34 protein-coding genes, 2 pseudogenes and 1 CRISPR repeat array are annotated in these 45,738 nt (G+C 42.5%); of the genes and pseudogenes, 22 read left to right on the forward strand and 14 right to left on the reverse strand.

Going from position 1 to position 45,738, the window contains the following annotated elements:
- Positions 1-67 precede the first annotated feature (67 nt).
- Positions 68-251: direct repeats of the CRISPR family, unit length 37 nt; unit sequence CTTTCAACCCACCTCTAGTCGGGATGGTTGTTGAAAC.
- A gap of 497 nt (positions 252-748) precedes the next feature.
- Positions 749-2,107: pseudogene (gene cas12k, locus Q0541_RS07240) on the reverse strand (type V CRISPR-associated protein Cas12k); the annotation flags it as partial.
- A 105-nt stretch (positions 2,108-2,212) separates the two neighbouring features.
- Here cas12k and Q0541_RS07245 point away from each other — a divergent pair.
- Together Q0541_RS07245 and Q0541_RS34345 are read left to right on the forward strand one after the other, a co-directional pair.
- Positions 2,213-2,374, forward strand: coding sequence for a hypothetical protein (locus tag Q0541_RS07245; protein WP_298907570.1), 162 nt, complete (start codon positions 2,213-2,215; stop codon positions 2,372-2,374).
- Positions 2,375-2,932: 558 nt separating this feature from the next.
- Positions 2,933-6,997: pseudogene (locus tag Q0541_RS34345) on the forward strand (DISARM system SNF2-like helicase DrmD).
- A gap of 114 nt (positions 6,998-7,111) precedes the next feature.
- Here the strand turns inward: Q0541_RS34345 and Q0541_RS07260 are convergent.
- Together Q0541_RS07260 and Q0541_RS07265 are read right to left on the reverse strand one after the other, a co-directional pair.
- Positions 7,112-8,206, reverse strand: a complete 1,095-nt coding sequence (locus Q0541_RS07260) for a HigA family addiction module antitoxin (RefSeq protein WP_298907575.1) — start codon at positions 8,204-8,206, stop codon at positions 7,112-7,114.
- Between the two features lie 25 nt (positions 8,207-8,231).
- Positions 8,232-8,531: a type II toxin-antitoxin system RelE/ParE family toxin gene (locus tag Q0541_RS07265; protein ID WP_298907578.1), complete on the reverse strand. Its 300-nt coding sequence runs from the start codon at positions 8,529-8,531 to the stop codon at positions 8,232-8,234.
- A 330-nt stretch (positions 8,532-8,861) separates the two neighbouring features.
- Between Q0541_RS07265 and Q0541_RS07270 the strand changes: the two genes are divergently transcribed.
- Genes Q0541_RS07270 through drmC form a run of 4 tightly spaced genes read left to right on the forward strand, consistent with a single transcriptional unit; the run spans position 8,862 to position 14,304 of the window.
- Positions 8,862-10,544: a hypothetical protein gene (locus Q0541_RS07270; RefSeq protein WP_298907581.1), complete on the forward strand. Its 1,683-nt coding sequence runs from the start codon at positions 8,862-8,864 to the stop codon at positions 10,542-10,544.
- A complete protein-coding gene (locus Q0541_RS07275; protein WP_298907583.1) occupies positions 10,480-12,087 on the forward strand; it encodes a helicase-related protein in 1,608 nt (535 codons plus the stop codon). Before Q0541_RS07270 ends, Q0541_RS07275 begins: the two co-directional genes overlap by 65 nt.
- A 16-nt stretch (positions 12,088-12,103) precedes the next feature.
- The gene (locus Q0541_RS07280) at positions 12,104-13,501 is read left to right on the forward strand and encodes a DUF1998 domain-containing protein (RefSeq protein ID WP_298907665.1); all 1,398 of its coding nucleotides are present in this window, start codon (positions 12,104-12,106) and stop codon (positions 13,499-13,501) included.
- Positions 13,502-13,506: 5 nt separating this feature from the next.
- The gene (drmC, locus tag Q0541_RS07285) at positions 13,507-14,304 is read left to right on the forward strand and encodes a DISARM system phospholipase D-like protein DrmC (protein WP_298907585.1); all 798 of its coding nucleotides are present in this window, start codon (positions 13,507-13,509) and stop codon (positions 14,302-14,304) included.
- A 42-nt stretch (positions 14,305-14,346) separates the two neighbouring features.
- Here drmC and Q0541_RS07290 read toward each other — a convergent pair whose 3' ends face one another.
- A complete protein-coding gene (locus Q0541_RS07290; RefSeq protein WP_152590402.1) occupies positions 14,347-14,607 on the reverse strand; it encodes a helix-turn-helix transcriptional regulator in 261 nt (86 codons plus the stop codon).
- 220 nt (positions 14,608-14,827) lie between these two features.
- On the opposite strand from Q0541_RS07290, the gene Q0541_RS07295 reads away from it, so the two are divergent.
- On the forward strand, positions 14,828-15,130 hold the full coding sequence (locus tag Q0541_RS07295) for a hypothetical protein (protein ID WP_298907596.1): 303 nt from the start codon (positions 14,828-14,830) through the stop codon (positions 15,128-15,130).
- A 91-nt stretch (positions 15,131-15,221) separates the two neighbouring features.
- On the opposite strand, the gene Q0541_RS07300 is transcribed toward Q0541_RS07295, so the two are convergent.
- Positions 15,222-17,438 (reverse strand): hypothetical protein, encoded by a 2,217-nt coding sequence (locus tag Q0541_RS07300; protein WP_298907598.1) that lies wholly within the window; start codon positions 17,436-17,438, stop codon positions 15,222-15,224.
- 251 nt (positions 17,439-17,689) lie between these two features.
- Positions 17,690-19,078: a Mu transposase C-terminal domain-containing protein gene (locus Q0541_RS07305; RefSeq protein ID WP_298907601.1), complete on the reverse strand. Its 1,389-nt coding sequence runs from the start codon at positions 19,076-19,078 to the stop codon at positions 17,690-17,692.
- Between the two features lie 732 nt (positions 19,079-19,810).
- Here Q0541_RS07305 and Q0541_RS07310 point away from each other — a divergent pair.
- From Q0541_RS07310 to Q0541_RS07330, 5 genes are all read left to right on the forward strand, one after another.
- Positions 19,811-20,029 (forward strand): hypothetical protein, encoded by a 219-nt coding sequence (locus Q0541_RS07310; RefSeq protein WP_298907603.1) that lies wholly within the window; start codon positions 19,811-19,813, stop codon positions 20,027-20,029.
- Between the two features lie 857 nt (positions 20,030-20,886).
- Positions 20,887-26,499 carry a translocation/assembly module TamB domain-containing protein gene (locus Q0541_RS07315; RefSeq protein ID WP_298907606.1) on the forward strand — a complete coding sequence of 1,871 codons (5,613 nt, stop codon included), beginning with the start codon at positions 20,887-20,889 and terminating at the stop codon, positions 26,497-26,499.
- A gap of 139 nt (positions 26,500-26,638) precedes the next feature.
- Positions 26,639-27,229, forward strand: coding sequence for a 2OG-Fe(II) oxygenase (locus Q0541_RS07320; protein WP_298907609.1), 591 nt, complete (start codon positions 26,639-26,641; stop codon positions 27,227-27,229).
- A gap of 174 nt (positions 27,230-27,403) precedes the next feature.
- Entirely contained in the window at positions 27,404-27,637 is a 234-nt protein-coding gene (locus tag Q0541_RS07325) for a hypothetical protein (RefSeq protein WP_298907612.1), read from the forward strand.
- Between the two features lie 153 nt (positions 27,638-27,790).
- Positions 27,791-28,303: a DUF3122 domain-containing protein gene (locus Q0541_RS07330; protein ID WP_298907614.1), complete on the forward strand. Its 513-nt coding sequence runs from the start codon at positions 27,791-27,793 to the stop codon at positions 28,301-28,303.
- Positions 28,304-28,453: 150 nt separating this feature from the next.
- Here the strand turns inward: Q0541_RS07330 and Q0541_RS07335 are convergent, their stop codons facing one another.
- Together Q0541_RS07335 and Q0541_RS07340 are read right to left on the reverse strand one after the other, a co-directional pair.
- Complete coding sequence (locus tag Q0541_RS07335; RefSeq protein ID WP_298907616.1) at positions 28,454-28,747, reverse strand: hypothetical protein; 294 nt, start codon at positions 28,745-28,747, stop codon at positions 28,454-28,456.
- A 237-nt stretch (positions 28,748-28,984) separates the two neighbouring features.
- Positions 28,985-29,824, reverse strand: a complete 840-nt coding sequence (locus Q0541_RS07340; protein ID WP_298907667.1) for a prephenate/arogenate dehydrogenase — start codon at positions 29,822-29,824, stop codon at positions 28,985-28,987.
- A 67-nt stretch (positions 29,825-29,891) separates the two neighbouring features.
- Between Q0541_RS07340 and Q0541_RS07345 the strand changes: the two genes are divergently transcribed.
- The 3 genes from Q0541_RS07345 (at position 29,892) to Q0541_RS07355 (ending at position 33,248) form a co-directional block, all read left to right on the forward strand.
- Positions 29,892-31,469 (forward strand): pentapeptide repeat-containing protein, encoded by a 1,578-nt coding sequence (locus Q0541_RS07345; protein WP_298907669.1) that lies wholly within the window; start codon positions 29,892-29,894, stop codon positions 31,467-31,469.
- 230 nt (positions 31,470-31,699) lie between these two features.
- Positions 31,700-32,293, forward strand: coding sequence for a DUF1517 domain-containing protein (locus tag Q0541_RS07350; RefSeq protein ID WP_298907619.1), 594 nt, complete (start codon positions 31,700-31,702; stop codon positions 32,291-32,293).
- A gap of 70 nt (positions 32,294-32,363) precedes the next feature.
- Entirely contained in the window at positions 32,364-33,248 is an 885-nt protein-coding gene (locus Q0541_RS07355) for a hypothetical protein (protein ID WP_298907621.1), read from the forward strand.
- Positions 33,249-34,339: 1,091 nt separating this feature from the next.
- On the opposite strand, the gene Q0541_RS07365 is transcribed toward Q0541_RS07355, so the two are convergent.
- Complete coding sequence (locus Q0541_RS07365) at positions 34,340-35,113, reverse strand: hypothetical protein (RefSeq protein ID WP_298907622.1); 774 nt, start codon at positions 35,111-35,113, stop codon at positions 34,340-34,342.
- Between the two features lie 209 nt (positions 35,114-35,322).
- Here Q0541_RS07365 and Q0541_RS07370 point away from each other — a divergent pair, with 209 nt between their 5' ends.
- Complete coding sequence (locus tag Q0541_RS07370; RefSeq protein WP_298907624.1) at positions 35,323-35,826, forward strand: hypothetical protein; 504 nt, start codon at positions 35,323-35,325, stop codon at positions 35,824-35,826.
- 40 nt (positions 35,827-35,866) lie between these two features.
- Here Q0541_RS07370 and Q0541_RS07375 read toward each other — a convergent pair whose 3' ends face one another.
- The 3 genes from Q0541_RS07375 to Q0541_RS07385 form a co-directional block, all read right to left on the reverse strand.
- Positions 35,867-36,274, reverse strand: coding sequence for a hypothetical protein (locus tag Q0541_RS07375; RefSeq protein ID WP_298907675.1), 408 nt, complete (start codon positions 36,272-36,274; stop codon positions 35,867-35,869).
- Positions 36,275-36,409: 135 nt separating this feature from the next.
- Positions 36,410-37,060: a hypothetical protein gene (locus Q0541_RS07380; RefSeq protein ID WP_298907627.1), complete on the reverse strand. Its 651-nt coding sequence runs from the start codon at positions 37,058-37,060 to the stop codon at positions 36,410-36,412.
- A 201-nt stretch (positions 37,061-37,261) separates the two neighbouring features.
- Positions 37,262-38,362: a D-alanine--D-alanine ligase family protein gene (locus Q0541_RS07385; protein ID WP_298907630.1), complete on the reverse strand. Its 1,101-nt coding sequence runs from the start codon at positions 38,360-38,362 to the stop codon at positions 37,262-37,264.
- Positions 38,363-38,968: 606 nt separating this feature from the next.
- Between Q0541_RS07385 and Q0541_RS07390 the strand changes: the two genes are divergently transcribed.
- Positions 38,969-40,660, forward strand: a complete 1,692-nt coding sequence (locus Q0541_RS07390) for an NAD-binding protein (RefSeq protein WP_298907635.1) — start codon at positions 38,969-38,971, stop codon at positions 40,658-40,660.
- Positions 40,661-40,764: 104 nt separating this feature from the next.
- Here the strand turns inward: Q0541_RS07390 and Q0541_RS07395 are convergent, their stop codons facing one another.
- Positions 40,765-41,208, reverse strand: coding sequence for a hypothetical protein (locus tag Q0541_RS07395; protein ID WP_273769053.1), 444 nt, complete (start codon positions 41,206-41,208; stop codon positions 40,765-40,767).
- 382 nt (positions 41,209-41,590) lie between these two features.
- Here Q0541_RS07395 and Q0541_RS07400 point away from each other — a divergent pair, with 382 nt between their 5' ends.
- Entirely contained in the window at positions 41,591-41,761 is a 171-nt protein-coding gene (locus tag Q0541_RS07400; RefSeq protein WP_298907648.1) for a hypothetical protein, read from the forward strand.
- Here the strand turns inward: Q0541_RS07400 and Q0541_RS07405 are convergent.
- Positions 41,754-41,960 carry a hypothetical protein gene (locus Q0541_RS07405; RefSeq protein WP_298907650.1) on the reverse strand — a complete coding sequence of 69 codons (207 nt, stop codon included), beginning with the start codon at positions 41,958-41,960 and terminating at the stop codon, positions 41,754-41,756. The genes Q0541_RS07400 and Q0541_RS07405 overlap by 8 nt on opposite strands.
- A 343-nt stretch (positions 41,961-42,303) precedes the next feature.
- Here Q0541_RS07405 and Q0541_RS07410 point away from each other — a divergent pair, with 343 nt between their 5' ends.
- The 4 genes from Q0541_RS07410 to Q0541_RS07425 all read left to right on the forward strand — a co-directional run bounded on the left by Q0541_RS07410 (position 42,304) and on the right by Q0541_RS07425 (position 45,728).
- On the forward strand, positions 42,304-43,455 hold the full coding sequence (locus Q0541_RS07410; protein ID WP_298907653.1) for a glycosyltransferase: 1,152 nt from the start codon (positions 42,304-42,306) through the stop codon (positions 43,453-43,455).
- A 116-nt stretch (positions 43,456-43,571) separates the two neighbouring features.
- The gene (locus Q0541_RS07415; RefSeq protein WP_298907656.1) at positions 43,572-43,820 is read left to right on the forward strand and encodes a hypothetical protein; all 249 of its coding nucleotides are present in this window, start codon (positions 43,572-43,574) and stop codon (positions 43,818-43,820) included.
- Between the two features lie 75 nt (positions 43,821-43,895).
- Positions 43,896-44,351 carry a photosystem II protein PsbQ gene (psbQ, locus tag Q0541_RS07420; RefSeq protein ID WP_298907659.1) on the forward strand — a complete coding sequence of 152 codons (456 nt, stop codon included), beginning with the start codon at positions 43,896-43,898 and terminating at the stop codon, positions 44,349-44,351.
- A 165-nt stretch (positions 44,352-44,516) separates the two neighbouring features.
- Positions 44,517-45,728, forward strand: coding sequence for an FAD-dependent oxidoreductase (locus Q0541_RS07425; protein WP_298907662.1), 1,212 nt, complete (start codon positions 44,517-44,519; stop codon positions 45,726-45,728).
- Positions 45,729-45,738: the final 10 nt, after the last annotated feature.

Raw genomic sequence — 45,738 nt, forward strand, 5'->3', positions numbered from 1 at the left:
AAAGAACAATTACGATGGATTTTTGTTTTAAAATACTCATTTTCAAAATTATGTTTAAGTAATATTTTCTTTCAACCCACCTCTAGTCGGGATGGTTGTTGAAACCTTCAGAGTAAACTGAACAAAACCTTGGAGAGAAATCTTTCAACCCACCTCTAGTCGGGATGGTTGTTGAAACACCATGAACAAAGATGGTGACGCAGAGAGGGGCCAACTTTCAACCCACCTCTAGTCGGGATGGTTGTTGAAACTCGACCCGTCTAGAACCCTTGCTATAAAAGCTTTCCATACACATAATTTGGCAGGTCTGCTAAAAAGAGTCTTGAACTTAAAATTAAAAAACTAAATACATTGACATACTAGTTTCTTAAGTCAAGACTGGATAAGGGTTTTGAACTTTTGGCGGGACTCCAGGGATTTTGCCCCCGCTTTGACACGCCAAAAAAATATTTAGGAGGGTTCCCCCGACGAAGGGGGTGATTCAGTAGCCACCACTGTAGTAATCCACACCGTTATGAATAACGGCTACGGCTAAAAGCCTTACTCCTTATTGCTGGGAGCGCACCTATCCCATCTATAGAATTCTACAGATGGCAGCATCAGAAGCGGGCAGCTACCAGGGCCAGAAAGCATGACAGTCTTCCAACTGCCAAACTAACCCAGATTTTACACAGAACATTGGCTTAAAAGAGCATGAACTGCGGCGCTATTATAACAATATTATATTTTCAAGGTTCGGATTAGTGAGTTAAATAAAAGCAGCTTGACGTTCTTGATATGCAAAGACGGCTAAATCTCGCGCTTTTTCTTGTGAACTGGCTTTAATTGGCTGTGTACCAATTTCAGTGGAAATTCCGGCTTTTGCAGCTTGGGATTTAATACTCTCAATTAATCGGCCGTAACTCCAGCGATGAACGCTCATACGGTATTCTTTGGCGTATTTGTGTTGAGCTTCCTTGTAACCAGGACATTTCTTCTCTGCTCTGGATTGGATTTCACTACTGATTTGCTCACGCATATCGTGGAGTTTTGGGATAACTATGCTGTCTGCTTGATAGGTTTTGGCGATCGCAACAATCGCATCTGCCAGTAATCTATCAACATATTGCCCTAACTCTGATTCGCCAAATGAGTTTGGCGCGTTTTGTTTCTGAGCTTTGTGGCGTTCGTGAGAAAGACGTTGCTGTTGCTGTCGCTGGCGGTTGAGAAGATTGTAGTGATCACCCAGTAATTGTTTAACGCTGCGATAAGTAAGAACTTTATTGTTGGCAGCATCTACCACAGCAACTGTTGCGGGTTTATCTAGACCCAAGCTTACACCAACCAGAATATTAGATTTTCCTTGATACAGAGGTTTACTGGGACGACCAGGGAAGGGGATGTTAAGTTTACGCCTCGTGGTTAACTCTTTTGTTAGACGAGTTACATCATTCTTCTTTAAACTACCTTTTTGTTCCATTTTACTGATAGTTTTGTCAGCCTGGTTGATTTTTTCAAGGCGAACTAGTTCTGTTTCTTCTTGTGCCCACAAACGTGTTTCTATAGAGCATTGAAGAATCAAGTGGTGAATTTTCCACGGTTCCTTTGTACCCTTTTGTTCCTCCCAGAGCAAACGCCCAGAACGTAGAATAAATAACCCAGAAAAATATGTTTCATCATTATGCCAAATTTGCCAGTCTTGACAGAAGCGTTGAAAATAATGAAGCTGGCGAGAATCACAATAAACCTCAAATTTAGGTTCATTCATTAGTTTAATTATCCCATTAAATTTGACAAAGATACGACCTTTATCATTTGTCAACCAAGTTAGGTCTGTATTGGTTTCATAGTCAATGGGATATGGCATATAGCTATTTCCTCTCAGCAGGGTAGCTTGCCAAGATTTAGCTTTATCTTCATTTTGAGGGACTTTATTAACCACCTCTAACAAAGTTTTCAGCCACTTTTCTCCTGTTAAATCTCGCCCCTTGGGTTTCCGACTTTTGATTTGATTTTTTAAACGTTCAAGTTCTATTTCTTTTTTGCGCCTACTCTTAGCATATTGGTCGGGATCTTCATCAACCTCACTAACCTGACAGTTATTTTTGAGTAGATAGGCAAGGGCACATCGAGATAAACTAAAAGCGCAATAGCGTAAAAGCTTTGTAGCTCAAATGTATTTTTATTAAAATGCTGTGTCAAAATTAAGCCCGAACAAAGACTTGGTATTGGGATGACTGAAGAAACACGAGAGGTTCGGGGAAGAATCCCTAAAAGTTTAAAAATTGCATTCGAGATTGCCTGCGCCCGTCTGGAAATAACTCAGACAGCAGCATTGGAGGAGGCTATTAAGGAATGGTTGAAAAAATATGAGTCTACGTCTAGTGACAAATAGAGTCAGTTAGAAGCAACAGACGTTTTATTTGGATTAACTAATTCTTCGTAATGGCGGCTATATTCTGGAACCATTTTGGTTCCGGTAATTCCTATCAAAATCCTCAATAAACTGTGCAATGCGATCGCAATTTCTCATCAAATCTGACTACCACAATCACATATAAGTCTGACTAACTGGGTTGAAAATTATATTAATACTCAGTATTAATACTAGTGCATTTTCAAGGATGTGTTGCTATATTTTGAACAGACCAATTGGTATACTTGCTCACGCTTGTAACCATAAGTATGTATGGTTTTGATGGGCGAAATATATCGATATTTTCATTAAATAGATTCAAATAGTTTAAATAATGTAAATAAAAATACTATTAAAATATACATTAGTTTTTGGGTAATTAAATTTATAAGTATTTTTAGATACTAAATTTTTATACTCATTTAAAATCTGCGGATTTGCAACTGTGAGCGATCGCTTAACAGGTAATTTTTCATGCAAAAAATAGCTTCTCTGTGATTGGTGTAGGGGTTCCAACAGGGTAAAGGGGTGTAGGGGATGAGTGTTGTTACTGGTCAAATTGTGCGAGTGCGATCGCGGCAGTATCTTGTAGAAGATGTAGTGGCTAAACCTTTGGTGAAGGAAGACACTTTAGTTTGCCTTTCGTGTTTGGAAGATGATGCGTTAGGAGAACAGTTAGAAGTTCTTTGGGAAAGAGAAGTTGATGCCAAAGTCATAGGTAAAACTTCGTGGGAGTCCATAGCAAACCGAGGTTTTGACAATCCCCGTCTATTTTCGGCTTATCTCCATACTCTGCGCTGGAACTGCGTTACCTCAACTGACCCAAAACTGTTTCAAGCACCATACCGTGCAGGTATTGAAGTCAAGGCTTACCAACTTGAACCGCTACGCAAGGCTTTATTAATGCCTAGAGTTGCTTTGTTTATTGCTGACGATGTTGGTTTAGGGAAAACCATAGAAGCAGGTCTGATTTTAAGAGAGATGTTGATGCGGCAAAAAGTTCGCCGTGTTTTGATTTCCTGTCCGCCGTCGGTTGTACGGCAATGGCAAGAAGAAATGGAAAGCCGCTTCGGGCTAACTTTTGTAATTTTTGATCGTGAGTTTGTAGCTAGTCGTCGTCAAGAACGCGGTTATGGAATTAACCCTTGGACAACTCATAGCCGCTTCATTATTTCCCATGCTTTGTTACGCGATGAAACCTATGCTGCTCCTTTGCGTGATTGGTTGGGAGATTTTACAGGCGCATCAATGCTGATTCTTGATGAAGCACACAACGCAGCCCCAGCCAGTGGTACGAAGTATGCTGTAGATTCTCAACTCACACGCACCGTCCGCGATATAGCCCCAAGGTTTGAACATAAGCTGTTTCTTTCTGCTACGCCCCATAATGGACATTCCAATAGCTTTGCAGCTTTGCTGGAAATCCTCGACCCGCAACGATTTTGTCGAGGTGTACCCGTGCGCGATCGCAAGCTTTTAGATACGGTGATGGTGCGGCGGTTAAAGCAAGATTTACGGGAGATTGGCGAAGAGTTTCCCGAACGGCGAGTTATTCCTATGTACAAGCAGAAGAAGATACTCAGGTAACGGTGGCGACTGGACAGGCTGCAAGCTTTGGGTTAAGCAGTCGGGAATTGGAAATTTTAGAAGAGATGACCGATGTAGCCAACCAAGCTAGATATCAAGCAGACCCACGAGTTGAAAAGTTGGTGGCTTGGATTAAACAAAATCTCTGTCCTGATTTGGGTAAACCTAATGCTACTTGGTTAGATAAACGAGCCATTATATTTACTGAATACACAGATACAAAACGCTACTTGCAGCAAAAACTCCAAGAAGCGATGGCTGCGCCAAAGTCTTCGACTAACGCAGGCTTAGATAGAGAACGCGATAGCGAAGCGCTACGGCGAAACGCCGAACGCATTGATGCATTTCATGGCGGTATTGGCGAAGAACGCCGGGAAGCCATTAAAAATGCCTTTAACTCCGACCCATCACGTCACCCCCTCCGCATTCTCATAGCCACGGATGCAGCACGGGAAGGAGTAAATCTGTAAAACAATTGTGCTGACCTATTCCATTTTGATGTGCCTTGGAATCCATCACGGATGGAGCAGCGTAACGGACGTATTGACAGGAAATTACAGCGATCGCCTGTTGTTCACTGCTACTACTTTGTTTTAGCGCAACGGACAGAGGACAAAGTATTGAAAGTGCTGGTGAAGAAGACCGAAACAATTCAAAAAGAATTGGGAACGCTTTCGCCAGTTGTGCAGAAGAATTTATCGCGGTTATTAGAAGGTGGTATTCGCCACAATCAGGTAAATAGTATAACTGTATCCATCGAACAAGCTGATTTACCTAACTTATCAGTCATTAATGAGGAACTCGAAGAAAATCGACTGCGGAAGGAAGAATTAACCAAGGAATTATCCCAGTTACAGGAGATGCTGAAAACGTCGCGGGATTGGTTGGGACTGAGTGATGAACACTTCCGCAATGCTATTTCCGCTTCTTTGGAAATTCTCGGTACAACTCCTCTGGCCCCAGTCGATAGTCAAGAAGCTTGGCAAGATTCGGCTACTGCACGCTGGACGCTTCCACCCCTTGACCAACGGGCAGACCCGACGTGGGCGAATACTCTTGATACTTTAAGACCGCCACGCAAGAAAGGACACCTGACCTTTCCGGTACAGGCGATGTGCGAAGTATCGGGACGGTTAATTTTGGGTGCAATGCAGATGTTATTGGAAGAACAGCGAGTGTTCAATGCGCCAACTGACCGCCGTTTAGTAGCGTTGCTGCAAAATAGCCGTAAGTACCAAAACGAAGTTTCTACCAAGTTATCAGAACAGGTTGTTGATGCGCTGTGGGAATTACTGCGTGGTTTTCAAACTGCAAATGCAACTGCTAACGGACTCTTGCTTGATGACATTGCCCAAAATGACCCCCAACATATCTACGGTGGCTTAATTACAGTTTTGCTGCGGTTGGTGTTTCTGCTGTATGCGGAAGATGAGGGATTGATGCCGCAGGGTTCGATTTACACGCGCAACTATTCAGTAACTGGGCTGTATGAGAGATTGCGCGAGGATGCGGGTAACTATCCTGACACGATGGAACAGCGTTATGGTGCTTGGGCATGGTTACTCAGTCTTTTTCGCTTGGTTTACGATGGCGGCTGTCATGCTGATTTATATTTGCCAGCACGTCACGGACAGGTTTTTGACCCGGATGAGTACGCATTTTTAGAAGGTCGTTCTCGCAATACTACCTATAAAGAATGGGAGTTGATTGAACCGCCACGGATTTCGGATAGCGTAGTTCATGAGGTATTGCGAGGGTTACTTGTTCTTGATGGTGAACGCCTATCTTATCGGGCTTTAGATGTAGAGCAGATTGGCTCGGTTTACTCCGCGATAATGGGTTATGAAGTAAACAATGCTACCTCAAAATCGATTGGTGTATGGAGTAAACCCAAGGGTGCGAAAACCTCTGTAACTGTGGTTGTTAGCGTTGATGAAGTTTTAAACATCAAAGCCAATGACAGGGCGAAGTATTTAAAAGAAGTTGCAGGTTGTGAAATGTCCGGTAAATCACTGACTGAGTTAAAGCAAGTGAAAACCGCCGAGGATTTAATTGCAGCTTTAGGACGGAAGATATCGCCGCAAACTCCCGCTTTATTGACTGCTGGTTCATTGTATTTGCAACCAGGGGAAGAACGGCGACGTAGTGGTTCTCATTATACACCCCGTGCCTATTGTAGAGGAAAAAGTCAAGCCTGAACGTCAAAATTTAAAACGTGATGCTTATAAAACGCGGTGGTGGCAATACGCAGAAAAACAATCAGCTTTGTATAAAGCGATTACACCTCTCGAACGTGTATTAGTTATTGCTTGTGTTGGTCAACACGGATCATTTGCGTTTTTATCTTCCAATATAATCTTTTCTCATGCCTTAGCAGTTTTTGCACTCCCTACTGACTCTGCATTTTGCACCCTTCAATCTCGCATTCATGAAATTTGGATACGCTTTTTCGGTTCATCTATGAAAGATGACCTTCGCTACACTCCTACCGACTGTTTTCAAACCTTCCCCTTCCCCGAAAACTGGGAAACCAACCCCACCCTAGAAGCCATAGGTAAAGAATACTACGAATACCGCGCCGCCTTAATGGTTCGCAACAACCAAGGACTCACCGACACCTACAACCGCTTCCACGACCCCGACGAATACGACCCTGAAATCCTCAAACTCCGCGAACTCCACACCGCAATGGATAAAGCCGTCCTCGACGCTTACGGCTGGTCAGATATCTCCACCGACTGCGATTTTATTCTCGACTACGAGGAGGAAGAAGACACAGAAAACAGCAGTGGACGACAAAAGAAAAAACCCTGGCGTTATCGTTGGCGCGAAGAAATCCACGATGAAGTTTTAGCACGGTTGCTTGATTTAAACCAAAAACGCGCCGAAGCAGAAATCTTAGGCGGTAAGGCTGCGGTTAAGAGTAAGGGGAAAGGAGAAAAAGTGATAAAAGGACGCAAAAATAGTAAAAATAAAAATCATCCGGTAACTATTCCGGGGATGGATAATGTTTAGGGTTTGACACGAAAAACATACTTTTGAGTAATACAACTTTGTCTCTCAAAAAAAATAAACTTTTGTGTTGTATGTTTTTCTTATATTTATATAGCGGACAAGATGCCCGCACTACTAATTATCAATCGAATTTTGGAAAAAGGGGCTGACTTTTACTAGTAACACTCTTAAATTTTTATGAGGAACTAATTTGTCATGTTGTAAGCGACCAATAATTATGCCTGGATGCCTGCTTTGAGTATGAGCAAATTCTTCGATGCCTTTAGGAGAAAAGACTTTTTTGCTCCTGGTAATAAAATCCTTATATCGCTGAGGATGTATTAACCATTCAGCGGCTTTCTGATTCGCGTCTGTTTCTTCTTCGTTCTCTTCTAAAGCGTATAAATTGTCTAAGTAGCTGCCTTGATGTCCTAAAAATATATGTGCTAACTCATGCATGAGAGTAAACCAAAATGAGTCAATTCGGTCATATCTCAGTGTCAGTGCAATAACTGGGTTACTTTCTAAATAAAAAGCTGCACCATCTAAATAGGTTTTACTCAAGTGCGGCACAATTACAAAATGTACACCCAAATCTCCTAGTAATTTAGGAATTAGCACAATATTTTCTACTTTTTCGGCACAAGCAAGAATTTCTGGTATGGCATTTTCTAACTTTGTGCGGTCAAAGCTTCTAATTTTCCGTTCTTTAGCTAGATTCTCAACTCGTTTTACCCAAGTTATGCGAGAAATATCTTCTGGTCTTCTATGTTCCGAACAACGAAAATTAACGCTTAACTTGGGTATTTCATCCAAGGAGCGTATGGAGAAAAAATTGCATATTTGCTGTTCTAGACTATCAATTGAATCTGTTTTTTTTATCCACCCATTTTTGATGATTTCAGACATGGGAAGAATTGTATATAATTGACTTTTACGAGTTATACTTTTCTCCTTTTCCTCCTCCTTTTTTTCTTTTCCCGCTAGATGAAGCCGATATTTTGCTTCTAAGTTTGTCCAAAACTCAGCAGAAGTACCCAAAGCTTGCGACAATTCGATCGCGGTTTCTGGTGTAATTTGCTTGGTTCCCCGAATAATTTCGTTGATAGTTTGAACTGGACGACCAATAATTTCAGCTAAATCTTTTTGCGTCCAGCCACGCGCTTCTAATTCTCGACTTAAAATTTTTCCAGGTGTTGGTACTCTTGCTGGTGTTAAATTCTGGCTCATATTCTTGTCTCCCCTGCTGTATCGGTTAGTGGTAATCCTCAATATCGATAATGGTCAGGTAATTACCCTGTTCATCTTTATCCACTGTCAAAATCAAGCGCCACTGGTCATTTAAACGTAAGGAACGCTGTCCTACTTTCCCTCGTTTTCCTTGCAGTTTTTCAAATCGCAATCCCTTTTGAGCATATAAGTCTCGTTCGTCTACAGCAGCATCAATAATCGCCATCACCTCAAAAAAGTCATCAACCACACCTGGGTATTTATGAGCATCTTTTTCTTCTGTATAAAGTGCTTCGAGTTTCTTTTTCTTAAAGATAAAACGCAAAGCTTCCCCCAAGTAAATGCAGTGGATTCTGCATTATATTATGATTTGATTCAGTCTTGGGGTGAATCACTGATATTTAAATTGTAAATCTTAATCAGACAAGAATTTTAAGTTGTTTGTAAAAGTTTGTCAGAGGATGATGAAATTTAATAAAAAACTATTCTGCTAAGGGTTTTGACGTTTTTATTTAATGGAACACTTTGCTTGAGTCTAATTTTATATAGAACAATTGTACTATAAAGCACGATTAAGGGCAAGTTTTCGATTTGTTTATGAATATGTACAGTCAATGGTTATTTTTATCTGTTATACAAGAGTTAAAAAGTATACATGATGATCTCAGCTACTCCTAACGAAGTGCGATCGCACCTCATCGAAGCCTTACAACTCGACCTCATAGGCCCTACCCCTGATGATATCGACCATGCAGAAGAAATTCTCGACCAAGCACCATCAAAGTGGTATCTTACAGGCTTTCTTGTTCCGCATGGCGCACCCATCGAACAGCGTGGAGATGATACTGGCGATGATGATTTAGACGTAATGCAAGGCGGTAGCGCGGGTGAAGATGAAAATGTCCCAGACAAACCATTCGCCAAGAAAGCTTTTTTCCCTTCATCGATGGGTTTAAGTTTACTGGTTGCTGAAAATGCCAGTCAACTTAATCTCACAGTGCAATGGGGTGATTATTTCCCAATCAAAGATCATTCTGTAGCAGAATCTCAGAATGATTCTGGTGAGGAGAAAATTGTTTTACCCCTGGAAATAGAAACGACAACCCCCCAAGAGGAATCAAATAACAGTTTATTGGGATGCTGGAAGCGGATTCCACGCCAAGTCCAAATCACTGTTCCTCTAATGGGCGATCGCAATCCCGAACAACTAGAATTGGGTTTAGGTTTAAGTAGTCCTAAACAATTAAAATTACCGCTTCATCAAAACCAATCTACAAAAACTATTCCCATAGCTGATAGCAACGGTTTACAACTCGTCATCTCCATCCGGACTGTAACATCCAAAGAACTTGTACCTGCTGGAACTCGTTCCGTTTCTGTATTTCTAGTCAATAATCGCCTCCCCACCTCCGATAAACAGCGCGATATTAGCTATATTTTTCAAGCTAGTTTAATCATCCATACCCCAGAACCATTAGTAGCCCGTCCCAATTTACACGGACGAGATAATAATGATTGGGATGAAAACGTCGCTAATTTACAATACCGCAATGATTATGAATATGCGGTAGGTCATAACGTTTCTGCGATCGCACTAACCAATCCCGATGGTAGTTGTCAGGAAGTGCGTACCGCTTGGATACCAACTGCTGATGTGGAAAAGGTGATAGCCACCCAAGTAAAAAACGTTGAATTGGGAATGGAAGCCTTAGCCAACGCACCCACACCAGAAGCATTGCAGAATATGCTGAGTCCAATGGTGGATGCTTACGCTGATTGGATTAAGGAACAGCGCACAAAATGTCCCACCGAACCCAAGCGGTTAAATGTCGCCATAGGTTTACTAAGCCGTGCAGAAATTGCCAACAAGCGCATCGACGCTGGTATCAAAGCCTTAAATGATCCACAAATATTTGAAGCATTTCAAATAGGAAACCGGGCTATTGCTACGTATATCCGTCAACGTGCTACTCACGGCAAAAATATCACTCCTGAAAGTCTTGCGCCACCTGAATGGCGACCCTTCCAGCTAGCATTTATACTGATGAACTTGGTAGGGATAGCTTACCCCGAAAATGGCGATCGTGAATTAGTCGATTTGCTATTCTTCCCCACAGGTGGCGGTAAAACCGAAGCTTACTTAGGACTCGCAGCCTTTATCCCTCGTCCTACGGCGACTGCGTTATCCCGGTATCAAATCGGCTGGTTTAAGCGTCCTCATGCGCTACACCCTGCGTCTTTTGACTCTCGACCAACTCGGACGAGCGGCGACGATGATTTGCGCCTTAGAATTGGAACGCCAGAAAAACCCACAGAAGTTGGGAACTTGGCCGTTTGAAATTGGACTATGGGTGGGACAAACAGCAACACCCAACCGTATGGGTAAAAAAGGAGATAACGACGATAACAGTGCTAGAAAGCGGACTCTCGACTTCCAAAACAATAACCGCAGCAACCCATCACCCATCCCCTTAGAAAAGTGTCCTTGGTGCGATGCAGAATTTCAACGCAACTCATTCCAATTACTACCAAATACCGATCAACCAACAAACTTACGCGTATTTTGTGCCAATCGTCACTGTCATTTTCGCGGTGATAATCCTTTACCAATAGTCGCCGTAGACGAGCCAATATATCGTCGCTTACCTTGTTTCATTATCTCTACAGTAGATAAATTCGCCAGCCTGCCTTGGGTGGGAGAAACTGGTGCATTATTTGGACGAGTAGACCGCTACGATAATGATGGTTTTTACGGCCCCACTCAACTAGGTCGCGGGAAACCCCTTGGTGGTTATTTACCACCACCAGACTTAATTATCCAAGACGAATTACATTTAATTTCCGGCCCATTGGGAACAATGGTAGGACTATACGAAACAGCGATTGATGCTTTGTGCAGCCAAGAGATAGACGGTAAAAAAATTCGTCCGAAGATAGTTGCTTCAACTGCAACAGTCCGCCGCGCTAGCAAGCAAATTCAAGCTTTATTTGGTCGCAGCGAAGTCGATATATTTCCCCCACCAGGGCCAGATAGACGTGATTCATTCTTTGCCAAAACCGTCCCCGCTACAGAGAAAAACGCCCGCACCTATGTAGGAATTACTGCTCAAGGACGCAGTTTAAAAGTAGTGTTATTGCGTAGCTATTTGGCATTACTAGGCGCAGCCCAGAAGTATTGGCTAGAACAAGGAGGGAAGAAAAATTTTAATAACCCAGCCGACCCCTACATGACACTGTTAGGTTATTTTAATTCCCTACGTGAGCTAGGTGGTAGTCGGCGTATTGTGGAAGATGAAGTAAATTCTGGCCTTGTGCGCTACAGCCAGCGTAAGCGAGTAGGTGAAATATCAGGATTATTTGTTGGTCGTAAAATTGATGACGAACCAGAAGAATTAACCTCCCGTGTCAGCACTAGCGACGTTGCAGAGACTAAGCGGCGAATGGAATCAACCTTTGATAAAGATGAAAAGGTTGATGTTGTTTTAGCAACAAACATGATTTCCGTAGGTTTGGATATTACTCGCTTGGGTTTAATGGTAGTTCTTGGTCAACCCAAGACAGCCGCCGAATATATCCAAGCTACCAGCCGTGTGGGACGAGATGAGGAAAGACCAGGATTAGTAGTGACCTTGCTGAATATTCATCGTCCACGCGATCGCTCTCATTATGAACGCTTTTTTGCTTGGCATTCAACATTTTATCGGGCTGTGGAAGCTACCAGCGTAACTCCCTTTTCCCCTCGCGCTATTGATCGAGGTATTGCAGCCATTACCGTTGCTTTAGCACGTCTCGGACATCCTAAGATGACAGCGCCACTCCGTGCTTTCGATATAAAAATCAATACCTGTTGTACCTGTCCGCTTCGTCCAAGCCTGCGTTAAAGGTCATATCAGTGATATTAACTGGTATCGTTTTGTACATAATGACTCTGACAATAAGTGTCAAGGTCAGCTATGGTTAGACGAAGGTGGTTCAGGTAACGACTTCGCTGAGATTTATGTGCGTTGCGAAGCCTGTAAAAAACGTCGTCCCCTTGCTGATGCAACAGTCCGCAATGGTAAAGTTTTAGGCCCATGTCAGGGACATCGCCCTTGGCTTGGCTCATTTGCCCAAGAACCTTTCTGTATTCGTGAATCGACTGGTTTACCAGAATACAACCGCTTGTTAGTTAGGTCTGCCAGCAACGCTTATTTTTCACAAGTTCTTAGCGTTATTTCCCTGCCTGATTCAGACGCAGCTTTACAAAAAGCAGTGAATTCAGTCTACGAAGATTTTCTTAAAAACATAACAACACTCGAACAACTTGCTCTTGTTAAGAGTTTAATGTCTAAGGTATCCACAAATTTAGAAGGATTTAGCAATGAAGCTGTTTGGCAAGAAATTGAACGCCGACAAAACGGACAGGTTAACCAACATAAAAGCATTAAGCAAGTAGAAATTGAAACACTACTTTCTAGCGCCGTCCAAATTGGGGAAGATGTACCAGAAGGTGACTTTCACGCTAGGTCACGTACTTTAGATAATTTACAGCCTGCTTTTTCCTCCCGCATTGAACGAATTGTTTTAGTAGATCGCTTGCGTGAAGTAATTGCTCAGGTGGGTTTTACCCGCTTTGAAGCTGAAATGCCAGATATCGACGGCGAACTTGATATCAGCGTCAGGCGTGCTGCGTTGGATATTGAAACCACTTGGGTTCCAGCAATTGAGAATAGAGGTGAAGGTGTATTTATTGCTTTCCGTAAGCAAGCGATCGAAGATTGGTTAAAGCGAGAAGCCGTCAAAAAACGTGGACGAGAATTATCAAGAGGATTTGATATCTGGTGTGCGCGTAAAGGTATAGACCAGGAAAAAGAAAAAGTTAAGTTTCCTGGCTTGCAGTATACTATGCTGCATTCTCTATCGCATTTATTAATTGTGGCTGTATCGTTAGAATGCGGCTATGCTGCCAGTTCCATCCGCGAACGCATCTACGCTGGCGATACAGGATATGGAATTCTTTTATACACGGGTTCATCTGGGTCAGAAGGGACATTAGGCGGACTGGTAGAAGTTGGCAAACGTATTGAATACCATTTGGAAGTAGCAATAGAGCAAGGAAGATTATGCTCCAATGACCCAGTATGCGCTCAACATCGACCAGATAATGAGCAAGAGGAGCGTTTTCTACACGGTTCTGCTTGTCACGGATGCTTACTGATTGCAGAAACATCCTGCGAACGCCGCAATGAATTTCTTGACCGCGCCTTGGTTGTCTCCACAGTTGAGGGTTTCGGAGCAGAGTTTTTCCCAGAATAAACACAATGGCTTTTTTGCAACTGAGCCGCCTAACTTTGCTGAAACTAGCAATAGCATTAGAAAACGGTAGGCTATCCCCTCCTTTTCTCCTATCGACCATCGTTAAGTACGTACCCACCATTTTAAGCCAAACAGTAATTGATAAACTTAATCATCTAACTTCTGAAGGTGTAAAATGTAACCATATTGCTTATACCCTGCGCTTGCTAGCAGCAGAACGAAGCGCATCTCAACAAATACGTGATCGCATTGAGTTGGTATGGACTGGCCCAGAGGTAACTGGTTCTCAAAGCCGTGATACTAGCGTTGTTGTCCGCGAACTATTTAGCAACGCCAAAAAAAGCGTTCTCATCTCCAGTTTTGCCATTGATAGAGGTGAGAAAGCACGGAAATTATTCCAGGTACTTGCAGAACGCATGGATGCTAACCCGGAACTATATGTACAAATGTTTCTTAACATCCAACGCCCTCATAACAGCGAAGCAGCAGAGTCAATTTTATTGAGAGAATTTGCAGATACCTTCCGCTGGGATATTTGGATAGGAAAAAGACTACCAGAAGTGTTTTACGATTCGCGATCGCTAGCACTGAATGTTAAGCAAAAATCATCTCTCCACGCCAAGAGCATTATTGTAGATGAGGAATCTGTACTGATCACATCAGCTAACTTTACAGAAGCCGCCCACGAACGCAATATTGAAGCAGGTGTGTTACTCACTGACTCAACAATAGCCCAAGCATTGCGGTTACAGTTTGACACTTTGGTATCCCACAAAATCCTGCTTCCCATTCCTGGTATTTAATTATTTGGGCGATTGCCTACGTGGGGTGTAAATCCATCGCGCTCAAACTATATCAACCTGAGAAACAACATTCCCTTCACTTTCATCCGATAAATATTCCAACAGTTCCCCTGGTTGACAATTCAACGCTTTACAAATGCCATTCAATCGTTCCGGTGCTAATCTTGGCATTTCGTCAACCTTACGCAATCTATAAACCGAGTTTTCAGTTATACCTAGTATCTTAGCTAAATCCTTATTCTTAATCCGCTTTCGCGCCATCACTTCATTTAATTTCCAACGAATCACTTGATTCTCAGACATAGACTACATCACCAGTTTAGTCGCTGCTAGATGTAGATTTATCTACTCGTCAGTAGTTTAAACTACAAGTAGATATATAACATTCTAAGTTTTATTAATCTACACTTGACGCAGCTCTACGCGTCACGTAGATTAAATTGTAGACAAAAATAAAAGCGATCGCTCTCCGGGAAGAGTTCGCGATCGCCTTTTGTAAAACCCCATTGATGAGGTTACTTAGATGATTGTACAAGAAGAGTTTGATAACCAAGCCTTAGCTCAATTAGAGTTTGAGGGCTACGTTGACCAATTAACAGACCCAGCACCCCCAGAAATAGAAATTGATTCCATAAACGATGATTTTGGAGAACTTTATCGAGTTTGGAACGGTTCACAATTGTTAGGTACTTTTTATCAAAATCTGGAGGGTAAATGGATAGCGCAGCCTTGTAATAGAGATGAAAGACCCTGTTTTGATACTCCTTTGCAAGCACAGTTAATCATCATAGCTGTTAATGGCTTGCTGGTTGCAGATGTAGCATAACCCTTAAAAAATTTTCCCATCGCCTAGAGACGTGGTTCGTACCCGTCTCTTTTTTATTTATGAGTGGCAGTGCGATCGCATCTCTAAATATTCAAGATTCGCAAGAATCAAAATAGCAAAAGGTCAGTTTGTTATGACCCCAGGCTGCAAGAGCCGACCGAATTCGTCTTCGGTTATCGTTATTAACAGTGGTAGTTGCCCACGCTAAAAGCAATGGTGCTGAGTCCCAAGGATCATCTTCTGCCAATTCAAGTTCTTCCAAAACGGCAGAGGCGTATCCTTCCCATTTAGCACCATAATTACGAGGTACTAGATGCGGCTCAGACCAGAATAAATCTCTCTCTGCCACTCCCATAGGCAAAAGAGCATGATGTACAAATTTTGCACTATACACATAGCCAGGAATTCTTAGTCCAGGAACTATCAGAATTTCTAAAACTCTGCGGCAGGTTGGCATATTTCTGCTAAACAGGTTCAGCACCCATTCTTGATATGCTTCTCCTTGCTGAGAAGGCATCATTGAAAGTGCCATGAGTTGAACATCTTCTCGATTCTGACCTGTTAAGTTGTTTTTCCACAATTCTGAAGTAAAGAAATTATGACCATCCCTTCCCAGGAGATAGACTGCTAATGTGATAGATGCTGGCCTATCCACCAGATATATTGGCATATCAGGGCTATTGGGCGATTCTTTAACATTTTGATATGCTTCCCGGGCCAACAGAAAATCTGTCAAAGTTTCGTATGCTGGCTCCCAAGTGTGGACTTCTGGCTCAAAAGGATCATCAGCAGGCAGACTTCTGAGCAGCAGTAGCCCTTGATCGCGGCATTGGTGAAGAATTTGCAACAGTTGTGGACGAGTCAAAATACCTTTTGGTGACTGTGCTGATTCAACCACTTGCATTGCCTCCTCTTCTACCAATGCTGCTCCTGTTGCAAAGCTGGCTTTTGCGATCGCACGGAGAGAGGTACTAACTGGTTTTATATCTCTAGGCCAGTCTTCACCTTCACGCTCCCTGATAGAAAGTTCCGCGTTATTAATTTTCCGCTTAATTAATTCGACTAAGGAAAAATTTTGTTCTGAAATGTTGTCAATTATTTGTCCTCGATACAATTCAGCAAAAAGGCGAATTGCTAGTGGAGTTCGCAACACCCACCGCAGAAGAGGTGGACATTGAATGCCATTAATTTGACAATGTGCTTTAAAAACATACGCAAGTGGTGCGTCAGAACTTTTCAACCAAATCCAATCAATATTTCTCGGTAGAGAAATTCGCTGAACCAAACTTGGCCGAACTGAGAATGCAAATAAGATTCTTGGATATTGTTGAGCTACTACAGCTAGTTCCCCAAGTTTCTCTGCCCAACGTTCTGCTCTAGTTGTCTCATCTAAACCATCTACTGCAATCAACACTCGAACAGGCAAACGTTCTGAAATATCAACAGCGTTGGCAACGGAACGAACTTCAGATTGAATTGCTGCCGATTCAAGAGCATCAAAAACTTGCCGTAGATTCCACCCAGGCTGACCAATTGCGTTTGCCAGTAGTGACTCCCAACTTTGTGCTAAATCAACATCTCTAGCTCTAATTAACACAGCAGGTTTTTTTTGGGCTAGGTGTTGTCGTACTGCTTCTGCCAAAGCATGAGTTTTCCCGACACCAGGATCACCAATATATATGACTAGCTGCCCCCAATCGCGCAATTTTTGAGGGGTAATTTCTCGCTCGTACCAACGTTCAAGCAACTTCTCTAGTTGTTTACCAATGGGTTCAACTGCGTTTTCTCGTGAGACCTTTTTTTCTTCAGGCAAAAGTACGTTAATTAAATTCTGCAAACCCACAGAACCAATAGGATCAGATTCAGTCCCAAAATCGGTAACTGGGAATGAATTACCTGGACAAAGACAATTTTCTAACTTTACCTGCTCTGCGATCGCTTCCATCAACCAATATTGAGCAGCTTGAATCAGATTTTCTGCATCTGCTTGCTCCATAAATTCTGGGTAGCGTCTCAGGCGATTTGTTGCAATGTGTGCATCTTCTAGGTGATTACGCATTTGCCTAACGCCTTGTAGCCACCCAGGATAAATGCCAGGGCCATTCAATCGAATCTTCAAATCCTGCTCTATTTGGCCAGATTGATGTAAATCGGGGGTATATCGGTTACTCAACCAACCATTTTGAGCTTGGTTGAACTTCATACCAATGTACTCTAGGTCAGTGACTGAGCTTTCAAACCAATAGCGACGCAATCCTTCACTGCCCAGTTCAGCTAGTAGAGAAGCAATCCGAGTTTCATCCCACAAATCAACAGTGATCCCTGGATGATTTGTCTTAGCAAAATTTATGAAGTTATTCCAGCGATCGCGTTCTGTTATTGTCTGCCGCTTTTGAGTTTTTCCATCACTTAAATCTCTCGGAACGCAGACTACATAACGAATTAATCCGTTGCGATTTTTTGTAGCTGTTTCTAATGATTTTTTGATTTGGTCTATTTGACTTGACTCAAGAGCATCTTTAAACCACTTTGCCTGTAAGCCGATTAGTTGCCCATTATTTAATTGAGCATAGGCTTCAACACCCTGGGGTCGTATCGCAGCAACACACTTTCTCCTGCATAAGCTGGCAGGTAATCTCCCCGATACATAATATTTTCAAAGCTCACATATCCGCCTTTATAGATGCTGCGACGTGTCTTTTTCATCAGGCAGATATCTAATTCTCGGTCATTAATCAAACTTGGTAGCGCAGGTAATCCCGCTTCCCAGCGTTGAAACCGTGTTTGATCTCCACTGCGAGCATCTATTCGCTGATTGTAGTTATCAATGATGTAACGCACTATCAGCAGATTTAATTCCCGCAGAGTAATACACGCTTCCTCCTCCGCTTGTTCTGGGCGTTCTTGAATATTTGAACCTAGATAACCATAAAATCCTGACAAAAAATCTGTGTTGATAGTCCCAAATCCACGTTCTTCAATACCACCTTCCGGTGGGCGATCGCGTAAATGGCACTCAAAACCAAGTTGAAAACCAATTTGCTTCAAATGCTCCGAGCGAAAATCCTTCCCGCCATCAGTAAATAGGTTTTCTGGAATCCCGTAAGTTCCCCACTCGCAATGAAGTTTATATTCCGAACTATACTGCTTGCGTAACATCGCATGACGCATAGCTAAGGCGACTACCAGAGAACTAGGTGCATCAAAGCCTAAATGGATGCCCATAATACAGCGCGAATAGCTATCTGTAATTTTTGTCAACCAAGGACGTGCCAGGGTTTCGCCATACTGGTCAACTAGCATGACATCCAATTTTGTATGGTCGCACTGCCAAACATGGTTACTATGATGTACATCGAGCGTCTGTCCATCACGAGTTTGATGGGAAACTCTCGATCCACGCCAACCAATATTTCTTACCTTTTGCTTCTGCTCTTTACGTTCAATAATTGGGTTAAGAACGCGATAAACCGTCATGTGGCAGGGATATTTCTGTAAACCTAGCTGTCCGGCTCTAACCTGAACTCGAATTGCGACTTGAGCCGGTGTCATTTTTCTACCGTCCTTGTTACCTTCTTTATAAGTTTTGACGATAAAATCTTGCCAACCATCATCAATCCGATAGCCACCTTTGTCAGAACGTTCGACTTCAGTAACGCCTGATAACCCCTGTTGTTGATATTTTTTGACGAGTCGCTGTACCGTCCGAACCGTCTTGCCAAGTTTTTCTGCGGCTTGCTTTAATTTAATTCCATAGGTTTTGCGATCGCATGGCTCAACTAAATTTTGCAGCACCTGCATTCTTAGCTTGGCTTCCTCTGAGAGTTCAGTAACAATTACATTGTTTTCTTTTGCGTCCTCACTCTCGGAAATCTCATCAACCTCATCCGAGTCATCGTGCAAAAGCAAAGATTCATCAACCTCGTTGGAGTTTAGCGTTTCACCCATAAACAAATTTCATCGCTTGAAACTAGTTGGTTAGGCAATACGGTACAGCAAGTCTAAGAGCGAAATTAGCTTGCGTCTTAATTTAACCGCAGCAAGGGTAATGACTTCGCAGCTAGAGAGAAAAAAGAAGACTTCAATCCAACTATGTTTTTGTTGTTACATAGCTACTATTGCCTAATAAATATCATACTACTTTGTTCCAAAAAGCGACATTGAATTTTATATTTTTCCCTGATTTCCAAAAGACGACACTTATTTTGTTCATAACAAAATAAAAATTTGGAAAAGTCTTTTTTCAAAAAACGACATTTAATTAGTTAATTATCTAAAAAACGACATTTAATTAGTTAAATATTTGATGATAGCCAATGTAACTAAAAAAGGCTATAATCCTTATTTAGCAAAAATTCTAGCCTTTTCACTTGAACGACATTAATTTGTTATGACGACATTTAATTAGTTATTCGACAATAGTGGTGAAAAACTCACTGTCATTGAAGCCAAAAAATACGTAAATTAAATGCCGCGATTCGCAAAGTGATGTCGTTATTACCTAAGATGATAGCGATCGCAAAATCAGTGAATCATCTTTAGTCTACAAGGGGCAATGTCTAAGGGCGGGCTGTTCGGTGACGCCTTTATTACCTAGCGTTGTGGGAAATAAGTCTCAAGATAGTGTCTACCTCACCACAGAAGAACTTAAGCTTGGTGTATAAGTTTGGGGAAATAGTGATGAATAAGGAAACAGTTCCTAGTCAAGCAGAAAAGTCGAATCCAGAAGGCGATCCATCGCAACTAAGTCCAGAGGTACTCGACAAAATCAAACACCCTGCGAGAATAGACGATGTTATCCGGGAGCAATCACCACAAGAACGTAGGAGTAACCCAGCTTTAGTACCGGAAATGATTGATGAACCAAATGAGGAATTGAGCGGATTCACGGAAGAGTAATCGAAAGGCTCAGATTTCCCGACTTTTTTAAAAAGTTGGGAACTTTGTTATTCATGAATCATTAAGTAGAGCGATCTATATAGCTTGCTAATAATAAAATATAAGTATCTAGGAGAATTTTTATCTGCTCTAAAATGCATTTAGAATCTCCTCATACTTCGGGCATGTTGATGTCTAATAGCACAGCCGGAGTCTCAAATTTAACTTGATGAATTACTGGATAAAATTATCTGATAATTTGGCGTCAAACTAAAGTTTCTTCACGGATATTTTGTCAGTGCGATCGCATCTAATGCTATTTCCAATCTAAAATCACTGACTATCGTCATCTATATTAGGTTAAATTCTACGACAATTAAATTTTATAACTAGGGTTGTATATACAGGAGTTGTTACAAAGCGATTTAAAATTTAAACTATTACCTATTGCTGATTATCTCATAATTAATACTTAAGTACACTGAATCTATCTAAAGACATAAATTTGAAGAATTATAATTATTCAAAAGTTAACATAGAAAATAAGTAAATACCATGAATGCTCAACTTGAGGAAATCCTAAGTAATTCTCTTAATCCCAGCAAAATTTCCCAAGTTTAATAACCAAAATATTCATATTTAGTATAAAGTATGACTAAAAATAAATTCAGGAATTACGCAAAATTATAAAATAACATAGACACATTTACGGAGCGTCTTGTTGACGCAGCCTCTCCAAGAGTTGAGAAGTGCCTTGCCGCAAAGTTCTTGCGTAAGGCCTAATATTGTGAAACGATAGCTTGTAACTTGCTGATACAGCTGCGACTAGTCTGTCTCTAGGCTGACTCCAGAAAAAAGTACTGGTAACGATAACGATAATGAAGCACTCTCCAAATTCAGAAAATAACCACAAACCATCTAACCGTCGTTTATGGCTCCTCATCTTAGGACGTACCAGTTTGGCTGTAGGTGGAGTTTTACTGGTTGGAATTGGAGTCGGTGCTTGGTGGGCTAGAAGCTATGTATATAAAGATTTAGCACCATTAGTGCAGCAAAATCTTCAGCAATTGCTTGGGCGTCCAGTAAAAGTAGGGAATGTTGAACGTTTTTCGCTTTCTAGTCTAAGATTTAGCTCTCTTTTGATACCAGCAACTCCCAATGATCAAGATCAGGTCGTAGCAAAAGCTTTGGAGGTAGAGTTCTCGCCGTTGCAACTTCTCCTCACCCGAAAACTGGTATTAAATGTCACGCTAGTTCAGCCCAATGTCTACATTCAACAGGATAAAGATGGTCGTTGGGTTACAGCCAAAGTTAAGGCTGGGGAGGGACAAGGCTTCATCCAAACTGAGTTGCAGACACTTCAAATTAAAAATGGTGATGTAGAGTTGATGCCATTCGCCGCACCAACTAAACCGAAAGGCTCAGTAATATTAGATCAAGTTGGTGGTGTTGCCCGATTTTCAGATCGAAATCAAAGGATCGGTTATGACATCAATGCTCAACTCAGTAGGGGAGGCGCTGTTAAAATTGTTGGCGAAACACAAGTAAAAGCTCAACAAACTAACCTCAAGCTGCAAGCACAAAATTTACAAGTATCAGAGGTCAGTCGATTAATTCAATTGCCAATTGCCTTGCAAGCAGGACGTTTAGATGCTGACTTAGGGGTTCAGATTCCACCCAAACTGTCAGAAATAGCGATTACAGGAACAGCTACAGCTAATCAAATCACTGCTAAAATTCAAAATATTCCTCAGCAGGTTTCTAATCTTAATGGGAGATTTCTATTTCAAGGTCAGATAGTTGCTTTAGAGAATCTGAGTACGAACTTTGGCAAAGTTCCGATTCAGGCAAATGGAACAATTAATAGCCAAACAGGTTTTAATGTCTCTGCTCAGATAAAACCAGTTAGTGCAAAAGATATCTTAGACACATTGAAAGTGAATTCGTCAGTCCCAGCTACTGGCGAAATTCAAGCAAATATTCAGGTACTAGGCGCACTTGAGCAACCAGTCCTCAGCGGTACAGTAAGTAACACAAAACCTATTCAAGTTGACCGTGTTCAATTCAAAGCCGTCAATACTGACTTCCGCTTGAATGTATCTAAAACTGCATCTCAACTTGCCGTCTCCAATCTGAAAATAGTCCCCGCAGCCGGTGGTGAAATCACAGGCGGTGGTCAAGCTCAACTGGGAGCTAAAAATGAGGCAAGATTTAATGCTCAAGTTGATGGTGTCTCAGGGGATATGCTAGCACGCGGTTATGGCGTTACTCTACCGATCGCAGTTGGAAATGTTTCAGCAAAAGCACAAATTTCTGGTTCACTTGGCAAACAGCCGTTGAAACTTGATATTACTGGTGTTCAAGTGACGCCGCCAACAGGGGGGCAAATTACAGCCAGTGGTCAAATTCAACTGGCTCCCCAAGGTCAAGTAAATATAGGTATTCAAGCTCAAGGTTTACCAGGAAATGCGATCGCTCAAGGTTACGGCATCTCAACTCCGATTAATGTTGGTGGTATATCTGCGAACGCCAAAATTTCTGGTTCTCTGGGCACACCATTAAACGTCAATGTTGTTCGCGTTCAAGCAAATCCAGAGGTGGGAGGGCAAGTCACAGCCAATGGTCAACTTCAGCTTGCACCCAAAGGCAGAGTGGCGTTGAATGTACAAGCAAAAAATTTACCAGGGGATGCGATCGCTAAAGCGTACAACTCCTCATCCTCGATCACCATTGGGAATGTGTCGGCAAATAGCAGGATTTCTGGCTCACTTGGCAACCTGCAAGCAGTAACGCAAGTGCAAGCGCCCACAGCCACCTATCCCATTACAGGTGAAGCTGTTGTTAATCAACAAGGGCAAAATATCCTCTTGCCAAATGCAGTTTTGAACGTGGCAGGCGGTGTAATCAGGGCTAGGGGTCAAGTTGTACAACAACGTTGGCAGGCTTTTGTGAATACCCAACAACTGCAATTGAGCCGTTTTGGAGAGATACCACCCCAGTTCCAGGGAGTTCTAAGGAATGTCGCCTTGAATTTGTCAGGAAGCACTGCTTCTTTCCAACCCTCAACCATTCAAGCCACAGGACAGGCAAAGCTGAATGTAGCAGGAGGTACGGTTAATCTCAGGAATGTTAGCTTTAATCGTGGTCGCTGGCAAGTGCTTGCTAACACTTCCCAAATTCAACTCAACCGTTTCTCACCCCAATTGGGAGGACGGCTCAATAGTAATATCCAATTCGCAGGCACAGCAAAATCTTCCCAGCTTGCAGATATTCGAGCCGCCGGACAAATCCGCGTTTCCCAAGGGTTAGCGCTGCTAGCACAACCGCTGACAGCGCAAGTGCAGTGGAATGGACAGCAAATTATCGTTGAAAACGCAACTACCTCAGGACTAAGCGCTAATGGGGCGATCGCTGTTCAAACTCCACCAACTGGCGCACCTGAAATTACGGGATTTAATCTGAATGTACTGGCGCAGAATTTCAACCTCAAAAATACAGGCTTTAAAGTTCCTGGTGACGTAGCACTAGCAGGGCTACTTGATTTTAAGGGAAAAGTCATAGGTACTCCAGATGTTCCGCAAGCTAATGGCAATATCCGACTGCGGAATTTCCAGGTTAGTAATTTGGCGTTTGACCCACTTTTAACTGGAAATGTGAATTTTCAAGGGGGACAGGGGGCAAGTCTGCGATTAGCCGGGAAGCAAGATAAGATAGCGCTTAACCTGGGTGCAGATTATCGTCCAACTTCATTTTTAGTCCAACGGGATGGGGCAGTTACCACAGGTAGAACCGAGGGAGATAACTTGCTCATCAACGCCCAACAGTTTCCCATCGCTCTGATTGGGGGCTTTTTACCTAACAATCAACTGAAACCTCTGGCGGGGCAATTATCGGGAAATTTAGTTGTCAATTTAAATAATTATGCAGTTGCGGGAGACGTTGCGATCGCAAGACCTCGCGTTGCCAGAGTTGCAGCAGATGAATTTCGCGGCACTATCAATTATGCTGATGGTACTGCTAGTTTAGCCAATGGTCAATTGCGGATTGGAGACAGCAATATCGCCCTGAGTGGAAATGTGCAAACAGGGAATGACCCGCAATTTCAATTTCAAGCTAATTTAAACCAAACCAGAATTGAGAAACTCTTACAAGCGTTTAATATCTTTGACTTTAAAGACTTTGGTAGCGGGTTACAGCCTCCGAAGTTGGCTGGAGCAGAGGTACTTAATACTGAGCCTGTCAGTTTGCCCAACGCAGATTTGAAAACACAGTTAGCATATTTCTCTAATATTGCAACATCGGTAGCAAAACAACAGCAGGTAGAAAGAAAAAAAGCCACATCTTTGCCCACCCTTGCAGAATTAACGGGTGCTTTGAGTGGAGGAATTACAGCTAATGGCTCGTTGAAGTCTGGATTAAATGTCGGCTTTAATTTTCAAGGTGCTAATTGGCAATGGGGTGAATACTCGATTAATCAAGTCGTTGCTCAAGGTACTTTTGCTGATGGGATCGTCACACTTTCGCCGTTGAGTGTTGGAATCAATCAAGGACTGGTGGCTTTTTCGGGACAGCTAGGAACTGAGCAACTATCTGGAAAGTTGAATGTAGCAAGTCTACCTCTATCACTTTTAGAGCCTTTTATTGAAAAATACCCCATAGATATTACTGGTAATGTAAATGCTGATGCCACCTTGGGAGGTAATTTAAAAGACCCCAGAGTCCAAGGACAAGTGGCGCTGGCGAATGCAACTCTCAACAAGCAACCTGTGCAAACAGGACAAGTGAACTTTGACTACAATAAAGCTCGCTTGAATTTTGACAGTACTTTGTTAGTCACAGGAACGCAGCCACTTGCAATTACAGGTAGTGTACCTGCTCCATTACCTTCTGCCACAGTGCAGCCAGATAGTAATCAAATTAGCATCAACGCTAATCTGCAAAATGAAGGATTGGCACTGTTAAATGTGTTTACCAATAATCAAGTAGCTTGGGTAGACGGTCAAGGAAAAGTAGATTTAAACGTTCAGGGTACTTTAAAGGAACCAATTATCAATGGAAATGCCACACTTAATAATGCAACTTTTCGCACTCAAGCTTTATCTGATCCCCTAACAAATGTCACAGGAACAGCGCGATTTAACGGTAATACGGTGAGTGTTGAAAGTATCCAAGGCACGTACAATAAAGGGCAAGTAATAGCATCAGGCATCCTGCCAATTTTTGATCCGCAGCAAGCCGCAGCGAATCCTTTAACAGTATCAATAGCAGACAAACTCAATTTTAAGGTTGCAGGACTGTATGAAGGCGGTGTCGGCGGCGATGTCGTAATTCGCGGAACAGCCCTAAAACCTGTAATTGGTGGAGAGATTAAACTGAGTAATGGTCAGGTAATTATTGGAAACTCGGCTGCTGCGAAGAAAAAATCAGCAGCGACAGCAGAGGCTAACGCTAACGTCATAAATAGAGAAGAGGTTAATGCTAACGTCACACCTACACCAGAGAATAGCACTAACCCAGTAGCTACACCAGAGAATAGCACTAACCCAGTGATTACAGCAAAGAGTAGCACTAGCGCAGTCACTCCACCCAATTTACCTATAGAGTTTGCAGATTTAAAGTTGACTTTAGACAAAGGTGTTCGTGTTACCACTCAATCTTTACTGAGCTTTGTACCAGGAGGAGCAGCATTGAGTCAGCCCCTATTGAGCTTTGACGCCAAAGGCGACTTGACCATCAATGGTACATTAGCCAAGCCGCTTCCTGAAGGAGTCATTCGTTTGACAGGAGGACGACTGAGCGTATTTTCCACTCAGTTCACCTTGGCGCGGGGCTATGAACAAACTGCGAGCTTTACTCCAAGTCAAGGACTTGACCCTACTTTGGATGTGCGACTTACCGCAATTGTACCGGAAGCATCGGCAAGGAACAGTCAAATTTTGGAATCACCATTGTCTTCTGAAGTCAGCGATGTTTCTGCAAACAATTTTGGGACTTTAAATACCGTTACCGTTCAAGCCAGCGTAAACGGGCCAGCTAGTGAATTGAGCGAGAATTTAGAACTGACGAGTGAACCTAGCCGTAGTAAGGGAGAAATAGTTGCTCTGCTGGGTGGCTCGATTCTGAGTTCTTTCGGTCAAACAAATGCAGGACAAGGGCTGACTGGTTTCGCTAGTTCGACCATTTTAGGTGGTTTACAAGGAACTATCACTGCGATCGGACAGGCTATTGGTTTCAGTGAGTTTCGGGTATTTCCTACTCCATCTACTAATACTAATAAAGCAGCGAACGGTTCAGTTCTTAATTTATCAGCAGAAGGTGTGTTTGACATCAATAAAAACGCATCTGTTTCTTTATCACACGCTCTTTCTAACAATGATGAGTCTTTCCGTTACAATGTGCTCTATCGACTCAATGACGAAATTTTGATGCGAGGCTCAACTAATTTGGGGGATGAAAATCAATTCCAAGTTGAGTATGAAAGTAGATTTTAGATTACGAAAATAGGTAATGGAGGGTGGGCTAATTTTTACAAGCCGATGCAATGGCAATACAGTTTAGTTAAGCGCAGCCTCACAAATAAATAGTATTAGTTTACACTATCAGAAAGCTTAAATTTTAATCAACTCAACCATGACCAAGAAAAATTTGCTTGGCAACCAGATTTTCACGTTAGACAATATTCTTTCACCAGGAGAATGTGCTGAGTATATTAATTTAACCGAAAACATTGGTTATACAGATGCTCCTATTACTACCATCCGAGGTTTTGAAATACGTCCCGACATCCGCAATAATCAGCGTGTTATTTTAGATGACCAGGAACGAGCTTTTGATTTATGGCAGCGTGTGTCAAATTATATCCCCACTACCATTGGCAGATGGCAAGCGATTGGACTGAATGAGCGTTTTCGTTTCTATCGCTATGACCCAGGTCAGAGGTTTGCGATTCATCATGATGGTTCTTATCGGCGACCTAATGGTGAGGAAAGTCTATTGACTTTCATGATTTACCTTAATGAAGGTTTTGAAGGCGGTGATACCCGTTTTCATCTTCCTCACCGATACTATGAAGATTTACCTAATATCGCTGTGATTCCAGTAATAGGTATGGTTTTGTGTTTTGTCCATGAACTAGTACATGAAGGCGCTCCTATTATCCAAGGACGAAAGTACGTTTTACGCTCAGATATTATGTACCGTCAACAATTGAAAATTTATTAGTTTAAACCTCCCTTGGAGGAGAAAAGCCGATAGTCGGTATCATCGAAAGAAAACTTTTTGGTTGAAATATTTTTAGATTTTTCCAGATAAAGAAGTCCCAGTGCCACCACGGCGAACTTTAATTAACTTCTAATTCAAAAAAGGTCATACGGATGTTGGTATAGTCTACAGCCTGTGGCATTAGCGTTATGCAAAGCGATCACGATCGCAGCGCGAATCGGATTTGCAATAGCAGGCGCTCTACAATTGGTGGTGATTTACCTGACACCTTTAGCACAAAATAACTATACACCAAGGAGGATTATTGCTGGTTTCCATGTAGCAAAAACAACTAATGCAATCGCAATCCCTCCTCCTCCAGCAGTCAGATTTTTTGTCCATAGCGGCGTATATGCAAGGGAGACATAACCGAATTACCGAAAACACTTTATGGAAAAAGGTTTTCAAAAAAATGAGTCGGCAAAATTTCCTACGTTCGTACCCTACACATTACCAGAAACAACAATTGAATTAAGAATGCTCCAATCCAAAATTCAGAATTACAAATTGTTATAGTGTTGCATGAAGCGAAAATTTCAACAATATTTCTGGCGTTGTGCCCTAGTAGTGTTTTTAGCATTAACTGTATGTGGATGGAGTGTCCAGTCAGCACAAGCACTGCTGCGTCAACACCATGATTCTCCTGGTGTCTTACGCTACCACTCACAAATATCTATCAAAGATGAAAAAGGATACGCTTGGCAAGTGCTGCTGTTCAAACAGAATTACAACAGTCCACTCAAAGACTTACGGTTACGTTTGGTTGCTTTTCCGGGTGTCGTTGAAATTGCTCACCCCCAACCATTGTTGATTGAGACAGCAGCCGGAAAATTGCTGAGTGCATCGGATGCATACGCTCTAACTGCACCTGTCCCTAATGTGGGTGAATATAACTTAACTGATATCTTACGGAAATTGCCAACAACTGATGCGCTTAAACTCTATGTGCCAGTCTCTAGTGGAGAGCAATTGCTTCTCAACATATCCAAGACTGTAGTCACTGAGTGGCAATGGTTAGTTACAGACATTGATTGATTTTATGCACCAATAATAAAGTTTAACGTAAAAGCATTCAACATAAGAATAACCTAATGGTGATGTGGGGCACGATCGCTGCCTTCGGAGCCAGAAATCCTAATCTTCATATGCTTATAGCCTCCCACATCACACGCAGCACTTGTAATGTTAGTCTTGAGACTCCTCAGAGATAGATTCTGACTCAGTTTCAAGTTCTTCTGTTTTGACTTTGGAGGCTGGAGGTTTAACGGGTTTTGGGCCACGCGCTAGGGCAGGATTACCCTGCTGCCTATTTTCATCCCCATAGGATGCTTTTTTTCCTGTATCAGACGAGCGATTACGGCTCGGTTTTGAGCTTTTGGGGTTGGATTCAATAGGAGGTATAGAATCCGATTTTTCGGTATTGTTGTCAGTGCTTTCTTGAGACTGACGTTCCGATTTCTTGATTGGGCGTTCTACCATTGTTGATTTTTGTAAATTTATCTGTATAGTATATCAGTTTGGTTACTATCAAACTCTCAAGTAGCATTTTTTAAAGATTTTATTGTTAGAATTACTAAATAGCTATGTTTATTGATTTGACAAGCAAGCAGCCACCCGACTTGATCAACTACCTTAAAAAGTATTCAAAACCAATAAGCAATTAACTCACTAAATGTTGAAATAGGTGCGTTATCAATAACGTAACGCACCCGACAACTATTCAACAAAATTAGGTCGTGCCTTCCCCGTTGATTTCAACTTTTGCTCTAAAACTGCCCAATTTTCTTGCTCAATTAAGTTAGTCAACTCATCGAGATTGTGACGATATTGTTGCAGCGATCGCAGCAATGCTTGACGATTATACCGCGCCATCATTACACCCAACTCTGGATTCCCACCACCCACACGACTGGTATCCCGAAAACCTGAACTAGCAAATTTTTGGGCTAATTGCAAAACATCAGGGTCAGTTTCACTCAAACAAGCAGCAATCAACGAGGAACTGACCATTACAGGTAAATGGGAAATCCAACTAACAGCTCGGTCATGTTGCTCTGGTTGACAATAGTGGATATTCGCTCCAAGCGATCGCACAATTTCTTCCACCACCGTAATTGCAGTGGTTGGTGTTGTAGTTATCGGTGTTAATACATAAGGTTTATCAACAAATAAATGCCGCTGTGCAGCTTCTATTCCACTGTCTGTTTTTCCCGCCATTGGATGACCGCCGATAAAATTATTCCAAAGGGGAGAAATCGCCTTGACTATCTGTGCTTTCGCCGAACCCACATCAGTCACGACGGTAGCGCTAGACAAATGAGCGCTCAACTGTTCTAATTGGGGCACAATAAGCGCTAAGGGTGTACAAATAAATACAACCTCTGCGGCTGCTAACAGGCTCAGATCAACTGATGCTTGATCAACAGTGCCGAGGGCAACTGCCTTTTGACACGTGGCTTCACGGCGACTAACTCCTAAGATATGATGTCCTTGCGATCGCAAATCAAAACCCAAACATCCGCCTATCAATCCCAGTCCTAAAATCCCAATATTCATTTTTGATTTTGACATTCCGTTTTTTATGATACCAACTATTAAAGTTGGCATCCAAGGGGTAGCATCGATGACTATAGAGGAATTATTGGAACAATACGCAGCAGGAGTCTTAAACTTTTGTGGTGTTGACCTCGCAGAAGCTAACCTGAGTGGGGCCAAACTCAGTGGTGTGAATCTTAGCGATGCTAATTTGAGTATAGTCAACCTGAGTGGCGCGAATCTGAGTGAAGCTAACTTGAGCAATGCCAAGCTGAATGTAGCCAGACTAAGTGGTGCGAATCTATCTAACGCCATCTTGAACAACGCTAGTTTCAACGTCGCTAATTTGATTCGAGCGGATCTGGGTCGCGCTAAACTTAGAGGAGCCTCGTTGATCCGCGCCGAGTTAATTCGTGCTGATCTGAGTCGCGCTGACCTGCTGGAGGCTGATCTCACCAGTGCCGATCTGCGAGAGGCCACACTCCGCCAAGCAAATCTCCGTCACGCTAATTTGAGTGAGGCCGTCTTGAAAGGCGCTTCCTTAACCGGAGCCAACTTGGAAATGGCTAACTTAAACACCACTGACCTGAGTCGTTCTGACATTAGCGGTGCAAATTTGCGAGATGCCGAACTCAGACAAGCGAATCTCAGCCATGCTAACCTGAGCGGGGCAGATTTGAGCGGGGCGAATCTCCGGTGGGCAGATTTGAGCAATGCAAATCTCCGGTGGGCAGATTTGAGTGGCGCAAAATTGAGCGGGGCTACTTTAATTGGCGCAGATTTAAGCAATGCCAATTTAACGAATACGAGTTTAGTACACGCCAATTTAACTCAGGCAAAATTAATTAAGGCGGAATGGATCGGTGCTGACTTAACAGGAGCAACTTTAACTGGGGCAAAGCTTTATGCCACCTCCAGGTTTGGTTTAAAAACTGAAGGCATGATTTGTGAATGGGTTGATCTTAGCCCCAGAGGCGATCGCTCCATTATCCAAAACTTCCATTCCGAAGACTCAAGAGATTTTTTTAATGAAGCACCACCAACAATCCGGATTATTGTTGATGCAGCCCTAGAATACGAAGCCAATTTTGCTCTTGCTGGCGCTTACTACCAAATTGCTCAGGAATACCGGGGACTGAAACAACCCCCAAGCCTGGAAAATGGGCGTCGCCGAACTGTTTTCACATTTCATGTAGATAGCGACGCAGCATTATTTGCCACTGCTTACATTGTGATTCTTCCCTTTCTAGATGCGGCATCTACCCAAAAGAATATTTTGAGTATGGTGGAAATGATTAACAGTGAAGTTGTTGCGAACCAAGATTTAAAATCGCTAAAATCTCCCCATTTGGTGAAACAATTAAATCTTTTTGTAGAGCAAGCTATGATTCAGGCTACAACAATTAAACAGATGAAAAAAAATATCGAAGTAGCTGCAAAGTTAAATTTTTGTAAAGCCTCAACCCAAATAATTTTAACGAATTCTAGCGCCCACACTTTGATTGTCCATGACCATCCCAACTTTGGGAAAAGATTTATTAATCGCTCTGCTCTTAATGCTTCAGCTTATGATGATATATCTAATGAATCAATAAAATATGATATATTGCCTCCGTTAAATATGGTTATAGATTTTGTCCAAGGATTTCACTATATTAGTCATTAATCATGGGGCATTGGGGAGCCAATGCGTTGCGGAGGTTCCCAGCCTTGTACCCTTACAATACAAGCAAGCTACGCGCAGCGTCTCCCCTTCTCCTATTCGTGAGAGGCTAGCGCCTGCCGTAGGATGCCCGAACGCAAGAGCGTCTCTTTAGGAGAAGGGCTATAGGGAGAAGCAACTAGCGTCATTGGACAAATGAGAAATAAGAAAAAACAAAATTTTGGAGGACAAAAATGCGCGATACCTTTAATAAAATGATCGGTCGAACTCGCTATGTAGTCTTTCGCCTATTTCTGCACTTAGGGGGAGGTGAGGTAGCACCAATTTTGGGAGTATTAAATAGTGCTGGACGAGATGCGATCGATGTTGATGGTGACTTAGATGTTTTGGGAGAAGGATTGGTAGAAATTAGCCAAACCTTGCTGCAATACGATGAATATTGGCTTTCTGCTGCCAACGAAGGTGATGTATTTTGGAATGAAGGCGAGGCAGGAGATTACGTGAATGAATTATTTACTGACTCTGCCGAGAGATATCTCAGTGAACCAGATTATAGTCCTAACTCTGGATTGAATGAACCTTTATCTATACCTGTAACGCGCAACGTCATTGTGATGATTACAGTAGCTTATGAAGGAGAAGTACCAGAATTAGAAACTGATCTTTCTAACGTTCAGGCACTCAAGGAAGGATTGAAAGCATTGATAAATTTGCATTATAAACATAGATTGAAGGCAATCCAAGTGCATTTCTCACCAGCACAATTAGGTGATGAACTCTCTAGCGATCAACTGTTGCAATATTACCCAGAATTGATTCCTTTATAATCTGTTGGGTAGTCCGTACTTACTGCTCACATCAATAAATTGTTAAGCTCAGAGATAGGACAATAATCCAATGATCATGACCATAGTACGTAAATTTACTGCCGTTTTTTTAGCTCTGAGTTTGTGTATGACAACTGTCGCTTGTGGTGGGGGAAACCAAACTACTTCTCCGACTAGGAACGTTAGCCAAACTTCTACTAACACAAAGCTGGGTGACGGTGAGTATCAAATACAACAAGGTACTTATGACGATGCAAGTGGTGAGTACAACCTGTTTTTACTTAATAATAAGCCCCCAACCTTTGCAACCGAAAATTTGCAAATGGCACGGTTAACTGATGATGAAATCAAGCAGGGTAAGAAGACCTATCTGAAGGTAGAAAAAGGACAACCGATTTTATATCTGACGGAAGACTTTAAAATTGAGTACGTTCACAACGTTACCGAGAATAAAACCAATCCCCAAACAGGACAACAAGAGACGGTTGTAGTCCGTCGAGAAAATAGCTTCTGGGCACCGTTTGCCGGGTCTGTGGCTGGTAGTTTGGCCGGTCAGGCAATTGGTAGTATGTTGTTTAGACCCCAGTATTATGTACCCCCTGTCTATCAATCAGGACAAGGATTAAGTGGCTTCGGTGGATATGGCACAAGCTATGGCCAAGCAGTTCAACACTACCAAACTCGCTACAATGCGCCACCCGCAGCCGTGACTAATCGCACTGCGTTCCGGAATACAGGGACAATTAGAAGGTCATATCCTGGAAATTCAACTATACGCAATACACCGCGTAGCACTACAGGTAATAACCGTCCTTCTGGTTCTGGTTTTGGTGGTAGTACGTTGCGACCCTCTGGTAATTCCAGCACTATCAGACGCAATTCTGGTAGTGGTTTTGGTAGTGGGCGTAGTACAGCACCCCGTCGCTCAAGTGGTTTTGGCAGCAGACGCCGTTAAGAAAATTTTGTTGCTGGTCAATGAAGAATTCTTGAGCGGGGGAGGTTTCAAGGTGGGGAGAAACTAAAGCTAATTAACGGGCTGAATGCTTTTTGTTAGTAGGCTGTTGGGAGATGTCGTCATAGAAATATTTGACGATATCTCTCTAAAAAGAACTAGAAAAAGCTACCAGCATTCAATTACCAATTTTTTCAGTAAAATAGCCAACCCTCAGCAAATTCAACAAACTATAACCCCAGCATTACCCAGATATCCCCCCGCAGTTGTTTAATCCGTTTCAAATCCTTTTATACAATTTAAAAGATTTCAAAATCCGACACCTCATTACACACCAGCCCTACAATCGCTGTCACACGCGGATGTAGGGTTTTTTATCTGCTCGTGACGGATTGGATATTTTGCCTGGTATGATCCCACATATAGCAAAAGCCCATTAACCCAAGCGTATTGAATTAAGCCCCTCTTTTTAAAAGGGCTTGGGGGGATCTTCCGGGGCAAAGTATCATAAAAGAAAGCGGATTGCTTTATATCTATACAATTGGCAACGATTAATTATGAATTATTCGGTCAAATAATATGAAATACCAAATACAAATATTGCTAAGAGAATAGGAATCATTTTACTAAAGTCTATTCGCTTTTTTTGAACTATTTCTAAGCAAGATATCGGAATCATCAGAGGCCAGAAGATAGTTGTGACCAAAAACATCACAATTGATAAAAATTTATCTTCTAGAGTAGAAGCAGGATGACGTAGGGAAAATATTAACCAATTGCTTAAAAAATAGCATGTCATAAACAAGTAACCAATAGTTAAAGCCAGTTGTATCTGATTCACCGTAAGTACTCCTGAAGTTCTGTGAACTTCACCAAACATCATCCGTACAAAGTTATAACATATTTAGTTTTCTCCCTTGCCCTGGTAAATTCCAATGTCTTTATATACCAACTTTGTGCCATTTATGTCAAACTTATCTTACTGTTTGTCGAGTCTAGTTAACCCTCTTTGGAGAAACTTTTTAAATTTTGGATGATGAATATTCAATTACATTATCCAAAATTTAAAATTTGGTTAGCTATGAGAGTAATAATTAAGCAGTCTTAAAAAATCGAATAATTTCACGGACATGATCGAGAAATTGTCCGTCAGTGGAAAGTTGCGCGATCGCATTTCTTGCTTCTCTCCCCAAACGCTCATGTTCACTTTGATTTGTCGCCCGTAATTCCTCCAAATTAGCAGCAATCCGGGCTAAATCTCTGCGAGTTTCTTCGGCGAAGCGTTGTTGAGTTGCTGGTAATGAATAAGATTGTTCTGGGTTAAGTTGCTCCTCGAATGACTGGATTTTTTGTTCCAATACAGAGAAGCGATCGCGCAGTTCAACAATATCTTCGCGCGGATACTTCCATTCTTGGCGAATCATCGCTAACCGCGCATATAAATACTCGTAAGCCCGAATAGCTGGACGCAGAATTGTTAATAATAAAGCTGCACCAGAACTGATATATCCCACCGTACTAATACCAGTGGCAGCAAGAGTATAAAGACCAACGGTTGAGAATAAGTGTAAAGCAATGGCAACCCAGAGCGATCGCTTTGCCAATACTGTGACATACTTCACTTGTTTCTCATCGACTGGAATTCCTTTCTCAGTTGATTGTGCTGCTTCTGCTAAGACTTCTTTGGCTTGAAAATGTACATTCCACGGTACGGTAACAATTACCAACAGCCACCAAAAACTTGCACCACCAATCACCCAATCAAGAAAGTTACCAGCAGGGATGTGCAACCATTGCAGTAAGCCAAAAGCCGCCAGCACCACAACCACAATTCCAGCAATGGAACTGATGAAAAAGTTAATATACATCTTGCCCTGTCTTTGGTGAAACTATCACCTCGATCCTGACTTGCCCCGGCAGTTATACGGAAATCATTGTGATGGTTTTTTATTTGCACACACCAGCTTTTTGATGAGATAGCTACGCCAATTAAGTTGAGTATCTTTGCTACCCTTTTGGGGAAAGTAGCAACAGACATGATTGTGATAGTTTTTATAGTTGCATATGTATAAATAAAATGAACCGCTATTTAGAAAGAAAGAAGGGAGAAATAATGGAATACTGCTTTGTAGAGTTTCAAGTAGATGATTTCACAAGATTCAATGCTCTTTGTGAAGTTTTTAACGAAATTAAAAAAGATAAAGACAATGATTATTGGCGTAATGAAGAAGATTGGCTAATTTTTTTTGATCGCAAGGCACTATCACATTTTTGGTGGCCTAGTGAAGAGGAAAAGACTGAACATTACCGTCGCTGGTTTGCAACACCTGTGGAAGACAGGTGGACAGATCCTAGCCTCAAAACTCCTTGGGACTTTGAATCTATGTTTGATGCTTTTGAAAATGGTGAATATCAATTAATTTCTTGTAGTATGGTTTCTGCCAACAGAGCTAGACTTGAGTTTGAACCCTTTAGCTATCCCTATGGCGGAATTGGTGCAATAGAGGCGTTAATTGAATCCTTCGATTTTGTAATTATTGCAGAAGATGAGGGTACAAAATACACAAAATTTAGCCTGTAGTTTGGAAAAAGAGTGAGGCAATTCAAACCTTTGCCCGTCACTATTGGATGAGATAACTGCGCCAAGTTGATTGAGTACCTTTACTACCTTTTTCTGGAATTAGCGATCGCCAAGTTTTACCTTCTTGCTGAATTTGCAGGTAAACGTCAAAGGGTTGTTGTGGCTGCGTCAAGCGTCGTTTTGGTAACTTAACAATCAAGTCATAGGTTCCCCGAACGCGGAAAGCTGGTAAATTTTCAATCGTCAGGGGTTGTTCCTGGGTAATTGATAGCCGTTTGATTTCAAATCCTTGAAAATCTAGATCCAACTGTTGGCTAAGTTTTTGTTGAGTTTGTTCTAGTCCAAGTGCGATCGCTTTTTGCACTAACTCGCTAGTCGGTAGCAGTCCAATACTGCCACAAGCTGTCACTAGCACCAGTAATATTGCTGTCAAAACTAACCGCACTATGTTATTCACTGCTTGATCTGCTATTTTCTTCCTTATCAGTTTAACCGGACGTGTAAAAACTAGTAAAGACACGGTATAACCGTGCCTTAATTCGCAAAAAGGATTATTTTGACAGGTTTTTGCTTTACAGTACTATCAATACTGGCGTAAAATTGCAGATAATGAACTATCTTTACGAAGATCCATCAAGTCTGCCAAAGATTCTGTACGTGTATCCAAGTGGTGCTTGTGTTCTGCTGGCAGAACCGTCACCAGATGTTTTGGTTTAGGTGGCATCTGCATAACGGGCATCAGTCGTGGCTGTGGTACAAAAATTGGCTGGTTCTTGGGTAGGCGTGGTTCCAATTTTTGGTAATGGCTTTGTGCCAAGCGTGCCTGATGACGGTTAATTTGTTTTTGAACTTTTTGCGGTTGTGCTTTCCGGTTGAGCATTCGGAAAATGAGCAAGCAACCACTACCACAACTGAGGACGATCGCAGCCACCATCCATAAAGGTGTAGGATTACTATTCTCAGAGGGCGCATTGATTGGTTGTTCAACTATAACTGGGATTTTTTCTGGTTCTTCTTGTGCTACCTGTCCAGCATTACCTAAGCTATACAGGGCAAAGCCACCACCTCCGATAAACATGGCTAAAAACCCACTAAACAATAGCCAAGGATGATGTGCAACCAGATATATCAGAACATTCGAGCTTTGTTTTAGTCTCGATTTCCTTTTTGTCAGCTCTGGAGTAGCCCCTCTTAGTTGGGTTCGCTCGCGCTGTACACTCTGACTTTTTTCCATGATTACTTTCAGATTTGTACCCCTCTAGTCAATAAATTGTACTGGAGGAGTCAAGCATCAGGTATCCGTAACAAAATTTTAGATTCAAGTAGCTTTTTTGTAAAACATACGCTACCAAATCCGGCTAACTTTTGCCAAAATTCTGTATTTATTGTGACTTTTTGCCGTAATAATCTGAAATCAGTTTGCTTATTTTCTCCCTTAGCTAGGAGAATGCCTAGCGATCGCAAGTTGAATTAACCGATCAACTAATTCTGGAAAGGAAACTCCACTATGGGCCCAGAGTTGGGGATACATACTCGTTGCAGTAAAGCCTGGCAAGGTGTTGATTTCGTTAATCAAAACTTCTTTTGTCGCTTCCACGTAGAAAAAATCTACCCTTGCCAACCCCGCAGCGTCAACAGCTGCAAACGCTTGCAAAGCCATGTCCTGAATTTGACGGGCGATCGCATCTGGAATCGGTGCTGGTATCAGTAAATCTGCCATCCCTATAGTATATTTAGTCTCATAGTCGTAAAAATCACTGTCGTATAGAATCTCTCCAATGACAGAGGCTTGGGGTTGATCGTTACCTAAAACGGCACACTCGACTTCTCTGGCGACGACACCAGCTTCCACAACCAGCCTTCGGTCATAACTGGCAGCATTATCTAAGGCGGCTTCTAATTCTTGGCGCGATCGCACTTTGGCAATACCCACTGATGAACCCAAATTAGCAGGCTTGACAAAAGCGGGATAACCTAATGCTGCCTCAATTTCATCACACAATTTCGGAAATACGCAAGGATTAGACCAAACCTGCGCTCTAGTTATCGCCTTGTATTTTACCTGTGCTAGTCCCGCTTGCTCAAAGGCCATTTTCATGGCAATTTTATCCATCCCCATTGCCGAACCTAACACCCCAGAACCAACAAAGGGGACTTGCATCAAAGTGAGTAACCCTTGAATTGTCCCGTCTTCACCGTTGGGGCCGTGGAGAATGGGAAACCAAACATCTACTTGGGCAACTTGAGAGGGAGATTGCCACTTGTTGAGGGTTTGGGCTTGAGGGTTAGATGTCAGATGTCCTTCAGAAGTTGATTCTTCCGATTCCAGTAGTGGACTGCCGGTTGCTAAAACCTTTTGGGGTGTTTCTCCCGCTAGCCAACGTCCATCTTTTTGGATGTAAAAAGGCAGTATTTCGTACTTACTAGCATTTTCCTCTGCACTCAAGGCATTAGCGATCGCCCGTGCTGAATTGATCGAAACTTCATGTTCTCCCGAACGACCGCCAAACAACAACCCCACGCGCAGCTTAGTCATTTTCGGTTCCTCCACACTCCTCAAGCAGATAGCGTATCACAACCTACAAAAATTGCCATATTTTTCTATATTATTTTATTGCCTGTTCAAACCCTGGCTAGAAAAAACTCTCCTATTCGAGGTGTCAAATTATAGTGAGCTTTTAGAGTTGCTAGGTAACGTCGGGTGTGCATTGGCATTGTGCAACCGATACAATCGCATTGTCAGTCGATACAATCGCATTGTCAGTCGATACAATTGCATTGTCAGACGATACAATAGCATTGAAAGACGATAAAATAGCATTGCAGGTCAAAATACTTGTGTGTACACCTTAGCTTAAAAGGAGAGAGGAATGAAATCTTACTTCCCTTTTGTTGCAGGGAAGGGGCCGTTCTTGTTAGGTCTCTATTAAACTCAACACCAGAAGTGCTATAAAACCTTTTACCCTCAATCATCAAATTTATAATCCTCTTTCTACTTGGTGTCTCTAACTCTTGCCTCCTGCCTCTTGCCTTCAATTAAAACAATCGTGTTGTCAGCTACAGTTATATTCCAGGAAAGTGGGCAACAATATTGATAAATAACTAGAAATGCAGCCCTACCTATAAAAGATGCTGCCGTTTCATGAAACCTCGAATCATTGTTTGTGGCTTAGGACTTACCGGATATAAAACCTTTCGGTTGCTGAGACAGCAGGGAGCCTTCGTTGTTGGTATTCATCACCAATCTATCCCTGGCGAAACAGCACCAGATGTGATTGTTGGCGATTTACAAGCAGTTTCTACTCTAACCGCAGCCGGAATTCAACAGGCAGACACTTTAGTAATCACTGGATCTAAAGATGCTCTGAATTTGTCTATTATGATGCAAGCGCGAGTGCTGAATCCCCAAATTCGGATTATCAACCGTTTTTATAATACAAATTTGGGGGAGCGCCTAGATCAAAGTTTGCCAGACCACTTGAGTATGAGTGTTGTAGGATTAGTAGCACCCGTATTCACGTTTGCAGCACTGGGAAGCCAAGCGATCGGACAAATCAAATTATTTGAGCAAACTTGGCCAATTCACGAAGAATACATTGATGAAAACCACTTCTGGAAGGGTCGAAAGCTGAGTGAATTCTGGGAAGACCGATCGCGGATGCTGATTTATTACTTGCCAGTAAAAGGTGAGATGGATTTGGTGTCAGCTGTAATATCTGGACAAAAGATACAAGTAGGCGATCGCTTAATTGTTGGCACCCAACCCCGTATCCGTTCTCCTCGGAGATCATTGATTAAAAAACTGCTGAAAGTCTTGACTAATATTAGGCTGTTTCAGGAACACGGGCGATCAGTGCTACTGGGTGCTATGGCACTATTGGCGGTTATTGCGATTGCTACATTCACCTATATGTCGGCTGAGTTGAGTTTGTCTCCTGTCGATGCTCTATATTTTTCTGTAGGCATGATTACGGGAGCGGGTGGTAATGACAAAGTAGTAGAAAATGCTCCTAACAGTATTAAGCTATTTACCGTTGTGATGATGATGGTTGGAGCAGTGGTGATTGGTATTTGGTATGCAATGCTCACCGATTTTGTTTTGGGAAGCCGCTTTAAGCAATTTTGGGATGCAGCCCGAATTCCCCAGCGATATCACTATATTGTCTGTGGCTTGAGTGGTATTGGGGTGAGAATTGTCCAGCAACTCCACGCCAGCGGATATGAAGTTGTAGTAGTTGAACCCGACTCCAACAACAAATATATCAATACCGCCCGCGAACTCGGTATCCCCGTAATTCAGGGTGATGCCAGCTTTCGCACAATACTCAAAGCCAGCAATATAGAGTCTGCCGCCGCAGTGCTTGCTGTTACTAACAATGATGCTACCAATCTGGAAATTGCCCTCAAAGCCAAAGGCTTGACACCCAAGATTCCGGTGATTGTTAATTATGCCGATCCCGATTTTGCCGGCATAGCGCAACAGCTATTTGGCTTCGAGGCTGTACTGAGTCCGGCTGAACTAGCGGCTCCAGCTTTTGCCGCAGCGGCACTAGGGGGACGCATCCTCGGTAATGGCATCACAGCCGATAGTCTTTGGGTAGCTTTTGCGACTGTGATTACACCTTCACACATCTTTTGTGGTCAGTGGGTGAAAGATGTAGCCATGTCTACTGATTGTGTTCCTTTATACTTAGAAAAAAATCACCAAATCCATCATGGCTGGGATTTATTAGAAAATAATCTCAGTGTTGGGGATGTTTTGTATATGACGATGCCAGCGACGCGGCTATATCAATTGTGGCGGGACGAGCGAGTTTGCGAATCACACACTTAAGGCGATCGCAGCGCCAACATCTTTTCTACAAGACGCTTTGAGGGTAGGGGTACAACTTTTGAATTTCGCGAAGCGACTTGACACCGATGAGCAATGCTCTGTCTCTACGGTGTGTTAGTTAAATCAGTTGGTTTATTAAAAACTTCTAAAATCTGTCGGCAAATCTGTTTGAGCTTATCCCCAATTTCACCAGAAGGCAAAGACGCGCCGACAATACTCCAATTTTCTACCGTCGAAAGTCGCCACGCCTCGCCGCGATGATCAAATCCAGCTACCTGGACGCCGATCGCCCGGCATGAGTTATTGATCGGATCTTGATAAAATCGAATTTGAATTAAAATACTGCGACTTCGCCAAGATTTGCTAATACCAGGAAAGTGAAAGCCAATGTCTATAGAGTCTGGATCGACTAACTGCCTGGTTTCCGGGTCATTTTTCCAGGGTTTGAGATCAGATTTGGCATCAGGAAACTCGAATTTGAACAAATTAACCACCGTAGCAATGTTGCTGGCGAGTTCAAGGTTCGTTGCCTGTTCAGCTGCATTCACTAAAAAACACTCCTATATTGACATCGACATCTTCAGGGATGTGAAGACATAAAAACCGCCAGAAGGCTTATATTATTGGTGTTTCAGCTTATCAAGACCTTTGAAATTTAGCAACTCTAAATCATACTTCTCTAACAATCATTGTTACTAACAGATGCCAAAAATCGCATCTTGTTGGAACTGGCTAACACCTATTAAGTAATTATACTTAAAAATTCCTTAAAAGCAGATGAAACTCTGCCCTTTGTAAAAAATATCAAAATTTTCTGCAAAATCCTTGGCTAACAAGAATCCCCAGTCAGTTCTACTTCCGAAAACTGAAGGCAATGAATTTTCCGGCGAACTTTTGTGGTGATTGGGAGAAACTGGGCATCAAAGCTGTGTGCTGCTTACCAGCCGGGAAAAACCTGCCGAAATCGCTGCCACTGAAGGTGATGGTTTCCCAGTTCGGACTCTGGCTTTATCAAGATTAGAAGTCACAGCAGTACCCGTCTATAATCTGTCGGGACTCAGTTGCACGTTAGGTTCTGTTTTTAACCTTTCTGCTAATTGACTTTTCGCGTCTTACCATCCGTAACTGTGATTTGCGATCGCCAAAGCAAGAAATACGATTTACTGTACAAGCTGACCATTGGATTGGGCTTGAGAGCCACTGTTTGCCACCATGCCGAGCGCTTGTATGCATCGGCTTGCATTGTTAATGCATCAGCTGCATTGTTAAGGGACTTCCAAAGAATAAAATCACCAACCAAATATAATAATTATAATCATTGTTAAGGGAAGAAGAAGCCGCGGTCGGCGGCTTCTTCTTCCCTTTTTTGTAGTACATTAATTGAGGTTGAGATTTTGGGTCTTTGAAGTGTCAATAGAATTAACTAATCCAGTCATAAAATTGTTCAAGGAAACAGCAAGCCAACTCAGCCATTCCTCTTACACAATTAATAGCACTTGATGAGAAGTTATTGATAGTGACAAACTTGAAGTTATCATTGCAGTTTTGATGCAGCAACCGTTTGAGGTACGTTCCCTTGTAACATTGGTCAGTGTAAATGTGTGGGGCGGTTTTGCCAAAGTCATTTTTGAAGAGGTCACTGAATGACAAGAATAGATTTGATTTTTTATAGTGGTGGTGGTGGACACCGCAGCACTGCAAATGCTCTGTCCCAAGCCATCAAGAAGCAACAGCCGAACTGGCAACCTCAGCTAGTCAATATTGAAGAAATTGAAAATATAGAGCATGCGGATATGTTCTACAGAATGACTGGTAAGAATGGAAATGATATCTACAACCTGGTACTAAAAAAAGGCTGGACATTCCTCATTCCATTATTTCCATTACTTCGGACTTTGGCAAAGGCAAACATTCGTCAAAATTATTCTGAGCTGATAGCTCTGCTTGAAAGTCACTGGCGGAAGAATCAGCCGGATTTAGTAGTATCCTGCATTCCATTTTATAACCGAGTACTTAGGGAAAGCTTACAAAAAGCAATACCCACAACACCCTTCGTCACTCTTCTTACGGATTTTGCGGATTCTCCTCCTCATTTCTGGATAGAACCACAGGAGCAATTCTTAATCTGTCCTACTGAACAGGCAGTCGAACAAGCACGCGCGTTGGGGCATCAGGAAAAGCGAATCTTCCGCACATCAGGATTGGTCATTAATCCCCGGTTCTACGATCCCATTACTGTTGATCGCCGAAGCGAAAGACAACGCTTGGATCTAGATCCAGATTTGCCCACTGGATTGGTTCTGTTTGGCGGTTATGGCTCTAAGGTTATACTCGAAATTGCCCAACGTCTCGAATGTTTTCAAGACAAGCTCCAACTCATTTTTCTTTGCGGGCGAAATGAAGAGTTAGCTTCAGCACTCCGTCAAAGTCAAGGTTTTCAGAAGCGGTTTGTCACTACCTTTACTGAAGACATTCCTTATTATATGCATCTTGCCGATTTTTTTATTGGTAAGCCAGGACCTGGTAGCCTCAGCGAGGCTACGGCGATGAAGTTACCTGTGATTACAGAACGCAATCCCTTCACTATGAGTCAGGAAACACTCTCTTGTGAATGGATTACGGATAAAGAACTCGGGATTGTAATTTATAATTTTCACAATATCGAGCGGGCTGTCGAAAAGCTAATTCAACCAGAAAACTATTCTCACTACCGGGCTAATCTCAACACCCTTAATAACCAGGCTGTATTTGAAACAGTTGATATTTTGGAAAAAATTTTGAAAGCTCTTATTTAGGTAAGGATTCAGGTTAAGGGACTTCCAAGCAATAAAATCACTAAGTACAATAATGATAATCATTGTTAGAGTGGATAAGTAGGATTTCGTTCAGAAAGTTTCAGAAGGCTTTGGGTATGGCTTGGTCACTGGAATCATCGGGCGATAAACATAAAAGTAAGGTAATTGCAGGTAGCGACTTATGTCATAAAGCCTTGTGGCAATGGTTTTTTACTATAATTGAACCCAAACAATTACGCCTTAGTGATCACATAGTACACGAGTTGGGCGAACTGCTAGATACTGAGAAAGCCTCCGGCCGCCCGGTTAAGTTGGTGAGGATAAAGTTGCAGCTAGGCAGCGTGGTTTGGTTAAAAGTTGACTAGAGTGAACGATAAATTGCGCTAGCGATCTAAAATGACACTGTTAATCGGTAAACAAAAAACAATTAAGTTCAGTGTATGGCGCGTCAACGCTCGATTTTTTCATTTGTTCTAGTATTATTGGCCACATTCCTCATTAGTTGTGGCGGTCCTGGTGTCGCGGTGGCACCTCCAACTTACACGGCAACACAACTTGAAAGAATTCAGGCATATCTTCCTGAAATTCAGGCTGTGCGCGATCGCTCACAAGAGTTGAAAACCCTGATCCAAAGAGGTGATTGGATCAACGTGCGTAACTTTATACATGGGCCGGTAACAGAAGCAAGGCTGAACCTGACTTATGTCACTTCCAACCTTCTACCCAAAGACCAACCCACAGCACGTCAAATAACGCGAGATTTGTTTAACGACCTGGTTAAACTTGATAGAGCTACTAGTGCTGGCAATCCTGAAACTGCCTTGAGTAACTCCCAAGCTGCTTTCGCAGACATTGACAAATTCCTCGATTTGCTTCCTAAAGCAAAAGAGAGTTAAGAGTTAGGAGTAGAGACGCGACGCCAGTCGCTACAACGGGGGGAACCCCCGCAACGCGCTGGCTCATTAATCGCGTCTGTATAGGAGTTAGGAGTTAAGAGTTTTAAATTTTTAACTCCTCACTTCTAACTTCTAAGTTCTCACTTATAACTCTAAGCACAAGTCATGAATGTAGTTATTATCGGTTGTGGTGTAGTTGGGGCTGCGATCGCCTATGAACTGAGTCAAGTAAAAGGGCTAAAAATCACGGTTTGCGATCGACAACCACCAGCACAAGCTTCTACGGGCGCTGCACTTGGCGTTTTGATGGGCGCAATCAGCCAAAAAATTAAGGGCAAAGCTTGGCAGATGCGACAAACTAGCATCCAACGCTATGAAACTTTAATTCCTGAACTAGAAGCTTTAACAGGTCGCAAAATCCCTTTTAATCGCCAGGGAATTCTCATGCTTTTGTCTGATCCCACTTTGAACACGGGAGTTGAGGGAACCTCAGCATGGGAAAAACTAGTAGAAATTCGCCACTCTCAAGGCTGGCATTTAGAAATTTGGGACACTGCTAAAATCCAGAATATGTGTCCTCAAGTTGATGTCTACGACGGGCTGCGCCTACACGAAAAAATTACTAGCGCTGTCTATTCTCCTCAAGACCGTCAACTTGATCCAACTGCCCTCACATTAGCTTTAGTTGAGGCTGCCCAGCAAAATGGTGTAACTTTCAAATTTGGCGTGACTGTTTTGGATGCCCAAACCTCACCACCTGAGTCTTCCCCCCAATTTTGCGTTCAACTTGAGACTACAGAAGGAAAAATAGCCGCTGATTGGTTTGTAGTCGCAGCAGGGCTAGGTTCAACACCATTGACAGCAAAATTAAATCAGATAATTGATATCCGTCCTGTGCTTGGGCAAGCATTGCAAGTACGTGTAGGGCATCCATTAGGCAATCCCGATTTCCAGCCAGCGATTACAGGTAACGATGTCCATATTGTTCCTGTGGGCGGTGGAGATTATTGGGTGGGTGCAACAGTGGAATTTCCCAGCAATGAAAATGAGTCCAGTCCGTTGCGGGAGTTCCCCCCGTTAAAGGAACTGGCGAACCCGAAGGGTGAGATACCGCCAAATCAAGAACTGCTGGAATCTGTTAGAGAACAAGCGATCGCATTTTGCCCAGAGTTAGCCACAGCAACTATTATCCGCACTTGGTCGGGGTTACGTCCCCGTCCTGAAGGACGCCCAGCCCCAGTTATTGGTAAGTTGTCAGGGTTTAGTAATGTCCTCCTAGCTACCGGACACTATCGCAACGGCGTTTTACTTGCACCCGCCACAGCTTATGCAATTCGTGAGATGATTATTCCTCAGGGAGTGGGCAATGGGGGATGAGGGAGCAGGG

This window comes from uncultured Nostoc sp. (genome assembly GCF_937863485.1).
GTDB lineage: Bacteria > Cyanobacteriota > Cyanobacteriia > Cyanobacteriales > Nostocaceae > Nostoc.

Excerpts from the sequence above, each read along its gene's own strand:
- Q0541_RS07245 (WP_298907570.1), top strand. The coding sequence starts at position 2,213 with ATGACTGAAGAAACACGAGAGGTTCGGGGAAGAATCCCTAAAAGTTTA.
- Q0541_RS07260 (WP_298907575.1), bottom strand. The coding sequence starts at position 8,206 with ATGAGCCAGAATTTAACACCAGCAAGAGTACCAACACCTGGAAAAATT.
- Q0541_RS07270 (WP_298907581.1), top strand. The coding sequence starts at position 8,862 with ATGATGATCTCAGCTACTCCTAACGAAGTGCGATCGCACCTCATCGAA.
- Q0541_RS07275 (WP_298907583.1), top strand. The coding sequence starts at position 10,480 with ATGATTTGCGCCTTAGAATTGGAACGCCAGAAAAACCCACAGAAGTTG.
- drmC (WP_298907585.1), top strand. The coding sequence starts at position 13,507 with ATGGCTTTTTTGCAACTGAGCCGCCTAACTTTGCTGAAACTAGCAATA.
- Q0541_RS07290 (WP_152590402.1), bottom strand. The coding sequence starts at position 14,607 with ATGTCTGAGAATCAAGTGATTCGTTGGAAATTAAATGAAGTGATGGCG.
- Q0541_RS07295 (WP_298907596.1), top strand. The coding sequence starts at position 14,828 with ATGATTGTACAAGAAGAGTTTGATAACCAAGCCTTAGCTCAATTAGAG.
- Q0541_RS07305 (WP_298907601.1), bottom strand. The coding sequence starts at position 19,078 with ATGGGTGAAACGCTAAACTCCAACGAGGTTGATGAATCTTTGCTTTTG.
- Q0541_RS07310 (WP_298907603.1), top strand. The coding sequence starts at position 19,811 with ATGAATAAGGAAACAGTTCCTAGTCAAGCAGAAAAGTCGAATCCAGAA.
- Q0541_RS07315 (WP_298907606.1), top strand. The coding sequence starts at position 20,887 with ATGAAGCACTCTCCAAATTCAGAAAATAACCACAAACCATCTAACCGT.
- Q0541_RS07320 (WP_298907609.1), top strand. The coding sequence starts at position 26,639 with ATGACCAAGAAAAATTTGCTTGGCAACCAGATTTTCACGTTAGACAAT.
- Q0541_RS07330 (WP_298907614.1), top strand. The coding sequence starts at position 27,791 with ATGAAGCGAAAATTTCAACAATATTTCTGGCGTTGTGCCCTAGTAGTG.
- Q0541_RS07335 (WP_298907616.1), bottom strand. The coding sequence starts at position 28,747 with ATGGTAGAACGCCCAATCAAGAAATCGGAACGTCAGTCTCAAGAAAGC.
- Q0541_RS07340 (WP_298907667.1), bottom strand. The coding sequence starts at position 29,824 with ATGAATATTGGGATTTTAGGACTGGGATTGATAGGCGGATGTTTGGGT.
- Q0541_RS07345 (WP_298907669.1), top strand. The coding sequence starts at position 29,892 with ATGACTATAGAGGAATTATTGGAACAATACGCAGCAGGAGTCTTAAAC.
- Q0541_RS07350 (WP_298907619.1), top strand. The coding sequence starts at position 31,700 with ATGCGCGATACCTTTAATAAAATGATCGGTCGAACTCGCTATGTAGTC.
- Q0541_RS07355 (WP_298907621.1), top strand. The coding sequence starts at position 32,364 with ATGATCATGACCATAGTACGTAAATTTACTGCCGTTTTTTTAGCTCTG.
- Q0541_RS07365 (WP_298907622.1), bottom strand. The coding sequence starts at position 35,113 with ATGTATATTAACTTTTTCATCAGTTCCATTGCTGGAATTGTGGTTGTG.
- Q0541_RS07370 (WP_298907624.1), top strand. The coding sequence starts at position 35,323 with ATGAACCGCTATTTAGAAAGAAAGAAGGGAGAAATAATGGAATACTGC.
- Q0541_RS07380 (WP_298907627.1), bottom strand. The coding sequence starts at position 37,060 with ATGGAAAAAAGTCAGAGTGTACAGCGCGAGCGAACCCAACTAAGAGGG.
- Q0541_RS07385 (WP_298907630.1), bottom strand. The coding sequence starts at position 38,362 with ATGACTAAGCTGCGCGTGGGGTTGTTGTTTGGCGGTCGTTCGGGAGAA.
- Q0541_RS07390 (WP_298907635.1), top strand. The coding sequence starts at position 38,969 with ATGAAACCTCGAATCATTGTTTGTGGCTTAGGACTTACCGGATATAAA.
- Q0541_RS07410 (WP_298907653.1), top strand. The coding sequence starts at position 42,304 with ATGACAAGAATAGATTTGATTTTTTATAGTGGTGGTGGTGGACACCGC.
- Q0541_RS07415 (WP_298907656.1), top strand. The coding sequence starts at position 43,572 with ATGGCTTGGTCACTGGAATCATCGGGCGATAAACATAAAAGTAAGGTA.
- psbQ (WP_298907659.1), top strand. The coding sequence starts at position 43,896 with ATGGCGCGTCAACGCTCGATTTTTTCATTTGTTCTAGTATTATTGGCC.
- Q0541_RS07425 (WP_298907662.1), top strand. The coding sequence starts at position 44,517 with ATGAATGTAGTTATTATCGGTTGTGGTGTAGTTGGGGCTGCGATCGCC.